Source organism: Phyllobacterium sp. NPDC097923 (assembly GCF_044760925.1).
GTDB classification, from domain to species: domain Bacteria; phylum Pseudomonadota; class Alphaproteobacteria; order Rhizobiales; family Rhizobiaceae; genus Phyllobacterium; species Phyllobacterium calauticae.
Map to the genome: position 1 here is coordinate 456,711 of NZ_JBIWBL010000003.1, position 56,706 is coordinate 513,416.

The 56,706-nt window shown below is 59.8% G+C and carries 54 protein-coding genes (2 of these 54 running past the window's edge); 18 read left to right on the forward strand and 36 right to left on the reverse strand.

Features of this window, described 5'->3' with window-relative positions:
• Positions 1-1,248: the 5' portion of an adenylate/guanylate cyclase domain-containing protein gene (locus ACIQWS_RS17885; RefSeq protein ID WP_403182240.1), read on the reverse strand. Its footprint begins 486 nt before the window's first position; the window shows 1,248 of its 1,734 coding nt (coding positions 1-1,248); its start codon is at positions 1,246-1,248; its stop codon lies off the left edge, out of view.
• Positions 1,249-1,513: 265 nt separating this feature from the next.
• Here ACIQWS_RS17885 and ACIQWS_RS17890 point away from each other — a divergent pair, with 265 nt between their 5' ends.
• Both ACIQWS_RS17890 and ACIQWS_RS17895 read left to right on the forward strand, forming a co-directional pair.
• Entirely contained in the window at positions 1,514-2,605 is a 1,092-nt protein-coding gene (locus ACIQWS_RS17890; protein WP_403182243.1) for a glycosyltransferase family 4 protein, read from the forward strand.
• Entirely contained in the window at positions 2,602-3,372 is a 771-nt protein-coding gene (locus ACIQWS_RS17895) for a polysaccharide deacetylase family protein (protein ID WP_403182246.1), read from the forward strand. Before ACIQWS_RS17890 ends, ACIQWS_RS17895 begins: the two co-directional genes overlap by 4 nt.
• Here ACIQWS_RS17895 and ACIQWS_RS17900 read toward each other — a convergent pair.
• Positions 3,369-4,199, reverse strand: a complete 831-nt coding sequence (locus tag ACIQWS_RS17900; protein ID WP_346307289.1) for an MBL fold metallo-hydrolase — start codon at positions 4,197-4,199, stop codon at positions 3,369-3,371. The genes ACIQWS_RS17895 and ACIQWS_RS17900 overlap by 4 nt on opposite strands.
• A 200-nt stretch (positions 4,200-4,399) precedes the next feature.
• On the opposite strand from ACIQWS_RS17900, the gene ACIQWS_RS17905 reads away from it, so the two are divergent.
• Positions 4,400-6,169, forward strand: coding sequence for a metallophosphoesterase (locus ACIQWS_RS17905; protein WP_403182249.1), 1,770 nt, complete (start codon positions 4,400-4,402; stop codon positions 6,167-6,169).
• A gap of 18 nt (positions 6,170-6,187) precedes the next feature.
• Here ACIQWS_RS17905 and ACIQWS_RS17910 read toward each other — a convergent pair whose 3' ends face one another.
• The 3 genes from ACIQWS_RS17910 to ACIQWS_RS17920 form a co-directional block, all read right to left on the reverse strand.
• On the reverse strand, positions 6,188-6,637 hold the full coding sequence (locus ACIQWS_RS17910; RefSeq protein WP_105733445.1) for a cyclic nucleotide-binding domain-containing protein: 450 nt from the start codon (positions 6,635-6,637) through the stop codon (positions 6,188-6,190).
• A gap of 45 nt (positions 6,638-6,682) precedes the next feature.
• Positions 6,683-9,397, reverse strand: coding sequence for an ABC transporter transmembrane domain-containing protein (locus ACIQWS_RS17915; protein ID WP_403182253.1), 2,715 nt, complete (start codon positions 9,395-9,397; stop codon positions 6,683-6,685).
• Between the two features lie 288 nt (positions 9,398-9,685).
• Positions 9,686-10,744, reverse strand: coding sequence for a histone deacetylase family protein (locus ACIQWS_RS17920; RefSeq protein ID WP_403182256.1), 1,059 nt, complete (start codon positions 10,742-10,744; stop codon positions 9,686-9,688).
• Between the two features lie 220 nt (positions 10,745-10,964).
• Between ACIQWS_RS17920 and ACIQWS_RS17925 the strand changes: the two genes are divergently transcribed.
• Together ACIQWS_RS17925 and ACIQWS_RS17930 are read left to right on the forward strand one after the other, a co-directional pair.
• On the forward strand, positions 10,965-11,645 hold the full coding sequence (locus ACIQWS_RS17925; protein ID WP_223614829.1) for an outer membrane protein: 681 nt from the start codon (positions 10,965-10,967) through the stop codon (positions 11,643-11,645).
• Between the two features lie 19 nt (positions 11,646-11,664).
• Entirely contained in the window at positions 11,665-12,117 is a 453-nt protein-coding gene (locus ACIQWS_RS17930) for a VOC family protein (protein WP_403182260.1), read from the forward strand.
• On the opposite strand, the gene ACIQWS_RS17935 is transcribed toward ACIQWS_RS17930, so the two are convergent.
• Entirely contained in the window at positions 12,101-12,991 is an 891-nt protein-coding gene (locus ACIQWS_RS17935; RefSeq protein ID WP_403182263.1) for a LysR family transcriptional regulator, read from the reverse strand. The genes ACIQWS_RS17930 and ACIQWS_RS17935 overlap by 17 nt on opposite strands.
• A gap of 113 nt (positions 12,992-13,104) precedes the next feature.
• Here ACIQWS_RS17935 and ACIQWS_RS17940 point away from each other — a divergent pair, with 113 nt between their 5' ends.
• Both ACIQWS_RS17940 and ACIQWS_RS17945 read left to right on the forward strand, forming a co-directional pair.
• Positions 13,105-13,845 (forward strand): SDR family oxidoreductase, encoded by a 741-nt coding sequence (locus ACIQWS_RS17940; RefSeq protein WP_346307296.1) that lies wholly within the window; start codon positions 13,105-13,107, stop codon positions 13,843-13,845.
• Positions 13,846-14,150: 305 nt separating this feature from the next.
• On the forward strand, positions 14,151-15,902 hold the full coding sequence (locus ACIQWS_RS17945) for a cation:proton antiporter (RefSeq protein ID WP_346307297.1): 1,752 nt from the start codon (positions 14,151-14,153) through the stop codon (positions 15,900-15,902).
• An 18-nt stretch (positions 15,903-15,920) separates the two neighbouring features.
• Here ACIQWS_RS17945 and ACIQWS_RS17950 read toward each other — a convergent pair whose 3' ends face one another.
• From ACIQWS_RS17950 to ACIQWS_RS17965, 4 genes are all read right to left on the reverse strand, one after another.
• Positions 15,921-16,562 (reverse strand): response regulator, encoded by a 642-nt coding sequence (locus ACIQWS_RS17950; protein ID WP_403182267.1) that lies wholly within the window; start codon positions 16,560-16,562, stop codon positions 15,921-15,923.
• Positions 16,559-17,992, reverse strand: a complete 1,434-nt coding sequence (locus ACIQWS_RS17955; protein WP_403182270.1) for a HAMP domain-containing protein — start codon at positions 17,990-17,992, stop codon at positions 16,559-16,561. The genes ACIQWS_RS17950 and ACIQWS_RS17955 overlap by 4 nt, the downstream gene beginning before the upstream one ends.
• An 18-nt stretch (positions 17,993-18,010) precedes the next feature.
• On the reverse strand, positions 18,011-18,358 hold the full coding sequence (locus ACIQWS_RS17960; RefSeq protein ID WP_403182273.1) for a hypothetical protein: 348 nt from the start codon (positions 18,356-18,358) through the stop codon (positions 18,011-18,013).
• Between the two features lie 263 nt (positions 18,359-18,621).
• Positions 18,622-19,323 carry a phosphatase PAP2 family protein gene (locus tag ACIQWS_RS17965; protein WP_105733456.1) on the reverse strand — a complete coding sequence of 234 codons (702 nt, stop codon included), beginning with the start codon at positions 19,321-19,323 and terminating at the stop codon, positions 18,622-18,624.
• 214 nt (positions 19,324-19,537) lie between these two features.
• Between ACIQWS_RS17965 and ACIQWS_RS17970 the strand changes: the two genes are divergently transcribed.
• From ACIQWS_RS17970 to ACIQWS_RS17995, 6 genes are all read left to right on the forward strand, one after another.
• Positions 19,538-21,628, forward strand: coding sequence for an FUSC family protein (locus ACIQWS_RS17970; RefSeq protein WP_403182278.1), 2,091 nt, complete (start codon positions 19,538-19,540; stop codon positions 21,626-21,628).
• 74 nt (positions 21,629-21,702) lie between these two features.
• On the forward strand, positions 21,703-22,899 hold the full coding sequence (locus ACIQWS_RS17975) for an RHE_PE00001 family protein (protein WP_346306033.1): 1,197 nt from the start codon (positions 21,703-21,705) through the stop codon (positions 22,897-22,899).
• A gap of 157 nt (positions 22,900-23,056) precedes the next feature.
• Positions 23,057-24,151 carry a siderophore-interacting protein gene (locus ACIQWS_RS17980; protein WP_403182281.1) on the forward strand — a complete coding sequence of 365 codons (1,095 nt, stop codon included), beginning with the start codon at positions 23,057-23,059 and terminating at the stop codon, positions 24,149-24,151.
• A 190-nt stretch (positions 24,152-24,341) separates the two neighbouring features.
• Complete coding sequence (gene exbB / locus ACIQWS_RS17985; protein ID WP_403182285.1) at positions 24,342-25,310, forward strand: tonB-system energizer ExbB; 969 nt, start codon at positions 24,342-24,344, stop codon at positions 25,308-25,310.
• A 12-nt stretch (positions 25,311-25,322) separates the two neighbouring features.
• Positions 25,323-25,772 (forward strand): TonB system transport protein ExbD, encoded by a 450-nt coding sequence (gene exbD, locus ACIQWS_RS17990; protein WP_403182288.1) that lies wholly within the window; start codon positions 25,323-25,325, stop codon positions 25,770-25,772.
• On the forward strand, positions 25,772-26,635 hold the full coding sequence (locus ACIQWS_RS17995) for a TonB family protein (protein ID WP_346306050.1): 864 nt from the start codon (positions 25,772-25,774) through the stop codon (positions 26,633-26,635). Before exbD ends, ACIQWS_RS17995 begins: the two co-directional genes overlap by 1 nt.
• 20 nt (positions 26,636-26,655) lie before the next feature.
• Here the strand turns inward: ACIQWS_RS17995 and ACIQWS_RS18000 are convergent, their stop codons facing one another.
• The 8 genes from ACIQWS_RS18000 to ACIQWS_RS18035 all read right to left on the reverse strand — a co-directional run bounded on the left by ACIQWS_RS18000 (position 26,656) and on the right by ACIQWS_RS18035 (position 33,599).
• Positions 26,656-27,093 carry a type II toxin-antitoxin system VapC family toxin gene (locus ACIQWS_RS18000; protein ID WP_403182291.1) on the reverse strand — a complete coding sequence of 146 codons (438 nt, stop codon included), beginning with the start codon at positions 27,091-27,093 and terminating at the stop codon, positions 26,656-26,658.
• Positions 27,093-27,332, reverse strand: a complete 240-nt coding sequence (locus tag ACIQWS_RS18005; protein ID WP_346306038.1) for a FitA-like ribbon-helix-helix domain-containing protein — start codon at positions 27,330-27,332, stop codon at positions 27,093-27,095. The genes ACIQWS_RS18000 and ACIQWS_RS18005 overlap by 1 nt, the downstream gene beginning before the upstream one ends.
• Before the next feature lie 61 nt (positions 27,333-27,393).
• Entirely contained in the window at positions 27,394-28,986 is a 1,593-nt protein-coding gene (locus tag ACIQWS_RS18010) for a GMC family oxidoreductase (RefSeq protein ID WP_403182295.1), read from the reverse strand.
• Position 28,987: 1 nt separating this feature from the next.
• Positions 28,988-29,917, reverse strand: a complete 930-nt coding sequence (locus ACIQWS_RS18015) for a branched-chain amino acid ABC transporter permease (protein WP_245421075.1) — start codon at positions 29,915-29,917, stop codon at positions 28,988-28,990.
• A gap of 55 nt (positions 29,918-29,972) precedes the next feature.
• Positions 29,973-30,860, reverse strand: coding sequence for a branched-chain amino acid ABC transporter permease (locus ACIQWS_RS18020; RefSeq protein WP_223614846.1), 888 nt, complete (start codon positions 30,858-30,860; stop codon positions 29,973-29,975).
• A gap of 3 nt (positions 30,861-30,863) precedes the next feature.
• Positions 30,864-31,574, reverse strand: coding sequence for an ABC transporter ATP-binding protein (locus tag ACIQWS_RS18025; RefSeq protein ID WP_223614847.1), 711 nt, complete (start codon positions 31,572-31,574; stop codon positions 30,864-30,866).
• Positions 31,567-32,310, reverse strand: coding sequence for an ABC transporter ATP-binding protein (locus tag ACIQWS_RS18030; protein WP_223614942.1), 744 nt, complete (start codon positions 32,308-32,310; stop codon positions 31,567-31,569). The genes ACIQWS_RS18025 and ACIQWS_RS18030 overlap by 8 nt, the downstream gene beginning before the upstream one ends.
• An 83-nt stretch (positions 32,311-32,393) precedes the next feature.
• Positions 32,394-33,599, reverse strand: coding sequence for an ABC transporter substrate-binding protein (locus tag ACIQWS_RS18035; protein ID WP_346306042.1), 1,206 nt, complete (start codon positions 33,597-33,599; stop codon positions 32,394-32,396).
• Positions 33,600-33,902: 303 nt separating this feature from the next.
• Between ACIQWS_RS18035 and ACIQWS_RS18040 the strand changes: the two genes are divergently transcribed.
• On the forward strand, positions 33,903-34,814 hold the full coding sequence (locus ACIQWS_RS18040) for a LysR family transcriptional regulator (protein ID WP_403182305.1): 912 nt from the start codon (positions 33,903-33,905) through the stop codon (positions 34,812-34,814).
• Here the strand turns inward: ACIQWS_RS18040 and ACIQWS_RS18045 are convergent.
• The 10 genes from ACIQWS_RS18045 to speB form a co-directional block, all read right to left on the reverse strand.
• Positions 34,796-35,920, reverse strand: coding sequence for an FAD-binding oxidoreductase (locus ACIQWS_RS18045; RefSeq protein WP_346306044.1), 1,125 nt, complete (start codon positions 35,918-35,920; stop codon positions 34,796-34,798). The two genes, ACIQWS_RS18040 and ACIQWS_RS18045, sit on opposite strands and share 19 nt — an antisense overlap.
• Positions 35,917-36,696 carry a carbon-nitrogen hydrolase family protein gene (locus tag ACIQWS_RS18050; RefSeq protein WP_403182309.1) on the reverse strand — a complete coding sequence of 260 codons (780 nt, stop codon included), beginning with the start codon at positions 36,694-36,696 and terminating at the stop codon, positions 35,917-35,919. The genes ACIQWS_RS18045 and ACIQWS_RS18050 overlap by 4 nt, the downstream gene beginning before the upstream one ends.
• Entirely contained in the window at positions 36,693-37,493 is an 801-nt protein-coding gene (locus ACIQWS_RS18055; RefSeq protein WP_403182312.1) for an ABC transporter permease, read from the reverse strand. The genes ACIQWS_RS18050 and ACIQWS_RS18055 overlap by 4 nt, the downstream gene beginning before the upstream one ends.
• Positions 37,490-38,344 carry an ABC transporter permease gene (locus ACIQWS_RS18060; RefSeq protein WP_288192218.1) on the reverse strand — a complete coding sequence of 285 codons (855 nt, stop codon included), beginning with the start codon at positions 38,342-38,344 and terminating at the stop codon, positions 37,490-37,492. Before ACIQWS_RS18060 ends, ACIQWS_RS18055 begins: the two co-directional genes overlap by 4 nt.
• A complete protein-coding gene (locus ACIQWS_RS18065) occupies positions 38,341-39,378 on the reverse strand; it encodes an ABC transporter ATP-binding protein (RefSeq protein WP_403182320.1) in 1,038 nt (345 codons plus the stop codon). The genes ACIQWS_RS18060 and ACIQWS_RS18065 overlap by 4 nt, the downstream gene beginning before the upstream one ends.
• 129 nt (positions 39,379-39,507) lie before the next feature.
• Positions 39,508-40,596 carry a PotD/PotF family extracellular solute-binding protein gene (locus ACIQWS_RS18070; protein ID WP_403182323.1) on the reverse strand — a complete coding sequence of 363 codons (1,089 nt, stop codon included), beginning with the start codon at positions 40,594-40,596 and terminating at the stop codon, positions 39,508-39,510.
• A gap of 68 nt (positions 40,597-40,664) precedes the next feature.
• Positions 40,665-41,312 (reverse strand): amino acid ABC transporter permease, encoded by a 648-nt coding sequence (locus ACIQWS_RS18075; protein WP_403182326.1) that lies wholly within the window; start codon positions 41,310-41,312, stop codon positions 40,665-40,667.
• Entirely contained in the window at positions 41,309-41,977 is a 669-nt protein-coding gene (locus tag ACIQWS_RS18080) for an amino acid ABC transporter permease (RefSeq protein ID WP_403182329.1), read from the reverse strand. The genes ACIQWS_RS18075 and ACIQWS_RS18080 overlap by 4 nt, the downstream gene beginning before the upstream one ends.
• 3 nt (positions 41,978-41,980) lie before the next feature.
• Entirely contained in the window at positions 41,981-42,787 is an 807-nt protein-coding gene (locus ACIQWS_RS18085; protein ID WP_403182333.1) for a transporter substrate-binding domain-containing protein, read from the reverse strand.
• A 75-nt stretch (positions 42,788-42,862) separates the two neighbouring features.
• Positions 42,863-43,927 carry an agmatinase gene (gene speB, locus ACIQWS_RS18090; RefSeq protein WP_403182336.1) on the reverse strand — a complete coding sequence of 355 codons (1,065 nt, stop codon included), beginning with the start codon at positions 43,925-43,927 and terminating at the stop codon, positions 42,863-42,865.
• 223 nt (positions 43,928-44,150) lie between these two features.
• Between speB and ACIQWS_RS18095 the strand changes: the two genes are divergently transcribed.
• Positions 44,151-45,197, forward strand: coding sequence for a LysR substrate-binding domain-containing protein (locus tag ACIQWS_RS18095; RefSeq protein WP_403182338.1), 1,047 nt, complete (start codon positions 44,151-44,153; stop codon positions 45,195-45,197).
• A gap of 11 nt (positions 45,198-45,208) precedes the next feature.
• The gene (locus tag ACIQWS_RS18100; RefSeq protein ID WP_403182342.1) at positions 45,209-46,384 is read left to right on the forward strand and encodes an aminotransferase; all 1,176 of its coding nucleotides are present in this window, start codon (positions 45,209-45,211) and stop codon (positions 46,382-46,384) included.
• Between the two features lie 39 nt (positions 46,385-46,423).
• Here ACIQWS_RS18100 and ggt read toward each other — a convergent pair whose 3' ends face one another.
• Complete coding sequence (ggt, locus tag ACIQWS_RS18105; protein WP_346306395.1) at positions 46,424-48,169, reverse strand: gamma-glutamyltransferase; 1,746 nt, start codon at positions 48,167-48,169, stop codon at positions 46,424-46,426.
• A gap of 149 nt (positions 48,170-48,318) precedes the next feature.
• On the opposite strand from ggt, the gene soxR reads away from it, so the two are divergent.
• Positions 48,319-48,789, forward strand: coding sequence for a redox-sensitive transcriptional activator SoxR (soxR, locus tag ACIQWS_RS18110; RefSeq protein WP_346306396.1), 471 nt, complete (start codon positions 48,319-48,321; stop codon positions 48,787-48,789).
• A 58-nt stretch (positions 48,790-48,847) separates the two neighbouring features.
• Here soxR and ACIQWS_RS18115 read toward each other — a convergent pair whose 3' ends face one another.
• From ACIQWS_RS18115 to ACIQWS_RS18140, 6 genes are all read right to left on the reverse strand, one after another.
• Positions 48,848-49,987, reverse strand: a complete 1,140-nt coding sequence (locus ACIQWS_RS18115; RefSeq protein WP_403182347.1) for a Gfo/Idh/MocA family protein — start codon at positions 49,985-49,987, stop codon at positions 48,848-48,850.
• 14 nt (positions 49,988-50,001) lie between these two features.
• Positions 50,002-50,748, reverse strand: a complete 747-nt coding sequence (locus ACIQWS_RS18120) for a sugar phosphate isomerase/epimerase family protein (RefSeq protein ID WP_403182350.1) — start codon at positions 50,746-50,748, stop codon at positions 50,002-50,004.
• 22 nt (positions 50,749-50,770) lie between these two features.
• Positions 50,771-51,871, reverse strand: coding sequence for an ABC transporter ATP-binding protein (locus ACIQWS_RS18125; protein ID WP_403182354.1), 1,101 nt, complete (start codon positions 51,869-51,871; stop codon positions 50,771-50,773).
• A gap of 50 nt (positions 51,872-51,921) precedes the next feature.
• Positions 51,922-52,818: a carbohydrate ABC transporter permease gene (locus tag ACIQWS_RS18130; protein ID WP_403182564.1), complete on the reverse strand. Its 897-nt coding sequence runs from the start codon at positions 52,816-52,818 to the stop codon at positions 51,922-51,924.
• A 2-nt stretch (positions 52,819-52,820) separates the two neighbouring features.
• Positions 52,821-53,714 (reverse strand): carbohydrate ABC transporter permease, encoded by an 894-nt coding sequence (locus ACIQWS_RS18135; protein WP_223614867.1) that lies wholly within the window; start codon positions 53,712-53,714, stop codon positions 52,821-52,823.
• Between the two features lie 75 nt (positions 53,715-53,789).
• Positions 53,790-55,034, reverse strand: coding sequence for an ABC transporter substrate-binding protein (locus ACIQWS_RS18140; protein ID WP_403182358.1), 1,245 nt, complete (start codon positions 55,032-55,034; stop codon positions 53,790-53,792).
• Between the two features lie 350 nt (positions 55,035-55,384).
• On the opposite strand from ACIQWS_RS18140, the gene ACIQWS_RS18145 reads away from it, so the two are divergent.
• Positions 55,385-56,431, forward strand: a complete 1,047-nt coding sequence (locus tag ACIQWS_RS18145) for a LacI family transcriptional regulator (protein WP_403182362.1) — start codon at positions 55,385-55,387, stop codon at positions 56,429-56,431.
• A 12-nt stretch (positions 56,432-56,443) separates the two neighbouring features.
• Here the strand turns inward: ACIQWS_RS18145 and ACIQWS_RS18150 are convergent, their stop codons facing one another.
• Positions 56,444-56,706, reverse strand: the final stretch of a protein-coding gene (locus ACIQWS_RS18150; RefSeq protein WP_403182369.1) for an SDR family NAD(P)-dependent oxidoreductase. 505 nt of this gene lie beyond the right edge of the window; 263 of the gene's 768 nt are visible here — the last part of the coding sequence; the start codon falls outside the window, past its right edge; it ends in the stop codon at positions 56,444-56,446.

The following is a 56,706-nucleotide window of genomic DNA, read 5'->3' on the forward strand; positions in this document are numbered from 1 at the left end:
GTTGAGCAGGAAAACGATATCATAGGGCAGCCGGGCTTCCGTCAGCATGGTGAAGCTGCGGATATCGCAAAACAGGATGGCGATTTCACGCTCCCGTCCGGGGCTCGCCTGCTGGCTGCCTGCCGGTACGATGCTTTCAAGGCTGGGCACGAGAAGCGGTGCAACACTGATATTGGCGGTGGGATGCAACTGGCATGCGAGACGCACGCCATAGTCCGCCCCGATGCGTGTGAGGGTGGTTTGCTCGATCGGTTCAGGCGGAGGCAGCGTCTCGGCGCCCTCCAGAACCTGGACACGGCAGGTTGAACACCGGCCTTTGCCGCCGCAGACCGCGTAATGCGGTATGCCGCCGAGGCGGCTGGCTTCAAGGACGCTGAACCCGAGGGGAACGCGCACGCTTTCGCCATCGGCATAGCGGATTTCAATCTGGGTCGCGCGCTCGCGCCAGCGGCGGCGGATTCGCAACGCGACAACCAGCGCCAGCCCGCCGCCAAAGGCGCCATACAATCCGGTCTTGATCAGAAACTCGTCTTGCTTGACCTCGGCGCGTTCGGCCGGGGAGGCGTAGCGCGTGGCATTGAAGTTCTTGTGACCCTGATAGCCCGACGAAGGGAACGCGCCGTAGCCCGAGGCGGGCGACATGTTGGCGATGGTCCGGCCGGTATTGGCAAAACCAAGCAGGGCGAGCACCGGCAACAGGATGGCGACCGTCAACAGCACCGGTGCAGCGCTTTGATACCATTGCCGGTAGCGCAGCCAGAAATGGATGCCGATGCAGCCGTGGCACCAGATGACGATCAGGGCGAGGGTCTGCTTGACGCCGTTGAAGGGCGAGGTGATCCAGAAACCGCGTATGATCGCTTCGTAGCTGTCGTAGTAGTTGGATATCTCATGGCGGATGCGCGTGCCGACCACGTGGTCGATGATGAGCAGTGGGATCACCAGCCCCAGAATGATCTGCAGCGCTTCACCCACCGGCATGTAGAACGTGCGTCGCAGGTAGAGTGACCGCATCGCGAGCATGACATGCGTGACCGCAGCGCCGTAGAAAAGGGTGGTGCCGACGGGATTGCGCCAAATGGCGAGAAACCATCGGCGCCCTTCCTCGGCGGCGGCAAGCGAGATGAGGTTGAGCGCATGATTGGTCAGATGCAAAGTCAGGAATGTAAGCATGATCAAGCCCGATACCAGCCGCGCCCTGCGCAGGGACCGCTCGGAAAGCATGGGTGCTATCGTTGTTATCGTCATGAATACCGCATCAATTCCCGCATCTTGTCAGCCATATGGTTTCCCCAGTCCTCCGTCGCCGTGCAAAGCTTATGCGAGCCCATCTGATTTGGCGAGCGGGAGGCGAGCGATCAAGCGCAATGATGGCTTTTTGACAAACAATCATGGCGGCACAGATCAAAAGATTGTTAGTGTCAGACGTCAGGAACCGGCTATAGATTTGCCGGAATCGGCAAGCGTTCGCCGAAATGGTTGAAACGATTGTGAAATACTGGATTGCGTGCGCATGCAGGTTGCCTTTTACGCGCCCTTGAAATCACCCAATCACGCGACGCCGTCGGGCGATCGTGAGATGGCTCGGCTGCTCATGTCGGCGCTGCGCAAAGCCGGACACCAGGTCGAAGTCGTGTCGGAGCTGCGCAGCTTCAGCACATCGCCGGCAATCGAAGAGCGCGAACCCATCGCCGCGGCGGCGCGCGCCGAAGTTGAGCGCCTCGCGGGCCTCTGGCAGACTGGACGGAAACCTGATCTCTGGTTCTGTTATCACCCCTATTACAAGGCGCCGGACCTGATCGGTCCCGTCATGGCAGCGGCGATGGATATTCCCTACATCACCGCGGAAGCATCCTATTCGCCGCGCCGCAATGCGCTTGGCTGGGCCGGGACACAAATTCTCGTGGCCGAAGCGGTGCGCGCGGCAGCAGTCAACCTGTGTTTTACGCAGCGCGACATGGATGGGCTGGCAAGCAATATTCCCGGCGCGCGCCTTGCCCGGTTGCAACCGTTTATCGATACCGCGCCTTTTCGTGAAAGCAGCGTCGGGCATGATCCGCATCGGCTGGTCACCGTGGCGATGATGCGGCGGGGTGACAAGTTTCGCAGCTATGAAATGCTGGCCAAGGCTCTGTCACGGATTGCCGAACGGCCCTGGACTCTGACGATTGCCGGCGACGGTCCGGCCCGCAACGATGTGCAGGCGCTGTTTGCCGCATTCGGTGATCGCATTCAGTGGCTCGGACAGCGGAACGCCGGTGACATTGCCGCGTTGTTGCGTCAGGGTGGTACCTATGTCTGGCCCGGTTGCGGCGAAGCCTACGGCATCGCCTATCTTGAGGCACAGGCAGCGGGTTTGCCGGTTGTTGCGCAGGCAACAGCTGGCGTTCCCGAAGTGGTCGAGGATGGTGTGACCGGTTTCCTGACGCGGGACGATGATGTGCCGGCTTACGCCGCCGCCATCGCCAGCCTTTTGGATGACAATGATCTGCGGCAGTCCATGGGTGCGCGGGCGCGGCGGTTTGTTCTGGAGGAGCGATCGCTGGAGAATGCGGTACGACAACTGGATGCTGCGCTGACACAATTCATGGGACGGAGCCGATGACGGAAGACCCAATCTGGCAGCCTCTGCAGGCGGAACTCGCGCGCTGGATCCATGCCAGCCGCAGTGCAAAATTCTGGTTGCGCGATGACGATGCAGTCGAGCCGACCGCCGCGCTGGACCGCCTCATCGGGCTGGCCAACGATTTTGACGCGCCGGTGACGCTTGCGGTGATACCAGCCCATACCGGCGAGGCGCTGGCGGAGCGCCTTGCGGCGGAGCGCCGGATCTGCGTGGCGGTTCACGGCTGGTCGCATGAAAACCATGCGCCGAAGGACCGAAAGAAGCAGGAGCTCGGCCCTGACCGGCCTCAGGAGTTGGTGCTGCGGCAATTGCGCGAAGGATGCGTGCTGCTCGCCAGGCTGCATTCTGATCGGTTTGTGCCCGTTCTCGTGCCGCCCTGGAACCGGATCGATGCGGCACTCCTGCCCTATCTCAAAGCTTGCGGGTTCAAGGCGCTCTCGGTGTTTGGCCCGGCCAAGCCGGTGGAAACGTCGGTGCCGCAGATCAACACCCATGTCGATCTGATGGACTGGCACGGCAAGCGCGGCTGCCGCGACCACGCGGAACTGGTCGGCGCCATCGTGGAACAGCTGCGGCTGCGGTTTGACGGAAGCGGTGAGCCAATCGGGATTCTGACCCATCATCTTGTTCACGACGAGTCGGCATGGGTCTTCCTGACCAAGCTCTTTCAGGTCGTTGCACGAACACCGGGCGGGCGCTGGCTCTCTATTGCCGATCTGATGAAGAGCCAGAAGCCGGGGGGTTAGAGATCGATGACCTGGCCATCGCGGGCGGCAAATGTCCCGCTGAAGCGCTCTCTGGCCAATGTCTCGAATGCGTCGATCTCGTCATCGGTGCGCGAGGGGGCGTGATGGAAGAGCGCCAGTTTGCCGATCTTGCCGGCCGCCGCCAGCTTGACACCGTGCTGCCATGTGGAATGGCCATAGCCGAAGCGCCGCGGCATCTCGTCTTCCGTGTAGGTACAGTCGTAGACGACGAGATCGGCGCCATCGATCAGGCGCAGCACGGCCGGGTCAAGGATACCGGCTTCGTGTTCCGTGTCGTAAATGAGCGCGAGCACCTTGCCCGCCCATTCGATGCGGTAGCCGATACAGCCGCCGGGATGGTTCAGGCTGTCGGTCCGGATGGTGACGCCCTCGCGTGGGGTCAGCACATCGCCGGAGCGGAAATCACGAAAGCCGAGACTTGCCTTGCAAATATCCGGCTCGACGGGGAACCAGGGCGGCCGCATGAACTGGCGTACCATTTCCCGGGTGGTCATGATCCCCGCCAGGTGGCCGGACCAGAGCCGTACATTCATCATCGGATTGTAGAGGGGGGCAAAATACGGCAGACCGATAATGTGATCATAATGGCTGTGGGTGAAAATGATATCGATCTGGTCCACGCCTTCCACCGACAGGGCATCACCTGCCTGACGCAGGCCGGAGCCCCCGTCAAAGATCATTCTATGTTCACCGCAACGCACTTCGATACATGACGTGTTTCCGCCATAGCGTTCAAATTCGGGGCCGGAAACTGGTACGCTGCCACGCGTTCCCCAGAATTTCACCCGAAATATATCTTCACTCATACGTTTCTCACACCCAATTCCCCGTTTTTTTGGTCATCGTAACCAAACTGCAGACGTTATGCGAGGCTTGGATTTTGTTTTATTGGCTAAGTGCGCAATAAAAGTCTGCCATTCAGCATATGTAGGCGATAGCGATTTGTTTTTTAAGCTTTATGACAATCGCTGATACAAATGTATAAAATCATCGGAACCTCTGATTCATGTCCTCATCCGCATTTCCGCCTGTCGCCATCATCGCAGATGCCCATTTTCATGATCTTTACGGCGATTATGATTTTGCCGGGGTAGAGGCCGGCGGCCGGCGCATGACAGCGCGGCGCCTGACGGATACGGTGCGCTCCACCCGGGTTTTCAACGAAAGCTATTTTGCCCTGCGCACGGCTCTGGACGAGGTCGTGCAACGGGGAATCAAGCAGGTCGTGCTGCTCGGGGACTATTCCGATGACGGGCAGGTTGCGACGCTGAGCGCGCTGCGGCAATTGCTGGACGGCTACACCGAGGCGCATGGGCTGGTCTTTACCGCTACCCCGGGAAACCACGACATATTCGGCCCCGAAGGGCGGCATCATGCCAAGCGCCTGCTCAATCCCGACGGCACGTACACCATCGTCGCCAGTGACAGCGCATTCATTGACGAGGATGCGGACGGGATGGTCGTAACGGACAAGATGTTCTGCGCAGGCTATCCCGAGGGATTGCGGGCTCTGCCGGATCTCGGGTTCTTTCGTCGCGCGGGCGATCTGCACTGGGAAACGCCCTTCGGGCCGGACGATGCGCCGGAACAGCGGCTCTATCCGGTGCGTTCAGCCGACGGCACCAACGAATACCACCTGATGGATGCATCCTATCTTGTCGAGCCGGTGGCGGGCCTCTGGCTGTTGATGATCGACGCCAATGTTTTCGAACCGCGTGACGGCGATTTCGAGCGCGGCAGTTCCGGCGCATTCATCGACAGCACCAATGCCGGCTGGAATGGCATGCTGCGGCACAAGCGGTTTGTCATCGAATGGATCAAGGACGTCACGAGGCGGGCGGAGCTGGAAGGTAAGAAGCTGCTTACATTCTCGCATTATCCGATGCTGGATATCCTCGATGGCACGCATGACGATGAAAGGCAGGTCATCGGCAACACGGGCTCGGTCAAGCGGATGCCGTTGCCGGGCGTTGCCGCCGCGATGATGGATGCAGGCGTCCGGATTCACTTTAGCGGTCACCTGCATGTCAATGATACCGCGAGGGTTGCGCAAGATGCGTCCTGGCTGATCAATATCGGTGTGCCGTCACTGGTGGCATTTCCGCCCGCGTTCAAGGTCGTCACCTTCGAGACGCAAACCCTCAATGTTGAAACCGTCGGGATTGACCGACAGTCGATCGATCCGCGCCTGAACGCCCTGTACCGGACCGAAATCGATCTGACCGGCAAGAAGATCGGAAAGATGCTCGATGCCGCGGATTATGGGGCCTTCATCTGCGAACACGTCGATCAGCTGGTCGTGCACCGGTACCTGCGGCGCGAGTGGCCCAAGGACCTGGCGCGGGTTCTGCCGCTGCTCACCCTCGGTGACCTGCTCACACTCAGCCTGTTGGACCAGCCGGTGGATATGGATGCGACCATCATCCTTGTCCATGCCGAGCGCGGGCGTGCCGAGACCAAAGCCAGGCTGGATGCCTTGCTGGCGGGCAGGGAGGTTGCCCTCGAGTCTTTCGACGGGATCACCGTGCAGGAATTTCTGGGCGACTGGTACCGCCTCAGAATGGGCAGCGAAATGGCGCTCGATCGCATACCCGCGGGAAGACTGGCCATCTATCACATCCTGATCGATGTTTTTGCCGTGTCCGATGCATTGGAAATGGGCGGCGCGCAGGAGCAGTTTGCCCGGATTGTGCGTATGATGGGCTGCTATCTCAAAGGATTGCCGTCGCGCCATTTCAGGATCGATCTTGCCACCGGCAGTATCGAAAAAGTCTGATAGTTTGAAAAATGCCGGTCAGTGCTTGCTGCGCTCTTCCGACAGCTCCGCTGTGGTATGGCTCAGCCGGCTGGCCAGAACCCGCATGATTTCGATGGTCATTTCGGGATAGTCGCTCAGCAGCTTGAGAAAATGCTCCTTGCTGATGCGCAGGGCTTCAAGCGGGGTTGAGGCCGTAACCGTGGCCGTGCGCAGGACATCGCAAAGGATCGCAATCTCGCCGACGATGGAATCGTGCTCGACTTCGGCAACCTTGATCTGTCCGTTGGGCGTATCGACGCTGACCTCGGCCGTACCCGACAGAATAACGTAGGCGGCATCGCCCATGTCGCCTTGCCGGAACAAAGCCTGATCGGCGCGATAGCTGACGCGATCTGACGTAAAGGCCAGAAGCTTGAGCTTCGCTGGCGCCACACCAGAAAACAGCGGAATCCGCCGCAACATTTCGACTTCGTCTTTCAGAAGCATGAACGTCCAATACCCCCAAGTGCCACTCTACCCGGACATAGAGTATTACGATACCAGCTCTTTGAATATACCGTTTTTCTCCAAAAGAGTCGCGTGTGTTCCATCTTCAACCAAAGCCCCGCGATCGAATACAAGGACGCGATCGAACAGGTTTGCCAGTGAAGAATTAGCCAGCACCCAGATAATCGCGGGTGCGTGACCTTCCTCATGCAGATCCTGCATGATATTGCGCGTGATTTGATCCTGGACACGCTGGTCGAGTGCAGGCAGCGGGCGATTGAAAATCACATAGTCGGACCGCTTGAGCAGAGCCCTGGCGACATTCAGCTTCTGCCTTTGCACATTGGTGATGCGTTTGCCGCCTGATCCGACGTCGAAATCAAGGCCGATGGACAAGACGCTGTCGTAAAGCCCGAGTTCGTCAAAGAGATTGCGCAGGATGACGCGAATTCGATCCGGTCCATCGGCCTGCGCGTATCCGATCCTTCCGAACAGAACATTGTCCATCAGGTTAGCCGAAGTAATGAACTTCTTGGGATCGTAGCGTTCAATGACGGCCTTGAGATCATCCGGCAAATTCTTGTGGAAGCGAAGCCGTGCCTCGACAATTTTTGCCATGAGTTCGTCGGTCAACAGACCGAAGCGGTGCCGCGGCTCGATGTAAGCAAAACTCAGGCGGATGATATTCGATCGTTCATCGGGCGAGGCAGCGTCAAAATCGCGTCCCTGCAGCTTCTGCAGCAGCAATTGATAGGCCGGGATATCGTCCGCCGTCATAAAGGTCAGCTGCTGGAAGAACGGATGGTCCGGCGGCAGGTCCTCGAACAGTTCGATGGCGTTGGCCGCAATTTCCAGACCCATCTTGTACAGATCGACATTGAGGCCGCTCTCGCGCAGGATCGAGCGGAAATAGGGATGGGCGGCAAGTCGAAGATTGGTCATCATCGGCCGCTTCACCGTGCCGAAGAGGAGATTTTCACCTATGGTTGCCTGCGGATTATAGACCTTCGGTTCAAACGGAACGACCAGCCCGTCAAGGTTCTCGTCCTGGAGGGTTTTGCGCAGGGCCTGCCGCAGTTCGACGATGCGGCTTGTCAGGTCGGAATGGGTTGCTGTGTCCACCTGCGAGCGAAGCGCCAGATCGACAATGTCCTGCGAGATCATGACCGCTTCGAGCACCGGCCGCACGACCCTGAAAAGATCCTGGGGTCCGGTGACGCCGGCAGATTGGTAGTCGACCCAATCACTGTTGAGATCAAGGTCCGGGTTGCCGGCAAGCCGCGCTTCGTTGATGTTCCATTTGTATTTGGCGGCCTTGGTCCCGTCATATTCGACCTTGGTCAAGGGCGCATGCTTGAGGCCGTAGAGAAGGTTGTCGCGCAGCGTCCCGTGGAAGAAATAGGCATCGGAGGCGGCATAGGCGATGCGCCGCCCGGTGATCGATTCCGGCAGCTCGAGAATATCGGTGCCGTCAATGGTGATGCGGCCGGAGTCAGGCCAGATCAGGCGGCCGAAGGCTTCCGCCATCGCCTCGCCGCCGCCGCCGCTTGCACCGACGATGGCCACCGTCTCGCCCAGCTTGATCTCGAGCGAGACGTGCTCGACAAGGCGCGCGCCGCTATCGTCGGAGAGGGTCAGGTTCACCGCATTCAGCGAATGTTCCAGTTTTCCCACCGGTTCGCGCACAACCGCCTGGATATGCGGATCGACCAGCATATCGACATTGAACTGCTCGACGACCTGCGCATATTTCACCTGTACATCTTGGCGCGACTGATCCCAGTCGATCAGTTCCTTCAGCGGTCCGGGCAAATCCTTATAGGCATTGATGACCGCAACCAGCTGGCCGATATCCAGCCGTCCCTGCAGGGCGAGAACGCCGCCAATGGAATAGAACAGGAAGGGCGTGATCTGTGCGAGGAAGTTGTTGATGAACTTGACCAGGAATTTCCACTGGTAAAGATCGTAACGGATGGAGAAGATCAGCCCCAGACGCGCCGCAATATCCGCGCGTTCATAATTGGACGTGTCGTTGCCGTGAATGGTGCCGATACCATCGACGATCTCACCGACGCGGCCCGAAAGTTCGCGTGCCGTCAACTGACGCTGCCGCCCAAGCTCCAGCAATCGTTTGCGCATGCGCGGAATGACGACGCCCTGCACCGCAACAATCCCGGCGGCAATCATGCCAAGCCAGAAATTCTGCAGAATGATGAAGACAAGCGCCGTGATGGCCTGTCCGCCGAGGAGGGCTGGCTGAACGAACGCATCGCCGGTGAAACCGCCCATCGGTTCCACCTCATCCTTGATCATCGTTGCAATTTCGGCCGATTTTACCCTCTTGAACTGGCTCGGGGGAAACCGCAGAACGCGATCGATCAATTCAAAGCGGATACGGCGCAACATGCGCTCGCCCAGCCGGCCCTTATAGGTGTTGATGTAGAGCTTGAAGAGGCCGTTGATCACCACAAGCAGCAGAAACACAAGGCTCAGCGCCATCAGCATTTCGAAGCGCGTCAGCTGGAGCCCTTTGAAGAACATCACCTTGCCGAAATAAGGCAGCGTATACTGGATGCGCATGAAGGTCTGCGTTGCGCCTTCGACTTCGAATCCGGTGCCCTGTATGGGGCCGTTGACAATCTGTTTCGGCAAATCGAACGACAGGAAATACGGGATCATCGAGGCCGCAACGACCATCAATATCCATATTTGCTGGAACCGTGTGTTCGACCAGATATAGCGCGTTAAACTTTTTTCCATGGGTAACCGTAAGCTGTCAAATAAGCTGAATTCTGAACAATTCGAATAGGTTGTATTCCGGTGAGAGCCTCCTTTTGAAACCGTTCGGTGCAATGACGTGGAGGGCAAAAATGGATGGTAGTGTCTATATCTTCCGGGATTGGCAGGAATCCCCCGAACCTTTCAACTGTTCAGTTTACAACACAGGGTAGCCGAACGCTATATGGTCACGCCCAATTGTATGGATATCCGAGGGCTCGAGCAGAGACGTTTTTCAGTCCCCGCTTAGCACCGCGGAAATGTCTCCGTTTACGCCTTGTCCCGCGATGCCCGATAAGCAGCCATGAAGCGGGGAGCCGCTTCTGCAACGGCGCTCAGCGAATAGCCGCCCTCCTGCACGATAACCGCAGGCAGGTTGACAGCCCCCCACAGAGCGCCGATTTCCGCATAGGCGTCCGTGGTCACCTTCAGGCGTGAGAGCGGGTCGTCGTGGTGGGCGTCCCAACCCGCAGATATCACCAGCGCTGTCGATCCATGCGCGGCCACGGCGGCGGCAAGCCGACGGTTGGCGTCGATAAATGCGGCATCGCCGCTGCCTTCGGACAGAGGCAGATTGAGATTGGCACCCTGGCCCGCGCCTGCTCCCGTTTCATCGGCATAGCCGCTGTAGTGCGGATAGTAGTTGGATGGATCGGTGTGGGTGGAGCCGAAGAACACGTCGTCACGGGTGTAGAAAATGGCCTGGGTGCCATCGCCGTGATGGGTGTCGAAATCGATGATGGCAACGCGATCATGGCGCTTGCGCAGATGCTGGGCGACAATGGCTGCATTGTTGAAATAGCAGAAGCCCGCGGCGCGGTCCGCATAGGCGTGATGGCCGGGCGGGCGGCAAAGGGCGAATGAATGGCGCGCGCCATTCAGGACGGCATCGGCGGCGGCAATGGCCGTTTGGGCCGAGGCATAGGCAGCCGCGTAGGTGTGCTCCATCATCGCGCAGGACAGGCCGTTGATGTACCAGCCCGCCTGACCCAGAATGCCTGTCGGGCGCGGACGTGCGCGCGCGCCGAAATCCGAGCCAGCGCCCTGATAGGAATTCACATTGGGCAAAACCTCCGGCCCGTGGTTGGGCAGTTGCATGAACCTGTCATAGGCGGTTTGCAGGAATGCGACGTAGTGATCGGCATGGACGGCAAGGATGGGATCGAGCCCCGCATCGCCCGGCTGTTCCTGCGCCAATCCAAGTTCGGCCAGAGCATCGATCAGGGTATGGGCGCGTGCTGGGTTCTCAAGCGGGTCGGTGATCCGGCCATTGATCATGTATTGCTTGGGTTGATGGGCCATCTGCCGGCTGTCAAAGAACAGTTTCATGCGTTCCGTCGCTTTGTCGCGGTGAGTCGTAGCGAAAGCTTATTCGCTGCCGCAGGCAATGCAATCCGGGAAGTCCTGCTGCAACCGAACCGCCCCGCCCTGATTGGTATTTCACGGGGCTTTGCTTTTACTGATCATGCTTAACCGGAACTTAACGGGCTCATCCTAAGGTAGAGATAAGGGGCGGGGTCCCCAGAGTTAATCACCTTGGGGATTGATAATGCGTTATACGAAAACGTTCCTTTCTGCTGCCTCCTTCTTCTCTCTGCTTGGCAGCCATGTTCTTGCGGCTGATCTTGGTCCGGCGACTTTTCCGGAACGGGCGCCGTATATGCCGGTTGAGACTGCATCGGGCTGGTATCTGCGCGGCGACGTTGCCTACAATTTTTCGTCGACGGTCAAGGCTCACGTTGATTATCCCGGCGGCAGCACGCCGAGCGAATATGAGTTGAAGCGGGGCTTCTCGCCCTTCATCGGCGTGGGCTATCAGTTCAATAACTACCTGCGTGCGGACGCAACCGTCGGTTACAGTCAGCGCGACAGCAACTATTATGAAACGACGACGGATCTGTGGGAAGCCATGGCGAACGCCTATGTCGACCTTGGCAATTACTACGGAATTACGCCCTATGTGGGCGGCGGCATCGGCTTTGCCAATGTCAATTACGACTATCAAGGTCCCGTCGATGCACGGCTTAAATCCGGTGGCACAAACCGCTTTGAATGGGCGCTCATGGCCGGTATTGCGGTTGATATAACCCCGCGCCTCAAGCTGGATCTGGGCTATCGCTATGCGGATATCGGCGGCAAGGACCTGTATCAGAATGGCGATGTGACCATCCGCGACGATGGCATCAAAACCCATCAGATCCGGGCGGGTGTTCGTTTCAACACCTGGTGATCCGCACTGGCATGCCGGTTTGCCACCGCTTTCCGGGACAGCAGACAGGAAACCAATATTCTCGCGCTTTCATCATGTTGCCGTCATTTGCAGTGACTATGATCGCTCAAAGCAGTTTTATACCGAGACGCTCGGCTACGGGATCATTGCCGAAAACTGGCGCCCTGACAGCCAGTCATGGAAGTGCGACCTGAGATCCGGCGATACTCAGATCGAACTGTTTCACTTTCCGCATTCTCCCGCGCGTCCGTCACGCCCCGAAGCCTGCGGGCTGCGGCACCTGGCGTTTGCCGTCACCTCCGTGGAGGACACGCTGGCCTGGCTGCATGCGCGGGACGTTGCAACCGAACCGGTGCGGATTGATCCCTATACCAAGCGCGCATTCGCCTTCTTCGCCGATCCGGATGGACTTCCCATAGAAGTTTATGAGGTGGGTCAGGAGCAGGACCCGGAAGTCAAGGAAGGTGCGTAAACCTCTGTGATATCCAGTCAATGAACACGCGCACCCTTGGCGAAAGCTGGCGGTTGCGCGGATAGAGCAGGGAAACCGGGGACGGTGAGAGCGGGAAATCAGGCAGAACATGGACAAGCGTGCCTGCGGCCAGGTCGGCTTCGGCGTGATAGCGCGGGATTTGGATCAGTCCGAGCCCCAGTCTTGCGGTCGTGACATAGCTCTCCGCCGCATTGACCCAAACGGGTGCCGGCAGGGTGATTGTGCGAATGGTGCCTTCCACGAGGAACTCGAGCGGCAGGATGGTGCCTGTCGCGGTTGAACGAAAGCCAACCATCTGATGCCCGGCGAGTTCATCCGGATGCTGCGGCATGCCGAACCGCTCGATGTAGCCGGGTGAGGCCAGCGTGATCTCGTCGAGCATGCCCACGCGCTTGGCGATCATATCGCTGTCGGCGAGATCGCCGACGCGCAGCACGCAATCGACACCCTCACGCACGAGATCAACGAGACGATCCCCTTCACTCATATAAAACTGTATCCCGGGATAGGTCTGCAGGAATGCCGGCAGTCCGGGCAGAAGGAAGTGCCGGGCCAGTGTACCGTGCACATCCACCCGCAGCGGCCCTTTCGGTTTTGCCCCGGCAAACGCACCTTCGGCGTCCTCGATGTCAGCCAGAATGGCGAGACATCGCTGGTAATAGGCCTCGCCATCCAGCGTCGGGTTGACATGCCGGGTGGTCCGTTGCAACAGGCCGGTGCCCAGCCGCGCTTCCAGCTGTTGCACCGCATTGGTCACGGTCGAACGCGGCAAGCCGATGTCTTCCGCCGCCAGCGTGAAACTGCGGCGCTCGACGACGCGGGCAAAAACCCGCATGGCATCCAATGTGTCCATTGTTCTCAATTCTCGAATAGTGATGCCAGTTATCGCATGATTATCCCGAAAAACAAATGATGCATAGTGCCTTCATCAACAGCGCTGCGGCGCAGAGATGAAGGAGAAAGACCATGACACAAGCCAAAAAGAAGATCGCAATCGTCACCGGCGCATCGCGCGGGATCGGTGCAGCCATCGCCCGGCGCCTGGCGTCGGATGATTTTATAGTCGTCATCAATTATTCCGGCGATGCTGCGCCAGCCGAAGAACTGGCCCGCCGGATCGAAGCGAGCGGCGGCAGGGCTTTGACCGCCAAGGCCGACGTCAGCGATGCGCAGGCCGTTGCGCGCATGTTCGATGCGGCCGAGGCGGCCTTCGGCGGTGTCGATGTGCTCGTCAACAATGCCGGTATTCTCAAGACGCTTCCGCTCGCCGAAACCAGCGATGCGGAGTTTGACCGCCATTTCGCCATCAACGTCAAGGGAACGTTCAATACCCTGCGCGAAGCCGCCAGGCGGTTGAATGATGGCGGCCGGATCGTCAATTTCTCCAGCACCACCCTCGCGCTGAACATGCCGGGTTATGCCGTTTACAACGGCACCAAGGCTGCCGTCGAAGCGTTCACCCGCGTCTTTGCCAAGGAACTGCGCGGCCGCAGCATCACCGTCAATGCCGTGGCTCCCGGACCCGTCGCCACCGACCTGTTCCTGAATGGCAAGAGCGATGAGCTTGTCGCGCAGTTTGCCAAGATGCCGCCGCTCGAGCGGCTGGGCCAGCCGGATGACATCGCCAGCATTGTTGCCTTTCTTGCCGGCCCCGATGCCGGCTGGATCAATGGGCAGATCCTGCGCGCCAATGGCGGCGTCGCCTGACCGGTATCTCCTGCCAACAACCGTCACGAAACAAGACGGACCATGATCATGAACAAGCAAATTATCGTCGTCACCGGCGTTGCCGGCCAGGTCCGCCCCGGTCGATCCGGCAGGCATCCTTTCGCCGCGGCCCGGCCAGACACCACGCGGATGTTGCCAGACGGCCCCAGCTTGCCCGAACCACCGATCTTTGGCCTGTCCAGTGCTAAATTGGGCTATGTTCGGCGCAATCTAGCTTGTATGGGTTGAAGCCGGGCCAACCGTGCCTGGACAGAGCGGGAATTCATAAAAACCGAAGGGCGGACGTGCATCACGAAGTTTCCTTAATTGCCACTGTGGCTGTCAGTTTTGTTTTTGCGGCCGTGTGCGGCTATCTCGCGGATCGTCTGCGTCTGCCGCCGCTGGTCGGTTATCTCGTCGCCGGAATTTTGATGGGGCCCATTACACCGGGCTTCATCGCTGACGCTGCGCTTGCATCGCAGCTTGCCGAGATGGGTGTCATCCTTCTGATGTTCGGTGTCGGCCTGCATTTCTCCGCCTCCGAATTGCTGGCCGTCCGCGGTATTGCCGTGCCCGGTGCGGTTGCACAGATCGTGCTGGCGACCGCGCTTGGTGTCGGCCTCGCCTCGCTGTGGGGATGGGGGATCGGTGCCGGGCTGGTTTTGGGTCTGAGCCTTTCGGTCGCCAGCACGGTCGTGCTCCTGAAGGCGCTGGAAGAGCGCAATCTCGTCAACTCCGCCAATGGGCGCGTCGCCGTCGGCTGGCTCATCGTAGAAGATCTGGCGATGGTGCTGGCGCTGGTGCTCCTGCCTGCCCTCGCAGAAATTCTGGGTGCGCATGCCGGCGGTGCGGCCGGACAGGCCGCTGCGGGCGGAATGCCGCTGGTACTGACCATTGCGATCACCCTGCTCAAGGTTGGGGCTTTCGCCGTCATGGCGATCTTCCTGGGCCCGAAGGTTGTGCCGTGGCTGCTGACCCTGGTGGCGCGGACGGGATCGCAGGAGTTGTTCACCCTCTCGGTTCTTGCCATTGCGCTCGGTATTGCGTTCGGAGCGACGGAGATCTTTGGCGTGTCCTTCGCGCTGGGCGCGTTCTTTGCTGGCGTCGTGATGAGTGAGTCGAATCTCAGTCACAGGGCCGCGGCGGACTCGCTGCCGCTGCAGAATGCATTCTCGGTGCTGTTTTTCATTTCCGTGGGCATGCTGTTCGACCCGTCGATCCTGCTGCGCGAACCCATGGCTGTGCTGGGCGCGCTCGCGCTGATTATTTTCGGCAAGTCGCTGATTGCCTTCTGCATCGTGCTTTTGCTGCGTTTCCCCGTGGGTATGGGCCTGACGGTTGCGGCCAGCCTGGCGCAGATCGGCGAATTCTCCTTCATTCTCGCCGGTCTCGGTGTGACGCTCGGCCTGCTGCCACGGGAAGGCCAGGACATTATCCTGGCTGGGGCAATCCTCTCGATCACCATCAATCCGCTGGTGTTTCTGGCCGCCGAGGGCGTGGAGAACAGCATCCACCGCCGGTGGCCGGTGTTTTTTGCCGGCTACGGCAAACGGCGGGAGGAAGCGCTGGCGCGTGAACTCGGCGATATCCGGGCGATCAACGAGGAGCGCAACCGGCAGCACCAGCTTAAGATGCAGCAGCTGATCGACACTTTCCCGTTGTTTGCGCAAGTGGATGAGCACGCGCAGGAGGAACTCCTGCTGCTGTTCAAACCCAAATCCGCATCCCCCGGCGAACGGATCATCCGGATCGGCGATCGCGGCGATGGGATGTATTTCATTGCGTCGGGCGCGGTGGAGGTCCAGCTCGACAGCGAACCGGTGCGGCTTGAGCCCGGAGCATTCTTCGGGGAAATGGCGCTGCTGAGCGGCGGACGGCGCACGGCGGATGTCGTCGCCATCGATTTCTGCGAGTTTCTTGTGCTTGATCGCCGTGATTTCAACGTCTTCATGTCGCGGCATCCGACCCTGCGGGCGGCGGTCAGCAACATGGCGCGGGAAAGGGCGGAAATGAACACCTTGCGGCGCAATCCGGACCGGACCTCCGGCGCTGCCTGAGCAGGGTTTCCGTTGGGGTTATTGCTTCATCAGGCCGGCGCGCCAGGCCAGGGCGACCGCCTGGGTGCGGTCGGTCAGGTCCAGCTTTGACATGATGCTTCCCAGATGGGCCTTCACTGTCTTTTCAGTGATGTTGAGCTGGGCGGCGATCCTTGCATTGCTGCCGCCTTCGGCCAGGCAGCGCAGAACTTCAAGCTCGCGGGCCGTGAGGTCCTCGAACTGGCGCGGCTGCGGGTTGCGGATCGAATTGAGAAGGCGCTGCGCCACGAGGGGGTGCAGTGTTGGCGTCCCCTTGCTGGCCGCATGAATCGCATTCATCAAATGCTCACCGCGCATGGATTTCAGCAGGAAAGAATGGGCCCCCGCCTCAATGGCCTTGAAAGCCAGCCGGTCGTCGTCACTGGATGTCAAAATCATGATGTGGGTTTCGGGGCTCGCCTTGCGGATGTGGCCGATCATGGCTTCCGCAGCATCGCCCATTCCCGGCATCATCAGATCCAGCAGGAGAACGTCGGGGCGGTGTTCGCGCACCATCGATATGGCGGTCTCGCCGTTTTCGGCCTCCGCAAGGACGGTGAAACCGGGATCGATGCGCAGCAGCCCGCGAATACCTTCGCGTACCACGGCATGATCATCGGCAATGACTATTGTTGTGCTCATGATTGCCCCGCCACGGGTAGCTTGAACGACACATCGATGGATGTGCCGGTTGCTTCCGATTGGATTGTTATAATGCCGCCCGGCAATGTGTTCGCACGCCAGCGCATGTTCGACAATCCCATGCCAAAGGGAGCCTTGCCGATATCGAAACCCTGGCCGTCATCGGCAATGCTCCAGTGCCAGCGGGCACCGGGCTTGCAGTCGATGCGAATAGTGCGGCACTGCGCGTGGCGCAGGGCGTTTGCCACGGCTTCGTGGGTGATCATGAGCAATTCCTGGGCTATTTCCGGGACGCCGTCAAAAGCGGAGCGGGCGCCTTCAGGCCAATTGATCGACCATTGTACGCCTGATCCCGCCAGCAGATCGTGGACACTGCGCAGCAATGTTTCATACAGGCCGTAATCGGCAATCGCGGGCAGGTTGAAGCCGGAAACCACGTTTTCCAGGTCCTGCTGCAAATGATCGGCCAGGCGCCGGGCCGATTCCACCGTCGGCAGCAGCGGCGCGTGCCCCTGCGCCTCATATTCCAGTTCGGTGAGCTTCAGACCAAGCACAAAACTGCGCTGTTTGGCGGTATCATGCAGGTCGCGCGCGATGCGGTTGCGTTCCACCGATATGGCCAGCGCCTTCTGCGTATCAAAGCTCTTGGATATTGCATCCGCCATGCTGTTGAAGCGTTGCATCAGGCGCCCGAATTCGTCTCTTGAACCGTCCTTGATGCGGGCCCGCAGATCGCCCGCCGCCCATTGGTCCGCGGCGTTTGTCGCCCGCTTGATTCGCCGGAACAGCCGCCAGACAAACAGGGCTGCAACGCTGGCCCCCATCGAATTGATCAGGATGAATGTGCGGATATAGTCATAAACGGTGGCATCGAGCACTTCGTCGTAAAGCTCCCATTGCGACCAGTAATGAAGCCCGATCAATGCCTGGGTGTTGTTGGCCAGCGGCAGTGCTACCCGCTTGACCATGGCCCAGTCGTCATTGTCCCTTTGAATGAAATTCGGCTGTTCGGCATGCACCGCCGCGTTCAGCGCCTTGCCGAGCAGGGGTGTCGCGTCCGGCTGGGTGGCACACATCACGCCGTTATCATCAATGATCCGGACCTGCATCCGGCCGCTGTGAAAAAACGAAAACATGATGCCGAAATCGGATACCCGCGTGACACCGGATCGAACCACATTCCAGAATATCTTGCTGGCCAGAACGGTGCAGGCTTCCTTGTCGCGCGGATCTGTGCCCGACGCCAGAGCGGTCAGCTGTTGTTGATCGAGGCCATTGAAAAAGCCCCGGATGCTGCTCTCGTAGCGGCCGGAGGAAAACTGGCTCATGAGGATACTGACGAGGAAAAGCGCGCCGAAGCCGACGATCATGAACATCAGCACCAGTTTGACGAACAGACCACGCAAACGAAGAGCATGCAAAAAACTCACGTTTTCATTCCTCGCCGGTTATTTAAGCCGACGTCTCACTGGCCGGTTCCTTGTTCCATACCACTCGGCGGAGCGAATGCCACCCTTGCTCTTGTAGCGGGGCTTCGGCGTTGTACGTTGACCCTCAGGCAATCGATAGGACGGATGGGTGCGCATTGACGCCGATTCCGTCTGATTGGCGGATTCATCTTGTCGCGCGGCTGTCCCTTTTCTCCATCCGCCTGCAAAATTCAACAGGATCATCACTCTGTCGCGCAAAGCGTTCCAGAAATCAGACGAGAGAAGGGGTATCAGCACAAGGCCAAGCAGAAGCGACAGGGCAAAATACTCAACGGAAAGCAACTGTATCTGATAACGCATGATCATGCGGCCGTCGTTGATGCGCGGCCAGGAACATCGGGTTCAACCTGCGGTGCGAGCCACGTCTGGTTTGGTCTGAACATAGCTGTCTCTTCCAGTTATCACGCTTTCGTGAAGCGTTGGGCCGGAAAGTAACCCTGTTCCATTGTTGGTGCATCGGGCGAAGGTCAGGCTCGTACGTACGACCAAAGTCGTAGATGGTTAAACCCGCCATGCGCGAAGAACACGCATGGCGGGCATTGTCGGGGAAATGGCTGGCGCAGATGCTATCAGGCGCCGCCGAGACCCAAGGCAGCGCGCAGCTCTGCCTTCGCAGGCTCGTATTCGGCCTTGAAGTCGTCATGCTTCATGATTGTCGCGGCAATGACGCTGCCGGAAATGCGGCCCATTTCCACGTCCGAACGGTAGTGAATGCCGCCAACGATGCGGTTGTTGCCGTATTCCCAGGCGCGGGCCATGATTTCCGCCTTCTTTTCCGGAACCATGTTGGACAGAACAATGCCCATCAGCGTGCCAACGGTCGTGTGACCGGAGGGCCAGGCACCGGAATTGGAAGGCTTGACGGCAGGCTTGACGAGTTCGCTCAGCTGATGCGGGCGCGGGCGCTTGAAGACGTCCTTTGCCGGATCAACGACAGCGCCTTCGGTTTCAACAACCCGGTCGAAAAAGGCAGCAAGCTTCGGCAGTTTGTCCTTGTTGAAATCCGGACCCAGAACGTCGGCGAAACGCCAGACATTTTCTTCGGCATCGGCCTGGGCGCGGGCAACCATCTCCGGTGTCCGCGTCACTTGCAAGGTAAGAACTTCGCCGATTTCTGCCTTGGTCTGTGCCGAATCATTGGCGGGAGGCGGAGGCAAAATGGTCAGGAGGTCGATTTCCTTACTATCGCTGAAAGGCTTGACCTCGCCGGCATAGGCGGCGGTAAGGCCGACAAAGGCAAACGCTGTCAGCAGACTGAGCAATCTACGCATAAAATGGTCCTCGTTAGGGTGATGGTCGCCATGCGATCATGCGCTCGTTGGATGTCACGTTTGTGACACAATGGGACCATTGAAGGCGTTGTTGCACGGCAAAGGTTGGGATGAAGCCGAGGTGGCAAGAAGACGCACGGCCATGCAGCGTCTTTCCGTTGTGCCGCCTGCCTGTGAAATATATTGAGGGCGGGGAGCTGCCAGATCGGACGCCATGTTTCAATCCATCCACACCATCATGCAACATCCCGCATGGCCCGGCCGGACGGCCTGGGTATTTGCGCTGAGAACGAATGTCGCGGCGCTCTTTGCCCTCACGGCAGCCTTTGCGTTGAACCTGCAGCAGCCGCAATGGGCAATGATGACCGTCTTTATCGTGTCGCAACCGATTGCCGGCATGGTCATCAGCAAGGGATTGTTTCGTCTGGCCGGAACACTGATCGGGGCTTTGGCGGCGATGGCCATCACCGCCGCGACAGGTGATATGCGCTGGCTGTTTGTGGCATCGATAGCCCTTTGGGTGGCATTGTGCACTTATGCGGCCTCGATGTTGCGGAACCCGGAATCCTACGGTGCGGCTCTTGCGGGCTATACCGCCGTCATTATCGCACTCCCGGCGTTTGGCCATCCGCATCTCCTGGCCGAATTTGCCTATGCGCGCTGCACCGAGATTATGCTCGGCATCGTCTGTGCCGGTGTGGCCAGCCGCTTTTTTCAACCGCAGCTTGCGCGAACGGCGCTGGTGGAAGGCCTGGAAAACTGCATCGCCGATCTGGCGCGCTATACCAGCGATGCGATTGCCGGACGCGATGCCGGGCACCTGAAGGCCGCGCACAGGAAGCTGATCGCTGACACGCAGGCCCTTGCCGCCATGCGGGCTCATGCGCGGCTGGAAGCCCCCAGCCTTGTCACGCATGGCCGCCATTCCCGCCATACGGTGGGGCATCTCATGTCATGCCTGTCGATTGTGAACATCCTTGTCGCGCATCGGGCCTCGTCCGACGGGACATGGAGCAGCCTGCGTGACAAACTCGGGATATTGCTGGATGACATGGCGCGCGACTTCAAGGTTGACGCCGTTGAGCCGTGGCTTGGCAGGGTTGATATCATCGCAGCCGAAATAGCGGAGCTGAAAGGCAGGCCGTGGGGCGATGACAGCATCGGCATGATGGCCCGTTTGACGCTGCTGGGTGAGTTTCTCGACGGGCTCAAGGCGACGTTGAACGGTCTTTCGGCGCTGCGCAGCCGCTCGCAATATATGGCTGGCAGCAGGAAGCCGCCGGCATTGCCGGTCTACCGGGATCACAGCACGGCGCTGGTGAATGCGGTTCGCGCTGTTGTCGCGACAGCCCTGATGACGGCCTACTGGATGGAAAGCCGGCATGCGGATGCGGCGGCGGCGGCGATTATCGTCGCAGTGGTGTGCAGCCTGTTCGCATCCATGCCCAACCCGCTGCAGACGAGCTGGGGATTTTTCAAGGGCACGTTGTACGCCGTTCCGTTTGCCTTTGTTCTGGGACAGTTGATCCTGCCGTCTTTCCCCGGTCTGTTCTGGTTTGCCGTATTCATCGTTCCCATCCTCGTGCCGGCGGCGCTGCTGATGGCAGATCCGCGCCACGTCGGGCCGGCAACCGCTTTCGCCATCAATTTCATTGTCTTCCTCAAGCCGCATGAGGCGATGGTGTTTGAACCGCAGGTTTTCATGGAAACCTCGCTGTCGGTTCTGGTCGGCATCCTCATCGGACTTCTCGTCTTCATTGTTGTTCTGCCGAAGCGGCCGCAGGTGACGGTGAACCGGATGATGGGCGCGTTGCGAACGGATATTGTCCGGCTCTGTCTGCGTGATCGGGTTCCGAGCCCGTCCGCATTCAACAGCCTTGCGTATGACCGCATCAACCAGTTGATGCCGATTCTCAGGACCATGCGGGAGGCGGGGGAAACCCTGCTGGACGACGCCCTGTCATCGGTCACCCTCGGGGCGGAAATCATCCGGTTGCGGCGGCTGTTGTCGTGGGGGCGGCTCGAGCACGATATTGCCGACCGCGTTTCGGAAAACCTCGCGCAATTGGCGAAAATGATAAGCCTGCAGACACAGGATACCGGAGCCGTCGCAGGCTATGTCGCATCGGCCCGGTCAATGGCAGCGGGCATCCCCGGGATGTCGGCGCGGCCCCTGGCGCTGCAGGCCGCGGCGTCGCTGCGGCTCATCGCCGTCATGATTGAGGACCATCCCTCTCTGGTTCTCGGCGCCCGCGCCCGGTCGAGCGGGGATAAAAAGGGCGCCTTCCGCTTCGGCATTCTTTGATATCCGGATGGATGAACGCCGTTTTCCATCTTGGGCAATAGCTTCACTTTCACTATTCCCCTATCATGATTTCAATGGCTTATGATTCTACGAACTATTCCCTGAAAGACCTGCTTCGCCCGGTTGTCGCCGCCGAAGACGCTTTGGCGCGGCTGGACGAACGGGTGGCCCGCAAGGGCGATTTCGGTGCGCTGGGCAGCCGCCAGTCCAAAGACGGCTTGTTGCGCGAAAACGAAGGCTGGATTGCCCGGTCGCATTTCATGGAAGCCTGCAACGCGCTGTGGCTGGCGGGCGAACTTGTTCATGTGGAGGACCTTGTCCTGCATGACGCCCGCATGGATATCAGGACGCCAACCCATGAATTGACCCGGGCGCACGCAATTCTGCGAACCCGGCGTCAGATCGCCTCCAGTCCGGCGCAATGGGCACTGAGCCCGAAGGGCATTGCCAGCCTGCGCGGGCGCTGGGGTAGCGATGCGCTTCTCGCGCCGATTATCAGCGAACCGGTGCGCGGGTTCGACATCGAGGCTGCCTCCGAGCCGGGGTCAGAAGCGGAAAGTGCTTTCGAGGAAGAACTGGCAAGGCTGGATGCGCTGCTCGACCGTTCGGAACGCCTGCTGAAGCAGCCCAAGGAAACGCGTGACACTGCACCGGCCAGAGCGGAAGCAATCTCTCCCGGTCATCTGACACCGGATGGAGATTCTCTGATTTACGATCCGGACTGGGATGAAGACGGCAGGATGGAGGAATGGTTCGTGGTCATGGATCGCACCCGCGATCTGCCGCCGATGCTGGCTGCGGCTCTGCTCTGGGATGCGTGGGAGGAAATCGAACCATTGCAGCACCAGCATTGGCTTGGCCCCATGCTGGTGGCCTCCATGTTGCGTGAGCGCATGAAGACGCGGGCGCATCTGGCGGTCCTCAATGCGGGGTTGCGCGCGATACCACGCGATCGCCGCCGCGCCCGTGACCGCAACACGCGGCTCACCGCCTTTCTGGAAGCCGCGCAATCATCGGCCATTGCCAGTCTGAAGGAGATCGACCGGTTGAGCCTCGCCCGCGTCCAGATGGAACGCAAGCTGAAGGACCGCCGCTCGACCTCCAGCCTGCCCGGCATGATCGATCTCATTCTGTCACGGCCGATGGTTTCAACGGCGCTGATTGCCAAAGAGCTGAAAGTGACGCCGCGGGGTGCGCTCAATCTCATTGCCGAATTGGGCGTGCGGGAGATGACCGGGCGGGGCCGCTATCGTGCCTGGGGTATCGTCTGACGACCTGTGAAGGGGGCTGGCAGGCTCGCCTTCGGGCAGGCGGAAATTTTTGTCTTAATACTTGACTCAATTATTCATCTTTTAATATGGTCCCGGCGGCCCCGCATGATCATCCGCAATGGATGGACAGCGGACGCGCAATGCCAGGAGAATACCCATGTCTGCCATGCCGACCGTTCTGAGCAGCTCCGCTACGGTTAAACTTCAGGCGCCGCAGGACATGCTGGACAAGCTCTGCAACGTCTTTTCCGAGCATGCGCGCGTCGAAAGGGATGACGCGGAGGGGCGCATCGAGACGCCCTATGGCAAGGCGCATCTGACAATTGCCGGCGATATCCTGTCTCTCGATGTCGAGGCCGATGATGAAACATCGCTGGCCTATGTCCGCATGGTGCTGGCTGACAGCCTTCTGGGCTTCGCCGGCGCGGAGAAGCCGCAACTGTCATGGGTGGGTGATGGTCTGGCCGGCACCGAACTGCCTTATTTTCGCGAAATGCGGGTGGTGAGTGCCCGCGATCTCACGCCCCATATGCGGCGCATCCGCTTGCGCGGTGCTAATCTTGCCCGGTTTGCGATTGGCGGCCTGCATATCCGGCTGCTGTTCGCGCCGGAAGGCCGGAAACCGGTTTGGCCGACCATGGGGCGCGATGGCCGTCCGGTCTGGCCGGAGGGGGACGATGCGCTGATCGCCCGCGTCTATACTATCCGTACCATCGACATTGAGCGCGGCGAAGTCGATATCGACATGGTCGTTCATCCCGGCAACGATACGCCGGGATCAACATGGGCATTGAATGCCAAACCGGGCGGCATTGTCGGAATGACAGGCCCCGGCGGCGGCAGCGTGGAAGACGCGGGGCGATATCTCCTGGTCGGCGACGAAACGGCCCTGCCTGCAATTGGCCGGATTCTGGAAACGCTGCCTGCGGGGGCCGAGGCAACCGTCATTCTTGAAATCGACAGCCCCGCGGACAGGCAGCCCCTGCAATCCGCAGCAACAGTCGATGTTCGCTGGGTGTATCGCGATGGCGCACCCGCCGGGACGACCGGCCGGCTCGCCGGGATCGTTGAAGGTCTCGATTCCTCCGTCATTTCCCCCGACACATTTGTCTGGGCCGGCTGTGAGTTCGCCGATTTCAAGCAAATCCGGGCGCATCTGCGCAAGGAGCGAAAACACGAGCGCTCCAAACATCTCGTTGTGGCCTACTGGCGGCGCGGTTTTGATGGCGACAACGCCAGGCGGGACGATTGAGACGCGCAAAATGCTCCCAAAACGCCCTTGCCATAAAACTTGGGGTTGCAGAAGTTAATTGTTGATTATTATACTCAACAATATTACAGCCGCTCCACCAGATCAAATGCCACGCATCGGACCCGCTGAGAGCCGGCAGAGTTTTCCGGCCCGATGGCTGAGATGGCGGAAGAAGCGAAAGATAAAAGTCATGCGCAAAAACACAGGCGGATTTCCAGTGAAACGCAATGTTTCAGGGCGTATCAGGGCAGGGGCGGTCGTCCTTCCGGTCCTGTTGTTGCTGGCTTCTCCAGTGATCGCGCAAGAAGGCGCGCCGCAGGCGGCGCAGCCTCAGGCCATCCAGCAAAGCCCGGTTGAAGCCGCCCCGGCACCTCAAGCGGCGCCTGCGCCCGTTCTCCAGGCCGCTCCGGCGCCGACCGCACCGGCTGCCGTCACCAAGGCAACCCTCCCGCACAATTTGTCTCCCTGGGGCATGTTCATGGCGGCGGACTGGGTGGTGAAGGGGGTGATGATCGGACTGGCCTTCGCATCGCTCGTGACTTGGACTGTCTGGCTGGCCAAGACGCTGGAACTGGCCGGCGCCAGGGTCCGCGCCTATCGCGCGCTGAATGCCATCGGCAGTGCGCGCACCCTGCGCGATGCCGAAAAGGCACTGGAAGGCCGCGGCGGACCGGGAGCTCAACTGGTTAATGCCGCACGCGAGGAAGTGCGCCTGTCGCAGGAAGCGCAGAGTTATGCGGGTGCTGACGGCTTGAAGGAACGTGTTTCCTCCCGCTTGTCGCGCATCGAGGCGCAGGCCGGTCGCCGGATGAGCCGGGGCACGGGCGTGCTCGCGACCATCGGCTCAACGGCGCCCTTCGTCGGTCTCTTCGGCACGGTATGGGGCATCATGAATTCCTTCATCGGCATTTCGGAATCGCAGACGACCAATCTTGCCATTGTCGCGCCGGGTATCGCCGAAGCCTTGCTTGCGACCGCCATCGGTCTTGTCGCCGCGATCCCCGCAGTCGTCATCTACAACGTGTTTGCCCGATCCATCACCGGCTATCGCCAGTTGTTGGCCGACGCCTCGGCGGGTGTTGAGCGGCTTGTCAGCCGCGACGTGGATTTCGCCCTGATGCCGCCGGTGCATCAGCCCCGCGCCGCAGCGGCAGAATAGGGGGTACGGATCATGGCCGGCGGTATCAGGCACAACGTTTCCGATGACGAATTGCAGGAAAACCACGAAATCAACGTGACGCCGTTCATCGATGTCATGCTGGTTCTGCTGATTATTTTCATGGTGGCCGCACCGCTCGCCACCGTCGATATCAATGTCGACCTGCCGGCCTCGACGGCGGCGCCTGCCACCCGGCCTGACCAGCCCCTCTATCTCACGCTGAAGGACGATCATACCATTGCGATCGTCAATGACACGGTGACGAAGGAAACGCTGGGCGCCTTCCTCGATCAGAAGACGCAGGGCGACAAGGAAACGCGCGTGTTCCTGCGTGCCGACCGGGCCGTGGACTATGGCGCGCTGATGGATTTGATGAACACGTTGCGTGACAACGGTTATCTCAAGATCGCCCTCGTCGGGCTCGAAAGCGCCCCGTCGGTGCCCGTTGGAAGTGCGCAGTGATGTCGGGCGAGCCGACAGCACGCGGGGTGGGACGGTTTCAGCTGAACTGGCGCGAAATAGGCCTGTGGTCTGCCGCCGGCATTGTAATGGCCGGCTTGCATGCCGGTGCGGGATGGTACGGATATCGGTACCAGCCGGAAGCGGCGGCGGGAGATATTGCTGCCGCTGTGATGATCGATATGGAGCCGCTGCCGGCTCCCGTGATCCCGGAAGCCGTTGCCGAGCTGCCGCCGGTCGAACCGGAGAAGATCAGACCGGAGCCTGTCCAGCAGGAGGCCAAGGCGCCCGACATGCCGCCGGAAAAGCCAGTCGAACCCGAGCCTGAGCCGCAGCCTGTCGAACAGCCAGTGCTGGAAGAGCAGATAGTCCCGGAGGAGCCGCAGCCGGAAAAAACGGTTGAACTGCCAAAGGCGGAAGTCCCGTTGCCCATTGTGCGTCCCGAACAGAAAAAGCCGGATGTGCCCAAAAAGGATATGCCGAAGAAGGTCGTTCGCAAGCCGGTGAAGACACAGGTCACGGACGTGAAAAGCGATACCGTTGTGGAAGCCAGGCAGCAGCCAAGCGTGTCGCGGGCCAGTTCTGCCAGTGCTGCCCGCAGCTGGAAAGACAAGATCAACTCCTATCTGGCACGTTATTCCCGCCGTGCCCGTGGCGGCGGTCATGGTTCCGGTAGGGCGAGCGTGGCGTTTACGGTCACGCGCGATGGCAATATCATTGCTTCGAGGATCGTCGGCAGTTCTGGAAATCCGGGGCTTGACCAGTATGTCCTCGATCTGGTCCGCCGTGCATCGCCCGTCCCCTCGGCGCCGGATGATTTTCAGGGCGGGAGTCAATCCCTGTCCATCCCCATTTCCATTCAATGATCCTGAGAATGACGATGAATTCAGGTGCGCTCACTAACCTGAAGGGGCGTCATGCATCGCGGGAAGGTTGTGCCCACTGCCTTCTGCTGGACGATGCGAAGTAGTCTTTCATCTGCAGTGACAAACAGGCACTGCCGTTGTTTCGCGAGCGCAAGATAAATGCAGTCATAGGCGGGGTGGCCGAGCAGAATTGCCAGCCTTGTCGTCTCTTCCAGAAGCCCGCGCATGCCGATCAGTTCAATGTCTGCCTGTTGCAGCAGTCGGCTGGCCAATTCGGCCTCTTCCAGCATCAGCTCGTTCCGCTGCACTTTCTTCCACAGAATGTTGGCGCATTCGGCGACGAGAAGGTCAGGCGCCGCGAAATGATAGCGGCCGCGCAATCTGAGCGCCTGCTCCGTCCCTTCCTCTTCAATGACCCATTTGATGGCGACGCCGGCATCGATGATAAGGGTTTCCATCAACGCTCGTCGCGTCCTTCGCGGAGCAGTTCTTCCGAAGGCGTTTGCTTCCGGTTCATCGTCAGTTTGCGCAACTGGGCGGCAAGATCATCAAAGGAAGGCTCGATCTCGGTCGCCAAAGCCTGGCGCAGAATTTCGCGGTGTTCCGCTTCCGCCGAGCGGCCGTGGCGCGCCGCGCGCAACTTGAGTTTCACAATGAGATCATCATCGAGATTTCTTACGTGCAGGTTTCCGGCCATGCGTACCTCCATTGATCTCAATGATAGCAAAGAGATCACAGCGGTTCAAGCAGATCGGCTTTCAGGTGCGGGCGATCATTTCCGCCGCCTTTTCCGCAATCATGATTGTCGGCGCGTTTGTATTGCCCGAGGTGATCGACGGCATGATCGAAGCATCGGCGATGCGCAACTGCGCGATCCCACGCACGCGCAGCTGGGGATCGACCACCGACTCCTGATCGGCACCCATGCGGCAGGTGCCGACGGGATGAAAGATCGTCGTGCCGATGGCGCCTGCCGCCTCGATCAGCTCCGCCTCGCTCTGATAATGCGGTCCCGGCTTGAATTCTTCCGGCCTGTAGCGCTGCAGCGGCTTTTGCGCCACGATGTTGCGGGTGATGCGGATTGAATCCGCCGCGACACGGCGGTCGCTGTCCGTCGTCAGGTAATTCGGCCGGATGGCCGGATGGGCCCGGTAATCCGGTGATTTGATGTGAACGGAACCGCGGCTTTCCGGCCGCAGATTGCAGACGCTGGCGGTAAAGGCGGGGAAGGGGTGGACGTTTTCGCCGAACTTTTCCAGGGATAGCGGTTGCACGTGATACTGCAGGTTTGCAGTCGCAAAAGACGGGTCGGAGCGGGTGAAGACCCCCAGCTGGCTCGGGGCCATCGACATCGGCCCGGACTGGTTGATGAGGTATTCCAGTGCAATCGATGCCTTGCCCAAAAGGCGGTTGGCCTTTTCGTTGAGTGTCGCAATGCCCGTCACCTTATAGGCGCAGCGCAGTTGCAGGTGATCCTGCAGGTTTTCACCGACCGAGCGCCGTTCAAGAACCGGAGTGATTCCGGCGTTCTGCATGACATCGCCGCGGCCGATGCCGGACAATTCAAGAATCTGCGGCGAGCCGACGGCGCCTGCCGCCAGGATCACCTCGCGGCGGCAGTGGATCGTGCGGATGGTTCCCGCCTGTTCGATTTCGACACCCCTGGCCGTCAGGCCGTCGACAACGAGCTTGCGGACATGGGCGCCGGTTTCGACCGTCAGGTTCGCACGTTTCATTGCCGGGCGAAGAAACGCCTTTGCCGTGTTCCAGCGGATGCCGCGTTTCTGGTTGACCTTGAAATAGGAGCTGCCTTCATTGTCGCCGCGATTGAAATCGTCGGTGCGCGGGATTCCCGCCGCTTCGGCAGCGTCCCTGAACGCATCGAGAATATCCCAGTGCAGGCGCGCTTCCTCCACGCGCCATTCGCCGCCCGATCCGTGAAATTCGTCGCTGCCGAGATAGTAATCTTCCGACTTGCGGAAATAGGGCAGGACGTCATCCCAGCCCCATCCGGCACAGCCATCCTGCCGCCACAGATCGTAATCGCGCGCCTGCCCGCGCATATAGATCATGCCGTTGATCGACGAGCAGCCGCCAAGCACCTTGCCGCGCGGATAGTTGAGGACGCGGCCGTTAAGGCCAGGTTCAGCCTCGGTCGAAAAGCACCAGTCCGTCCGCGGATTGGAGATGCAGTAGAGATACCCCACCGGAATGTGGATCCAGGGGTAATTGTCCTTGCCGCCCGCCTCAAGCAGGAGGACGGACACTTTCCGGTCTTCCGACAGCCTGTTGGCCAAGGTGCAGCCTGCCGTGCCTGCCCCGACGATGATGTAGTCATAGCTGGCTGTCATGTCAGTGCCCGGAGCTGCTCTCGAGTTTCTTGCCGAACCGCGAGGCGTAGAGCTCGCCGATAATGCCGCGGCGGAAGACGAGGACGCAGACCATGAAAATGATGCCGGTGATCACCGTGACCGGAAATTCCGACGTGGCGAGATAGTTTTCCAGCGCCGTGATGAATCCGGCCCCGACGATCGGGCCGACCAGTGTGCCGATACCGCCAAGCAGGGTCATGAGCACAACCTCGCCGGACATCTGCCAACTGACATCGGTCAGCGTTGCAAACTGAAAGACAATCGCCTTCAAGCCGCCGGCAAGGCCGGTGAGCGCTGCCGACATGACGAAGGCCGCAAGCTTGTAGCGGGCAACGGAATAACCGAGCGAAATGGCGCGGTTCTCGTTTTCCCGTACGGATTTGAGGATCATGCCGAAGGGCGAATTGATGATGCGCCAGATGATAAACACACCGATCAGGAACACGGCCAGCACGAAGAAATACATGTTGAGCGGATCGTTCAGATCGATGAAGCCGAGGAGCTTGCCGCGCGGCACGCCCTGAATGCCGTCTTCGCCCTTGGTGAAGGATGCCTGCAGGCAGAAGAAGAAGAACATCTGCGACAGGGCGAGAGTAATCATCGTCGAATAGATACCCTGACGCCGGATGGCAAAGAAACCGATGATCAGTCCAAGGATCGTTGCGCCGAAGACGCCGAGCAGGATGCCGAGTTCCGGCGGAAATCCCCATTCCTTGACGGAATGGGCGGTAAAATAGGCGGCTCCGCCAAAGAATGCCGCATGGCCGAAAGAGAGTATGCCGGTATAGCCGAGAAGCAGATTGAAGGCGCAGGCGAACAGCCCGAAACACAGCACTTTCATCAGGAAGACCGGGTAGAAATGGAAGGGCGCGAGAATGAGCGCCGCGACGCCGATGAGGATCAGCAGCATTTCAAGATTGAGAAACCTGCTTTTCTGGCCTGGGGAAACTGTCGTATCGGTCATGTCAGACCTCCTTTCCGAACAGGCCTGCCGGACGGACAAGCAGAACGATCGCCATGATGACGAAGATCACGATATTGGAGGCCTCGGGGTAAAACACCTTGGTCAGGCCCTCGAAAATACCGAGCATGTAGCCGGTGACGATGGCGCCGAGAATGGAACCCATGCCGCCGACAACCACCACGGCGAACACGACAATGATCAGGTTGGTGCCCATGAGCGGGCTGACCTGATAGATCGGTGCCGCCATGATGCCCGCAAGCCCGGCAAGCGCGGCGCCGAGGCCATAGGTAAAGGTCAGCAATATCGGCACGTTGATGCCGAAGGCCCTAACAAGCGTCGGATTTTCCGTCGCCGCACGCAGATAGGAACCCAACCGGGTTTTCTCGATCAGAAGCCAGGTGGCAAGACAGATGGCAAGGGATGCCAGTACCACCCAGGCACGGTATTTCGGCAGGACCATGAAGCCGAGATTATAGCTGCCGGTGAGAGCGGCGGGCACCGCATAGGGTTGTCCCGCCGCACCGTAGTAATAGCGGAAGGTCCCTTCGATCACCAGCGCAAGCCCGAAGGTGAAGAGCAGGCCATAGAGATGATCGAGATTATAGAGACGCGAGAGTGCGACGCGTTCAACGATCGCACCGGCGACGCCGACGATGACGGGCGCAAGGATCAAGGCTGGCCAATAGCCGATGCCGAGCTGGGCAAGCAGGAGATACCCGACAAAGGCACCCAGCATATACTGCGCGCCATGGGCGAAATTGATCACGCGCAAGAGGCCGAAGATGATCGCGAGGCCAAGGCTGAGCATGGCGTAGAAGGAACCGTTGATGAGGCCGATCAGCAATTGTCCGAGGAAGGCCTGCAGGGGAACGCCGAAGATCATGGTCATGGGTCAGACTCCCAGCGCTTCGTTGAGCATGGACATGCGTTCCGGCAGTTCCCGGACGTGGAAATTATCGATGATCTTGCCGTGATCCACCACGTAGAAGCGATCCGCGACCTTGCTGGCGAAACGGAAATTCTGCTCGACCAGCAGAATGGTCATGCCGCGCTGCTTCAGCGTCACCAGCACTTCGCCGATGCGCTGCACGATGACCGGGGCAAGGCCTTCGGTCGGCTCGTCAAGCAGCAGCAGTTTGACCCCCGTGCGCAGGATGCGGGCAATGGCCAGCATCTGCTGCTCGCCGCCGGAAAGTTTGGTTCCGGGGCTGTTGCGCCGCTCTTTCAGATTGGGAAAAAGATCATAAATCTCCGGTATCGACATGCCGCCCTTGGCAACGATGGGGGGCAGGTTGAGATTCTCATCGACGGAGAGTGTCGCGAAGATGCCGCGCTCTTCCGGCACAAAGCCGATGCCGGCATGGGCCGTGCGGTGCAGGGGCACGCGCATCATATCCCTGCCGTCAAAGGCGATGCTGCCGGTGCGCTTGCGGATAATGCCCATGATCGAGCGCAGGGTCGTGGTCTTGCCGACGCCGTTGCGGCCAAGCAGGGTGACGGTTTCACCCTCGTGAATATCGAGATTGACGCCATGCAGCGCGTGGCCTTCGCCATACCAGGCATGGAGATCGCGGACGGCGAGGAGGGGTTTGGCATCACTCATGTTCGGTCCCCATATAGGCCACACGCACCCGTTCATCCTGGCTGACCGTCTGGTAGTCGCCGGAGATGAGAATCTCGCCGCGCTGCAGGACGGTGACCTGGTCGCAAAGATCGGCAACGACCTTCAGGTTGTGTTCGACCATCAGGATTGCCCGGTCGCGGGCCACCTCGCGAATGATCTCGGCAACGATGTGCACGTCCTCGTGGCCCATGCCCGCCATGGGTTCATCCAGAAGCAGGACCTTGGGATCGAGCGCCAGCGTCGTTGCGATCTCCAGCACGCGCTTGCGGCCATAGGAGAGGTCAGCGGCCAGTTTGTTGTGGGCGTCGTGCAATCCAACGGCTGTAATCAGTTCCATGGCCCGATCATTCAGCCGGTTGAGCGCGCTGGTCGGCAGCCAGAACTGCGTCGACAGGCCGGCCGGGCGTTGCAGGGCCACGCGCACATTGTCGAGAACGGTCAGATGCGGGAAAACCGCAGAAATCTGGAACGAGCGAACCAGCCCCATACGGGCGACTTTCGCCGGGTCGGTTCTGGTAATGTCCTGATCGAGCAGGGTGATCGTGCCGCTCGACGGCTGCAGAAACTTGGTCAGAAGATTGAAAACCGTGGTCTTTCCCGCGCCGTTGGGGCCGATCAGTGCGTGGACTTTCGCGTGATGGATATCCAGATCCACATTATTGACGGCGATGAAACCGCCAAAATCCCGGCGCAGGCCGCGGGCGGAGAGAACCACCCGGGATCCGGCGTTACCGGCGCTGCCGGGAGAGGCATGACCTCCCCCGAATGCCGTACTGCTCAACGAAGCTGTCATCCGGACTACTTGGCCAGATCGCAGCCGCTTTCGGCTGGCTTTATATAGGCCTCATCGCCCGGAACCGTGGCCAGAACCTTGTAATAGTCCCATGGTTCCTTGCTTTCCGATGGCTTCTTGACTTCCATCAGATAGACATCGCTGATCAGGCGGCCATTGGCACCGACCTTGGCGCCGCGCCCGAAGACGTCATCGACAGGCATTTCATGCATGGCAGCGGCAACTTTTTCCGTGTCATCGGTGCCGGCTTTCTGAATGGCTTTCAGATACTGCATGACCCCGGAATAAGTCGCGGCCTGGATCATGTTCGGCATACGGCCGGTGCGCTTGAAGAATTTGCGGCCGAACTCGCGGGACTGGTCGTCGCGATCCCAGTAGAAGCTTTCCGTCAGGGTCAGGCCCTGGGCTGCTTCAAGGCCGAGGCCGTGCACTTCCGCCAGGGTAAAGAGCAGCGCTGCCAGGCGCTGGCCGCCCGATACGATGCCGAATTCAGCGGCCTGCTTGATGGCATTGGCGGTGTCAAGACCGGCATTGGCCAGACCGATCACCTTCGCGCCGGATGACTGCGCCTGCAGCAGGAAGGAGGAATAGTCGGCTGTCGCCAGCGGATGACGCACGGAGCCGACCACTTTACCGCCCTTCGACGTCACATATTTGGTCGTCTGTTCTTCCAGGGAGTAGCCGAAGGCGTAATCGGCGGTGAGGAAGAACCACGTGTCGCCGCCCTGCTTGACGAGCGCACCGCCGGTGCCGACAGCGAGAGCGTGGGTGTCATAGGCCCAATGGAAACCATAGGGCGAGCACTGCTTGCCGGTCAGTTCGGCCGTGGCCGCACCGGTCACGAGATCGATTTTCTTCTTTTCCTTGGAGATGCCCTGCACGGCGAGCGCGACGGACGAGGTGGTCAATTCCATGATCGCATCGACCTGCTCCGTGTCATACCACTGGCGGGCGATATTGGAGGCAATGTCCGGCTTGTTCTGATGGTCGGCGGTGATGACCTCGATCGGCGCGTCGAGAACCTTGCCGCCAAAATCTTCGGCGGCCATCTTCGCCGCTTCGAACGACCACTTTCCGCCGAAATCCGCGTAGACACCGGATTGATCGTTCAGGATGCCGATCTTGACTTTGCCGTCCGAAATGCCTGCACTTGCAGCGGGCATAACGGTTGCAGCCATCAGGGCAGCGGTTGCAATTGCCAATAATTTCATTCTGTTCTCCTCCCAAAGAAACGCCGCTCACAGGATCATCGTATGATGGACCGTCGCGGACTTGATTGTCTCGGCTGAAAATGACCCAAAGCCATGACGCAGAGATGTCTGCGCCCAATCGGTTCGGTTTCCTCCTCAATCCGGTCAGCCATTCCTCTCTGCCGGATATTTCTTGCCCCTATGATTGTCCCGTTTCTTGTTGCAGGCAACCACTCGTTGAAAAAACTGTAGCATTGACAAATAAGTACACAAACACCTATTTTTGCACAGAATAAGTACAAATATGTACATATGGGGTGCGGCTTGCGGCAATATACGTGGGACGATCTGCAATATTTCCTGGCGGTGGCGCGGACCGGCCAGCTCACGACGGCAGCCCGCCGTCTGCGCACCAATCACGTCACTGTCTCCCGGCGGATCGACCGGCTGGAGGAGGCACTTTCGGCGCGTCTTTTCGAGCGGAATCCGCGCGGATACATCCTGACGGCACTCGGCGAGAAGCTGATTGAATCGGCTGAAATCATGGAGCGCGAAGCCGAGCGCTTTCAGAATGAAGCCTCCGGCGGAACGGTCTCGCTCAGCGGTGTCGTGCGCTTGAGCATTCTGGAGGGGATAGCCAATTTCTTTCTGGCGAACCGCCTGCCTGTCATGGCGCAGTCCTACCCCAGCCTTTCCGTTGAAATGGTGACGATCCAGCAGATTGTCTCGCTGTCGCGCCGCGAGGCGGATTTGTCGATCACGCTCAATCCGACCCGCACGGGCCCCTATCATCAGGAAAAACTGATGCCCTACCGCTTGTTCATCTATGGGGCGAAAGACTATCTCGCCCGGCATCCGGCGATCCGGCAACGCGCCGATCTCTCCGCTCACCGCTTCATCGGCTATATCGAGGATATGATTTTCACGCCCGGGCTCGACTATATGCGCGAGATTCTTCCCGGCTTGCGGCCGGCCTACCAGAGCTCAAGCATTTTTGCCCAGTTGAGCGCCGCCCGCTCGGGTTTCGGCCTTTGCATCCTGCCCTACTTCATTGCCTACAATTATCCGGAACTGGTGCCGGTGCTGCCAAAGGAAATGCACCTCAATCGCGATTACTGGCTGATCTGCCATGAGGACATCGTCAACACGCCGCGCATCCGCGTGCTCAGCGATTTCATCAGCTCGGAGGTCGGCAGCCAGACGGCGATTTTTGGCGGCTATCCCCTGCTTGATTGAAAGCGGGCAGCAGACAGGCGCGGGGCGATGTTTGCCAGACCATCCGGCAAGGATTGCTGGCGGATGAGCTTGGCAGCAAGCTGCGATAGCGCCGGTGCAGTCTGGATACCATATCCTCCCTGTCCGGCAAGCCAGAAGAACCCGTCGAGTTCCGCGTCAAATCCTGCAACGGGTGTGCGGTCCGGCGCGAAGGTGCGCAGCCCGGCCCAACTCCGTTCGACACGGTTGACCGGTATCGTGACCGCCTGTTCATAGCGGTAGAGGCCTTCGGCGAGGATCATGTCGTCCACATAGGCGTCATGCGGTTCCACCGGGGTCTCATCACCGGGCGAGACGAACAATCGTCCGCCGTCAGGCTTGAGGTACCAGCTCTCATTGGCATCGTCGACCACCGGCCAGCTTCGCGTGTCGTATCCCTCCGGCGCGGGCAGCACGGCGACCGAGCGGCGCAAGGGGGTAAACCCGAGCGGCTTGCCGCCGAAAATGCCTGCGATGACATCGGCCCATGCGCCGGAAGCGTTGATGACCGTAGGGGCGCGGAATGTCTGACCCGGTGTCTCGACCAGCCAAAAGCCGTTCGCCCGGTTCGCGCGGATGACTTCGCATGACGTGCGAAGTTCGGCACCAAGGCCCGTCGCCTTGCGCAGCCAGCCCTGATGCAGGGCATTCACGTCGATGTCCTGTGCTTCAGCCTGATAGCAGACCGCCTTGATGTGATCGCGGTTGAGGATCGGCACCATTTCCACGGCCCGGTCTACGCTGATCTCCTCGACATTGACGCCGTTTTTGATCATGTCCTCGCAGCTTGCAATGCCTGTTTCATCGGCGATGGTGAGGGCACCACGGGGTGTCAGCAGCGGTTCGGCAAACAGGTTCGTGTCACGCTGCATGAACATGGGGGCGCTGAAATGATTGAGCGCGCGAATGACATCGTTGCCGTAATTGGGGAGGAATATGGCGACCGAGCGTCCCGTCGAATGGTAGGCCGGCTGGCTCTCCCGTTCGAGTATGATGACCTTGTGCGTATGGGCAAGCTCGGCGGCTACGCCAACGCCGGCAATGCCGGCGCCGATGATGAGAATGTCGGTGTCGATGATGTCGGTCATATCCGCGTCAGGTCTTTCAGATAGGGATTGCTGTCAATCGATGCTGCAAAGGCGTGCCGGTCGATGTCGGCAAAAACCAGGTGTTCATTGGCGTCCGTGCAGGCAGCGACGAGGCTGCCATCCGGCGCGGCTATACGGGAGAGGCCGGCAAAAGTGAAGCGTTCGTCGCTGCCGGCGTGATTGACATAGGCGACAAATATCTGGTTTTCGAACGCGCGTACCTGAATCATATGCGCGGCGATGAATTCTCCGGATGGGCCCGCGGGAAGCGCCGTCGGCACGAGGATCATCTGTGCTCCCGCCTGCGCCAGGCGGCGGACATTCTCCGGAAATTCCACATCGTAGCAGATCAGCATGCCCAGTTTCAGCCCGGCAAGCGGGACAATGCAGCTGGCCGGTTTTGCCGGGGTAAACAGGGCCCGCTCATAATCGCCAAAGAGATGCGATTTCCTGTAGATGGCAGGCTGGGTATCGCCGCAGACAAAGGCTGCACTATTGTAGATGTGATCGCCATCCCGTTCGGCAAAGCCCGCGATGATGGCTATGGCGTTGGCCTTGGATATGGCCTGCAACCGATCGATCTGTCTGCCATTGGCCGGCTCTGCCAATGCCGTGATCGTCTCTCCCGCACCGTAACCGGTCAGGGCGAGTTCCGGGGCGACCAGCAGGTCGGCACCAGCTTTGGCGGCAGCTTTTGCGGCTTGCTCGATGCGTGTCAGATTGGCGCTGACATCGCCGCAAGCCGCCTGCATCTGGAGTGCTGCCATCCGCATCATTTGTCATCCGTGGCCATGGCACCAAGCAGCTTGGGCAGGTCGCCGAATTTTGCAACCAGCGAGAAGATCACGGCGGCGGTGGCGACGAAGAGAATGGTCACCGAGGCCATGGTCGGCGTATAGCCGTAGCGCAGTGCATTGAAAATCTTGATGGGGAGCGTTTCCAGCGTAAAGCCGACGGTCATGTAGGCAACGATATATTCGTTGAGCGACAGCACGAAAGCGAAGGCATAGCCGGAAACCAGATAGGGCAGGATCAGCGGCAGGATGACCGTGCGGAAAATGGTGCGGTCACTCGCGCCCATGGTGGCCGCAGCCTCGACGAAGGAGCGGTCTATGGATGAAAACCCGAGCGACAGGGTCACCAGCGGCAGGGTGACGAAGAAGATCGCGTGGCCGATGACAGCGGTCCATGGCTGACCATAGAAGCCGGTGGTGGCCCAGAATGTCAGAAGGCCGAGCGCGGTGATGACCGGCGGCAGCGTGAACGGCGCAATGCCGAGGACCTGAAAGATGTTGGCCCACGGTGCAATGCGCCGCCACAGGAACCATGCAAGCGGCAGCGCAATCAGCACGGCCAAAGCCGCCGACGTGGTAGCGAGGACGACCGAGGCAACAAGAGCACTGCGCCATTCCGGATTGAGGAAGATTTCGCCGTACCAGGCCAGCGAAAAGCCCTGCGGCGGAAAGGCAAGCGTCTGCTTCGCGTTGACCGACACGCCGGCAACCACGATGAGCGGAAGGGCGAGAAACAGCCCGACGAGGAAGAAATAAAGGCGTCTGAGGGTGGTCATCATGCCTTTTCTCCCTTGCGCCCGATCAGCAATGTCAGGGCCACCAGACCAAGCGTCACAAGCACCAGAAACACGGCCATGGCCGCCGCAAACGGCATGTTGGATTGGTAGATCGCCTGATCGGTGATGAGGACGGAGAGCGTCCAGTGCTGCGGCCTGCCAAGAATCTGCGGCAGCAGATACGAGCCCAGCGCGAAGATGAACACCATGATCAGCGTCGCCATGATCGTGTTGCGCAGCGCTGGCACAAGCACATTGAAGAAGGCGCGCACCGGCGACGAGCCCAATGTCCGCGCCGCCTCCATCAGGGTGGGATCGAGCCGGACAAGGGCGGGGTAAAGGACAAGCACCGTATAGGGAAGCGCCTGATAGACCATGCCCGTCAGCACGGCGCCAAAGCTCGGCGACAGGGCGACGGCCTGTTTCATCAACCCCAGTTGGACAAGAATGTTGGTGATCCCCGCCGTGCGCGAAAACAGGGTGGACCAGGCAAAGCCGATGATGACTTCCGACAGCGACAGTACGGAGAGCAGCGCCACGAGCCAGATCACCTGCAACCGGCGCGGCAGCTTCGACAGGAGATAGGTGAAGGGCAGGGCAAGGACAACGCAGCAGATGGCGACGGTGACCGCCAGCATCAGCGAGAAGCCGAGGACGCCGCCGAAAAAGACGCTGAGAAAGCGCTCGTAGTTGGAGAAGACGAAGGCAGGCGTATAGAAGCCGCCCTGCTGGCGCTGGAAAAAACTCACAGCGATCATGGTGCCGAACGGCACCACGAAAAACACCAGCAGCATGCCTGCGGGGAAAAACAGCGGCCCGTAATCGGCTATGGATTGGGGGGCTTCGCGCTTCATTGTTTCAGCACCACGCAGACATCGGGGGCGAGCACGATGCCGACCTGTTGTCCGGCTGTCACCTCAGGCCGGGCACGCGGCGTCGAGACGGCGACGATCTGCTTGCCGCCCGCTTCGATGAAAGTCTCTATGGTGCCGCCAAGATCGCGCACGAAGGTCACGGTGCCGTTGATGGCGCCATTGCCCGGCGCCGTCAGGTGCACATCTTCCGGCCGCACGGAAATCGTTGCTTTCTGCAGGCCTGCAGGCAGGACGAGACCGGGCACGCTGTGCCCGAAGATGGTGGCGGCGCCCGAACTGTCGGCCGTCGTTTCGATGAGATTTGTCGAGCCGATGAAGTCGGCGACAAACGTATCGGCGGGCTTGCGGTAGATTTCGATCGGCGAGGCGGCCTGGCGGATATGGCCGCCATTCATGACGACCACCGTATCGGCCATGGTCATGGCTTCGCGCTGGTCGTGCGTCACCACGATGGTGGTGATGCCGAGCTTCTGCTGCAGCTGCCGCAGCTCCACCTGCATCGCTTCACGCAGCTTTGCATCGAGCGCCGAGAGCGGCTCGTCGAGCAGGAACAGTTTGGGCGAAAGCGCCAAAGCGCGGGCGATGGCCACACGCTGGCGCTGGCCGCCGGACAGTTTCGAAACGGGCCGGTCGCCGTAGCCGGGCAGGTGGATCAGGGCCAGCAACTCATCGACGCGCTTTTTCTGGTCTTCGCGGCCTTTGCCGCGAATGCGCAGGGGATAGGCGATGTTTTCGCCCACGCTCAAATGCGGGAACAGGGCCAGCGACTGGAACACCATGCCCAGATTGCGCTTGTGGGTCGGGACCTTGGTGATGTCTTCGCCGTCGAGAAGGATGGAACCGCCGGTCGGGTCGTCGAGCCCGGCAATCATCCGCAGAAGCGTGGTCTTGCCGCAGCCCGATGGCCCGAGCATGCACACAAACGTGCCGTGCGGCACGGAAAGCTGCACATTCTCCACGGCGGTAAATGTACCAAATTGCTTGGTTACACCGTTCAATACCAGTCCGGACATCGAGCCCTCGTTTCATTCGTCGTCGTTAAAAAGAAACCCGGTTCGCAATAGGCCGGGTTTCACCTTTGTACAATCCGGCAGGCTGCCGCCGGTTCCGGAAAGCGTATCCGCAACCGGCGGCAAAGGCGATCAGCCAACGATCAACTCGGTCCATTTCTGGTTGAGGAAGTCGGCCTTGGTCGTCAGCAGGTCGTAGCGCGGCAGGATCGGTTCGATATCCGACGATACAGCCGCGAACTCCTTTTCATTCAGGTCGAGCAGTTCGCGCTTGACCGTCGGAGCCGTGCCCACCTTGCGGGACAGGGTCGCCTGAATGGCCGGCTGGCTCATGTAATTGATGAAGATATGCGCTTCGTCGATCTTCTTTGACGCGCGCGACACCGCCCAGCAGCCTGAATCCTGGATGCCGCCTTCCTTCGGGAAGGTGGAGCGGACAGGATGCCCCTCGGACGCTGCCAGGCCGGTAACGTCGTGATAATACTGGCCCATCGGGATTTCGCCGGATTTCAGCGCCTGTTCGAACTGCGCTTCGTCGCGGTACCACAGCCGGACATTCGGCTTCACTTCGGCCAGCTTGTCGAAGACCTTGAGGATACCTTCCTCCGTATCGAGGGCATTGGTGCCGCCGAAGAAGGTTTTTGCCGTCACTTCCAGAAGGAACGAGTTGGAAACGAGGGCAAGCAGGCCGAGTTTGTCGGCGTTTGCCGGATCCCAGAAGGCCTGCCAGGATGTCGGCGCTTCCTTGTAGACATCGGTGTTGGTCACGAGCGTGATATACCATGCCACCGCGCCGATACCGGCGATGCGCCCATCGGGATACTTGTTGATGAAACGGTCGAGCAGGTTCTTCGCGTTTGGCAGTTTCGCCGTGTCAAGCGGCGTCCAGAGTTCGGTCGACTGGCCCTTGATCATGGCAACCTGCGACATCATCGAAATATCGGCGGGGGCAGCACCGGCCTTGGCAGCCTGTTCAAGCTGAACCAGCCAGGCTTCGCCCGTCGGTTCTGCGACGGATTCAACGGCAATGCCGGTTGCCTTGGTGAATTCGGGGAAAATGTTCTTGTCGAACGAATTCTTGAAGTAGCCGCCATAGACGCCGATTTTCAGGGACTTGTCCTGTGCGCGCAGCACGGACGGCATGGCAAGCATTGCGGTGCCCAAAGCCCCGGCAGCCAGCACGGTGCGCCGGTTGACGGCTGTTTTGATAATTGTATCCATAATCCGATCTCCTTCTTGTTGGCCAGTTTCTGGCTGATTCCCACTCTTTTACCAACACTGCGCGCGCTCTAGCGCTGTGCGGTACGAAGTTCCAGTTTCTTAGTGTAGCGCGTCAGCGGATAGCACAGAACAAAATAGATCAGTGCCACCAGCCCATAGACGGTGAAAGGTTCGAAAGTTGCATTGTTGATGGCGTTCGAAGTCCTGACCAGTTCTTCAAATCCGATGATCGACGTCAGAGCCGTGCTCTTGATCAGCTGCACGAGAAAACCGACTGTCGGTGCGCGTGTTATGGCAAAGGCCTGCGGCAGGATGACCAGCCGCAACTGTGCGAAGTAATGCAGGCCAAGACTGCTGCCGGCGTCCCATTGTCCGTTCGGCAGCGATTGCACGCCGCCCCGCCAGATTTCGGCGAGGAATGCACTGGCGCAAAGCGTCAGACCCAGCACTGCGGCCGTCCAGGCTTCGATGCGGAAGCCGAGCAGCGGCAGGCCGAAGAACAGCAGAAACAGCTGCATCAGCAGCGGTGTTCCCTGAAACAGGCCGATGTAATATTGGGCGCTGCGGCGCAGCCAGTTGCGTTTCGAGATACGTGCCAGAAGGATAGCCACGCCGACGACGGCACCACCGGTAAAAGCGACGATGGAAAGCAATACTGTCCAGCGGGCCGCCAGCAGCAGATTGCGCGCTATGTCCCAGAAGGTGAACTCAATCATGTCATGCCTCCGGCAATCGATCGGCGTCCGGCCGCATAGAGCAGCCTGCGCAGGGCGATACTGAGCCCGAGATAGACCAGGGTCACGATGAAATAGGTTTCGAAAGCGCGGAAGGTACGCGCCTGAAGCATGTCGGCCTCGTAGGTCAACTCCCGCACGGCGATCTGCGAAACCACGGCGGATTCCAGCATCATGATAACGATCTGGCTGGTCAGGGCAGGGAAGATAACCTTCAGCGCCTGAGGCAGTATGATCTTGATGAAGATGATCCTCGGGCGAAGGCCAAGCGCCTTCGCTGCTTCCGTCTGTCCCTTGTGAACGGCATCCAGCCCGGCGGCAACGATCTCCGTGCTGTAGGCCGCCATGTTCAGGGTCATGGCAAGGATCGCTGCCGCCACGGGGTCAAGGCGGATGCCGAGGCGCGGCAGGCCGAAAAAGATGAAGAACAGCTGCACCAGAAACGGTGTGTTGCGGATGAGTTCGACGTATCCGGCAACCAGCTTGCGCAGGATCGCATGGCGGCTGCGGCGCCCGATGGCGCCGAAGATGCTGAGCAATGTGCCAGCGATTGAGGTCACGGCGATCAGAAAGACCGTCATGGCCGCACCGCTGGCAATCATGCCGAGCGCATCGTTCAACCAGCCGAAATCGAGCGCATAGCCCACAGGTCAATCCTTGAGATTGGCAGGATTGAGCGGTGTCTTCAGCCAGGCCTCGGAACTCTTGTTCAGCGAGCCATCCGCCAGCATCTTCGCGACGGCATCGTTGACAGCCTGCTTGAGACGATCCTCTTTCTTGTTCAGGGCGATATGCGAGGGAGACGTCAGAAGCTGGAATTTCTGTTCCGGTGCAAGGGCTTCCTGCCGCGCGAGCACCTGCGCGCCCACGTCGTTGCCCACCACCATGAGCTGCGTCTGACCGGAGATGAAGGCCTGGATAACGGCGTTGTAATTGTCGAAGCGCTTCACATCGGCCGAAGCCGGTGCCGCCGCAGTCAGGGATGTATCTTCCAGCGTGCCGCGATTGACGGCAATGCTCTTTCCGGCAAGATCGTCCTTGTTCTTGATCTCAAGCGCCTTCGGCCCGATCACCGCGATGTAGTACGGCGCGTAAGGCGCGGCGAAATCGAGGACCTGTTCGCGTTCCTTGCTGTAGCCGACGCTCATCAGCAGGTCGACGCGATGTTCCGTGAGGTAGGGAATGCGGTTCTGGCCGGTAACGCTGACAGTCTTGAGCTTGACCTTCAATGCGTCGGCAAGAGCCTGGGCCACGTCGATATCGTAACCCTTCAGGGTCATGTCGGCGCTTGCCGACGAGAAAGGCGGGAAGTCGGCAAAGACACCGACATTGATAACGCCGGCTTTGGTGATGTCGTCGATGGCATCGGCGCGCGCCGCCGTTGCCGACATGGCGATGGTTGCACCAACCAGCAGCAGCGCGGCAAAGGATGATTTGAGCGTGGTTTTGAATGTCATGGCAGTCCCCTTCTTGTTATTATGTGACGGCGCGGAATCGTTTCGCCGCACCGTTTGTTGGTCTGTTGATGCGTGTCAGTCGCGTTTTCCTGCAACGAACGGGCTGAACACCATCAGGCTCAGGATTTCGAACAGCACCTGTGCGCCCGCATGGGCGGTGTTGGTGGTCGCGTCATATTGCGGTGCCACTTCCACCACGTCGCCGCCCACCAGGTTGATGCCCTTGAGGCCGCGGATCAGTTCGAGCACTTCGCGGGTGGTCAGGCCGCCCACCTCGGGCGTACCGGTGCCCGGCGCAAAGCTCGGATCAACACTGTCGATGTCGAACGACAGATAGGTCGGACCGTCGCCGACGATCTTGCGGGCCTTCTCGATGATGGCGGGCATACCAAGGCCGGTTACCTCTTCCGCATGGATGACGGTCATGCCGGATTCGTACGAGAATTCCCACAGATATTCCGCCGAGCCGCGAATGCCGATCTGGACCGTGCGGGTCGGATCGAGGACCCCGTCGAGTACCGCATTGCGGAATGGCCCGCCATGATGGAACTTCGTCTGGTCGAAGGCGCCGCCGGTATCGCAGTGGGCATCGATATGGATCATGCCGACCGGACGCTTCTTGCCGACGGCCTTGAGAATCGGATGGGTGATCGAATGATCGCCGCCGACGGCAAGCGGCACCACGCCGGCGTCGACGATCTGGTTGAACCGGCGCTCGATATCGTCATGGCTCTGTTCCAGCCGGTAGCGGCTGGCAAAGGGCACGTCACCGATATCGGCAACGCGCAGGTCAAAAACGGGCGCGCAGCCGAGCACATGGTTGTACGGTCCGATGCGTTCGATGGTGCGCACGGCGCGCGGACCGAAGCGCGAGCCGGGACGGTTGGTGACGCCAAGGTCCATCGGAACGCCGACAATGGCGACCTGCAGATTGCCGAAATCCGGTGTCGCTGCATCGACCGGCATATAGGGTGCGGTGAGGAATGTCGGAATGCCCGCATAGGGTGCAAGCCGCGTGCCACTCTTGGAGAAAATCTTGTCCGCAACCTTGCGGAAGGTTGGATCGAACAGCTCGCCGCCATGGCTTTCGCCATACTTGGCCCGCAGATCGCTCAGCTTCTTCTCATCCCATGATGTCATGACACTATCCCGTTCTCTGAAAGCTCGGGGGAAACGCGGGAGGGATTGCCCTTGCGAGGGTTGTCCGATGTGATCCGCTTCTGTCAGTTCCCCTGGGCTTTTCGCCTTTGTTGGCCACATTATCGATGCAAAGGCGATGGAAAAGCAATTGACATTGTTGTAGGGATTAGTGTGAGAAAATCTCACATGACAAATCCGAATTTGATGTCTATTGGAGTCTCCCATGACGCTTGGCCGGTTGCCTCCATTGAATCCCCTGCGCGCCTTCGAAGCGACGGCGCGGCACGGTTCCGTGACCGCCGCTGCCCGCGAACTCAACGTGACCCACGGTGCCATCAGCCACCAGATCAAGGCATTGGAAGCAACGCTCGATGTGCAATTGTTCGAGCGCGGTGCGCAGCGGCTGAAACTGACGGCGCAGGGGGCATTGCTGCTGCCGACCATTTCCAAGGCATTCGAGGATATTGCGACGGCAACGGCCCTGATGAAGCGCCCGACGACCAAAGGCGAATTGACGGTGACCTGCGTGCCGGCACTTCTGTCGCTCTGGCTCATTCCGCGCATGAACCAGTTCACCGAACAATATCCCGATATCCGGCTGACACTGATTGCCACCAATGAAGCGCATCATCTCCAGTCGCCGGATGTGGATGTCTGCGTGCTCTACGGCGATGGCAAATGGTCGGACTGCTGGTCACGTTTGTGGAGCACGCTGAAGCTCTTTCCTGTGGCCAGCCCGACGCTGCTCAACAGCCGTCCGCTGCGCTCGGTCCGCGACCTGCGCAACCATGTGCTCCTGCATGGCGATGACGGGCGCGAATGGAACACCTGGCTGGCAGCCGCCGATGCCACGGATATTGCGCGGGGTGCCCAGCATTTCATGAGCGATGCGCGGCTCTCGACGGAGGCTGCGCTTTACGGGCAGGGCGTTTCGCTTGGCGATACGATCACGGCAAGCAACCTGATCGCCAAGGGTGAACTCATCGTTCCCTTCGACCTGACCGTGCCCGCCAATGACGCATTCCATGTCGCCTGCCGCAACGAGGTGCGCAATGCGCCCATCGTCAAGGTGTTCATCGACTGGTTCTTCGCATCGCTGGAAACCGATACCATCACGGAACCGCAGACCTCGGCCCGTCGGATCATCCGGCGGCGCAATGGCAAGATCAGTGCGCCCGAGCGCGCGGCGGCACCGCCATCCACTCCCACAACACGAGCCAAAAGGCCTGACCGCACGCAGAAGCGGCGTGCCAAGGCCGATACCCGATAGGACGATCATCCATGACTGCTGCTGTGCTGAACCCGCTCGTCACCCGCCTGTCTCCCCCGCCTATTCCGGCCGTGCAGGCCTGGGGCCGGGCCTATGCCGGCGGACATGGTCCCTTGATCGACCTGTCGCAGGCGGTTCCCGGCTATCCGCCGCATCCGGACATGCTGCGCTGGCTGGGCGAGGCGGCGTCTTCTGTCGCCTATGCCAATTACGGGCCGATCGAGGGCGAAACGGTTCTGCGCGATGCCTATGCCGCGCATGTGTCGGCACTTTATGGCGCTGGAATCAGCGGCCGGAACATCCACATCACATCGGGCTGCAACCAGGCCTTCATCTGCGCCGCCATGGTCGTGGCCGCCGCGGGCGAAACGGTGCTTGTCACCGATCCCTTTTATTTCAACCATGAAACCACGCTGTCGATGCTCGGTATCAAGACGGGGTTTGTCGCCTGCGGTCCGGCAGACGGTTTCGTGCCGACAGTGGAGGCGGTGGAAAAAGCGCTGGTGCCGGGCGTGCGTGCCCTGGCGCTGGTCACCCCGAACAATCCGACCGGCGCGGTGTATTCACCCGAGCGGCTCAAGGCGATATTTGCGGTCTGCAGGAAGCATGGCATCTGGCTCATTCTGGACGAAACCTACCGCGACTTTCTGGCCGATGGCTCCGGCGCACCGCATGGTCTTTTCAATGAAAGCGGCTGGGAAGACAACCTCATCCAGCTCTACAGCTTTTCCAAATCCTTCTGCATTCCCGGACACCGGCTGGGGGCGGTAACAGCGGGTGAAACCGTTGTCACGGAAATTGCCAAGATCATGGACAATCTGCAGATCTGCGCGCCGCGCGCACCGCAGATTGCCGTAGCGCATGCGCTTCCCGCATTGAGTGACTGGCGCGCCGCCAACCGGCTGGAAATTGAAACCCGTGCCCAGGCCCTGCGTGAGACCATGTCCGGTCTTGGCGGCTGGAAGCTCGAAGCCGTCGGTGCGTACTTCGCGTTTGTCCGCCACCCCTTCCCGGGCAAGACCTCGGTCGAAGTGGCCGAACAATTGGCCAGACAGGCGGGCATACTGGCCATTCCCGGTGAATATTTCGGCGCCGGGCACACGCAGTTCCTGCGCTTTGCCTTTGCCAATGCGGATTCGGCGACAATCCGGCAGCTGCGTGGCCGCATGGTCGATTTCAGCATCTGACAACAGGGGCTGGCGACATCGTTGCCAGCCCCTGGGGTTTCAGTAGCCTTTTGCTTCGCCTGAGCTGGCGCGGCTGTCGATGGCGCCGTTGTAACGCGCGCCGTCACCCTTTTCGATGTCGGAAAGGCTCGCGCCGCCGACGAGGATGCCTGCGGCCTGGCCCCAGATCGACCAATCCTTGTCGATCTGGACAGTGTGGCCCATATCGCTCAATACCTTGCGCGTATCTGCCGAGAGGGCATAGGGCTCCATGTAGACTTTGTCGGGCAGCCACTGATGATGAACGCGCGGTGCATCAATGGCTTCCTGGATGTTCATGCCATGATCGATGACGTTGAGGATCGCTTCCAGCGTGATGGTGATGATGCGCGAACCGCCGGGGCTGCCGATCACCATGAACGGCTTACCGTCCTTGGAAATGATCGTCGGGCTCATCGAGGAGAGTGGCGTCTTCTTCGGCGCGATGGCGTTGGCTTCGCCCTGTACCAGCCCGTACAGATTGGGAACGCCGGGCTTGGAGGTGAAGTCGTCCATCTCGTTGTTGAGAAGCACGCCGGTTCCAGGCGCAACGACACCCGCGCCGAAGGAGCCGTTCAACGTATAGGTGACTGCAACCGCATTGCCATCATTGTCGATAATGGAATAGTGCGTGGTTTCGTGGCTCTCGCCGAGGCCTTTCGGCATCAGCTCTTTCGATACACCGGCCTTGAACGGGCTGATCTTCTCGCGAATTTCCTTGGCATAGGCCTTGTCGAGCAATTTTGAGACTGGATTGTTGACGAAATCCGGGTCGCCAAGTGCTGAGTTGCGGTCGACATAGGCGTAGCGCATGGCCTCAACCATGGCATGTACGGTTTCGGCGGAACCATAACCAAGATAGGAAAGCGGATAACCTTCGAGCACATTGAGGATTTCGCAGATGATGACGCCGCCGGAGCTTGGGGGCGGCGACGACACGATGTCATATCCGCGATAATTGCACTTCACCGGCTCCAGCTCGCGCACCGAATACTGCTCGAAATCCTGCTTGGTTAGAATGCCGCCCTTGTCCTGGCTGGCTTTTGCAATGGCATCGGCAGTAGTGCCCTTGTAGAAGGAATCAGGCCCCTTGTCGGAAATGCCGGACAGGGTCGCGGCAAGATCGGTCTGGACGAGCGTTTCGCCAACCGCATAGGGTTTGCCGTCAGGCTTCAGAAAGATCGCTGCAGCCGCCGGATCCTTGGCAAGCCGCTTGTTGCCGGCCTTAAACGAATTGATATCGCCCTGAACCAGCTCGAAACCATCCCGCGCAAGACGGATCGCCGGTCCCAGCAATTCCTCGCGTTTTTTGGTGCCGTACTTCTCACGCGCCAGTTCGAATCCTGCAACGGTTCCCGGCACGCCAACCGCCAGATATCCGTCGAGGCTTAGACCTTTGACGATATTGCTCTTGTCATCGAGATACATGGTTTTGGTGGACGCCAGCGGAGCGCGCTCGCGAAAATCGAGAAAGGTGGTCTTACCGTCCTTGAGGCGAATCGTCATGAATCCGCCACCGCCAATATTGCCTGCCGTAGGGTAAAGCACAGCGAGCGCATAACCAACGGCTACCGCCGCGTCCACGGCATTGCCGCCACTTTTCAAAACGTCAACGCCGACTTCCGTTGCCAGATGCTGGGCTGATACGACCATGCCATGCTCGGCTTTTGCCGGTTCAGGCGATGCTGCAAAGGCTGTGGTGATGGGGATTGTGCTCAAGGCGAGGGAAACGGTGAAAGAAACCACCGTTGTGAAACGGGTCTGCATACTTTTCCTCCTGCTGGCAATCTCGGGAACGGCTAGAGGAACCTCTCCCGCATGTGATGTCCAGTATGAAAGCGACTTGTACGCAAGTTTTACAAAGTCTGCGGAGGCCGCTATAAACCTGAAGTAATGTTAAGGTATGGATTGAGCGGATGACAATCAAACCAAGTGAGCGGCACAGGCAGTTGACGGTGGGGGAAGTGGCGGCACGCAGCGGCGTGGCGGTTTCGACGCTGCATTTCTACGAGAGCAAAGGTCTTATCCACAGCGAACGCAACCGTGGCAACCAGCGCCGCTACTCGCGCGAAGTTCTGCGGCGTGTTGCCATCATCAAGGTGGCGCAACGGACGGGCATACCACTGGCATCGATTGCCGAAGCCCTGTCGACCCTGCCGCAGGGACGGGCTCCGACGGCCGCGGACTGGCGGCGGCTCTCGGCAGGCTGGAAGGCGGATCTGGATGACCGGATCAACAAATTGATCGGCCTGCGCGATCAGTTGAACTGCTGTATTGGGTGTGGTTGCCTGTCGATGCAGGAATGCCCCTTGCGCAACCCCTGGGATGAGCTGTCGGAGCAGGGACCGGGGCCGCGATTGCTGGATCCAGCACCAAGTGCCGATTAAAGTTCGGGCCAGGCCCCTCTGCCGCACGGGGCAGAGGGGGTGAATAGCCTTGGGAGGCTTATTTCTTCCTCAGCAGGGATTTGGCTTCCTTGATCCCAAGTGCTTCGGGGCGGGTACAGCTGGTCTTGATGTCGATGAACTTCTTTTCTTCACCGGAGCGCAGGATCGAAACCATGACATCGACACCGTGCAGCGCCCGGTCGATGGAGCAGCGGATATCGCGGCCCTCGAGAATCGCTGCCGCCATGTCTGCAAGCCCGGCCGTGCGGTAATTGGCCATCATGCCGATGGAATGCTTCTGGTTGGGAATGCCGAAGGGATGCGCCCAGCTTTTCAGTGATTTCGCCTTCTTGCCCGGCTTGGCCAGTTTGACATCGCCGCCGAAGAAATTCGGATCGGGCAGGAACAGCGCGCCATCCGTACCGTAGAGCTCCATGTTCGGATGATGATGCGCCCAGACATCCCAGCTTGCCGACAGGGTGATGGACGCGCCGCTGGCAAATTCAAGCAGGGCCTGAATGGTGGTTGGTGTCGTCACCTCGATGGTTTCACCCCGGCGCGGTTCGCTGGTGATGGTGCGGGTCGGTGTAGCCATCGACGTCAGGGCGGCCACCCGCTTCACCGGTCCGATCAGGTTGATGAGATTGGCGATGTAGTATGGGCCGAGGTCAAGGATCGGGCCGCCGCCGGGACGGAAGAAGAAGTCCGGATTGGGATGCCAGTGCTCCATGCCGTGGCTCATGACATGGGCGGTTCCAGATGTGATCGTGCCGATCTGGCCGTCATCCACCGCTTTGCGCGCCAACTGGTGCGCGCCGCCCAGATAGGTGTCCGGCGCGCAGCCGGCTTTCAAGCCCTTCTTGTTGGCGAGTTTCTGCAACTCAAGGCCATCCTTGAGCGACAGGGTCAGCGGCTTTTCCGAATAGAGATGCTTGCCAGCCGACAGGATCTGGTGCGAGACGGCAAAGTGCGCGTCCGGCACCGTCAGGTTGACGATAAGGTCGATGTCATCGCTTGCAAGCAGCTTGTCGATGCTGCGTGCCTCGATGCCAAATTCCTTGGCGCGCGCTTCCGCCGCCTTCTTGTTGAGGTCAGCGACGGCGCGCATTTCAATACCCTTGAACAGGGGGCCCAGTTTCAAATAGGTGGCGGAAATATTGCCTGCACCGATGATGCCAATACCAAGTGTTTTTGCCATGATGCTGTCTTTCTTCAAAATGCCTTGACCGTGGCGATGGACCGGCGGGCAAACCGTTCATCGTCCGACGGGTTGTCGTGTTCCATGACGAAATACCGGACCGGCGTGGCCTTCAGTGCTGCAAAGAGCGCTTTCCAGTCGACCGTGCCGTAACCGACATCCGCCCAGCCGTCTTCCTTGGTGTTTTCGCCAGCCGGGGCGATGTCCTTGACGTGCACCGCGCTGACGCGGGAGCCGTAATCCCCGATCCAGCGGAACGGGTCCGCGCCGCCGCGGATGATCCAGGCGATGTCAGCCTCCCAGGAAATGCTCGGCGCGGCATCGAGGATGAGCTTCTGCGGGATCGAGCCGTCGGCCAGCGCCTTGAACTCGAAATCATGGTTGTGCCAGCCGAAAATATATCCGGCCTTGCTGTAGGTGGCGTGCGCCGCTTCGAGCCGCTTGCCGAAATCCGACCAGCCGGACGCGTCCGAGGGGCGTTGCTCGACGGCCAGATGCGGGCAATAGATGGCTTTCATGCCCAGCGTGCCGGCAATGTCGAGCACCTTGTTCGGCTCGTTTTCCAGGAGGTCGATACTGAAATGGCCTGATGCCATGGTGAGGCCATGGGCGTCGAGTGCAGCCCGGGTTGCCGCTGCATCCGCGTAAAGCCCGCCATAACCTTCCACCTGCGCATAACCATTCTTCTGCAGGATCGGAAGAATTCTATTGAGCGGGGGAAAGTTGCGGGAACTGTAGAGCTGGTAGGAAAAGTCAGTCACGGTCAGTACTCCATAAGGTTTGTCAGATGCGGTCTTCAGTCTGGGAGTCAAAAAGCGAGGCGAGGGCTGGATCGAAGGTGAGGTGCACGGTTTCGCCGTTCTGATAGCGGCGGCCGGAATCCACGCGTACCGACACGGCTTTGCCGGCGACTTTCAGCCAGACAAGGCTGTCGGCGCCCATGGGCTCGTCGAGGTCGACGGTCGCCTTGCATGAGCGGCCTGCCGGGCCGGGCTGATCGCTGAGCGCAATGTGCTCGGGACGCAGGCCGAAAATGACAGAGCGCCCGGCTTGCAAGGATTCCTGTGCCACGTAGTTTTCCAGGGAGATATCGAGGTCGGCGATACGGAAGACGGGTTTGCCATCTTTCTCCGCAATCTCGCCCTTGAGGAAATTCATTGATGGCGAGCCGATGAAACTGGCGACGAACAGGTTGCGCGGCTTGTTGTAGATGGTGAGCGGTTCGTCCAGTTGCTGGATCAATCCGCCCTTCATGACGGCGATGCGGTCCGCCAGCGTCAGGGCCTCGATCTGGTCATGGGTCACGTAGATCATGGTATTGGCGAGTTTCTGGTGCAGGCGCTTGATTTCGACACGCAGCTCCGAGCGCAGCTTGGCATCCAGATTGGACAGGGGCTCGTCGAACAGGAATACGTCGACGTCGCGCACCAGGGCGCGGCCGATGGCCACGCGCTGGCGCTGGCCGCCGGAAAGCGCGCCGGGCTTGCGTTGCAGAAGCGGCCCGATCTGCAGAATGTCAGCCGCATTGGCGATCCGCTTGTCGATCTCCGCCCTTGGCAGTCCCGCCACACGCAGGCCGAAGGAAAGGTTTTTCTCGACCGTCATCTGCGGATAGAGCGCATAGGACTGGAACACCATGCCGATGCCGCGATCTTTCGGCTCCTTCCACGTGACGTTCTTGTCCTTGATGAAAATCTGTCCGTCCGAGATCTCAAGCAATCCAGCGATGCAGTTGAGCAAGGTCGATTTTCCGCAACCCGATGGTCCGAGCAGCACGAGAAACTCGCCATCGGCCACGTCGATATTGAGCTCCTTGAGCACGCTGACCGAGCCGTAGTTGAGCGAAAGCTCCTTGATTGAAACGCTGGGGCTCTGCTGGGTCATACCGATCCGCTCCCGTGAAACTGTTGTAGAAAGATTGGCTGCATCCGCGATCATCCTTTGACGGCGCCAGCGGCAATGCCCCTGACGAAATATTTGCCTGAGAAGAAGTAGACGAGCAGCGGCACCAGGCCGGTGAGGATGGTGGCTGCCATGTTGACGTTGTATTCCTTGACGCCCTGCGTCGAGTTGACGATGTTGTTGAGCTGCACCGTCATCGGCACGTTTTTCGTGCCGGCAAAGACGACACCGAAGAGGAAGTCATTCCAGATGCCGGTGACCTGCAGGATGATCGCGACGACGAAGATGGGCGCGGACATCGGCACCATGATCTGGAAGAAGATGCGCCAGAAACCCGCCCCGTCGACGCGGGCCGCCTTGAAGAGTTCCGCCGGCAGCGAAGCGAAGTAGTTGCGGAACAGCAGGGTCAGGATTGGCATGCCGAAGATGGTGTGGATCACGATAACGCCGGTTAGCGTTCCGAAGATGCCGAGATTGCGGGTGATGATCACGAGCGGGTAAAGCATCACCTGATAGGGAATGAAGGCGCCGAACAGCAGGATGCTGAAAAACACCTCCGAACCTTTGAAGCGCCAGTTGGCCAGGGCATAGCCATTGACCGATGCGATGAGGATCGAGGCGATGACGCTCGGTATGGTGATCTTCACCGAGTTCATGAACCCGACCTTCAGGCCCTCGCAGTAGAGGCCGGTACAGGCGCTGTCCCAGGCCGTGCTCCACGACTGGAAGGTGATTTCCACCGGCGGCGAGAAGATATTGCCGAGACGGATTTCCGGCATGCCCTTCAGCGAGGTGACGATCATCACGTAGAGCGGCAGCAGGTAGTAGATCGCGGCCACCAGCAGGACGCCATAGATCATGATTGTTGACGGCGCGAAGGTCGTCGTGGGACGTTTGCCGCGCGGTTCGGCGGCGGTCTGGCTTGCCATGGTCATTTGCGTTTGCCCTCGCGGAATTCCATCAAGGCCCAGGGAATGAGGACGATGAGAACGGTGGTCAGCATGATGGTGGACGCGGCGAGGCCCTGTCCGAGGTTCGCGCGGCGGAACATGAATTCGTAGACATATTTGGCCGGTACTTCGCTGGCATTGCCGGGGCCGCCGTCAGTCAGGGCGACGACGAGGTCGTAGACGCGGACAATACCGGCGGCGATCAGGACAATGGTGGTGATGAAGACGGGGCGCATCATCGGAATGATGATGAAGAGATAGGTTTTCCAGATCGGGATGCCGTCAACCCGCGCGGCCTTCCAGATTTCCTCGTCGATGTTGCGCAGGCCTGCCAGCATCAGCGCCATGACAAGGCCGGTACCATGCCAGAGGCCGGCAATGACGATGGCATAAATGGCGTAGCGCTGGTCGTTCAGGATCGAGAAGGTGAAGTTTTCAAAGCCGAGATCCCGCACCACCTTCTGGATGCCGTAGGTCGGCGTGAGTATCCATTGCCAGACCAGCCCCGTGACGATGAACGAGAGGGCGTAGGGATAGAGAAAGATGGTGCGGAACGTGTTCTCGAAGCGAATTTTCTGGTCCATCAGCGCCGCGAGAATGAAGCCGATGACCGATGAAAAGAACAGCAGGAAGACGCCGAAGATCGCAAGGTTGACAGCAGAGATGTTCCAGCGCGGCGTGTTGAAGAGGCGGGTATACTGGTCGAACCCGACAAATGTCAGTTCCGGCAGCGCCCGCGACGCGGTGAAGGAATAAACGACAGTCCACAGCGTGCAGCCGATGAAGACCACCAGAACGGTTGCAATCATCGGCAGAGCCGCAACCTTGGCGTTCAGGTTCTTGAACAATGTGTTGGGACGCGCGGTGGAACTCATGGCGTTCTCCGTCAGCTCTCCGCACGGCCGCCAATCGCTTGCGCGACCGGCGGGGTGCCTGGAGGAGGGTCGGTTCTACTGGGCTTGCTTGATGATATCGACGAAGCGCGCCTGCGCATCATCGACGGACATGTGGGCGTCGGCGAAGAACTCCTTGGTCAGATCCTCGATCTGCCCCTTGGTGTCCGCAGTCAGGTTCTGGTTCAGCGATGGCAGGATGTTTTCCGGCTTTTTCAGAATCTCGATGCCTTTTTTCATGCAGGCATTGGCGGCTTCCAGATCGACATCGCCGCGCACCGGCAGCGAGCCCTTGGCCAGATTGAAGGCAACCTGCGTTTCCCTGGAAAGAAGCAGGCTCGCCAGCTTCAGCTGCGCCTTGGTCACCTCGGGGTTCTGGTTCTTGGGGAAGTAGAAGGCATCGCCGCCCGTATCGAGAATGGCGTTGCCGCCCAGCCCGGGTAGGCAGTCATAATCGGTTCCGGCGACCTTTTTCGCCACGCCGAACTCACCTTGCGCCCAGTCGCCCATGACCTGTGCCCCGGCCTTGCCGGTCATGACGAGCGTGGTTGCCTCGTTCCAGGATCGGCCGACATAGCCAGGATCGACCAGGCTGCGGGCCTGTGCGTACGCTTCCCACACCGCTTTCATTTCCGGACCAGCGGCGGCTTCGGCATTCTTGTCCTGATAGACCTTCAGGAAGAGGTCCTTGCCGCCGAGCGAGGGGATCATGACGTTGAAAATGCCGGTGACCTGCCAGGCATCGCCGGTGGCGAGCGGGATGATGCCCTTTTCCTTCAGCTTGGGTGCTGCGGCGACAAATTCCTGCCAGTTTGCCGGAACCGGCAGGCCCGCATCCTTGAAGGTGTTGGGATTGATCCACATCCATTGCCATGAATGGATGTTGACCGGCACGCAATAAATCTTGCCGTTATGTTTGCAGGCATCGAGCAGCTTTGCCGGGCGGATGAAATCGGCCCAGCCTTCCTTGGCGGCAAGTTCCGAGAGGTCGGTCATCATTCCGGCCTTGACCAGGTCTTCCGCGTCGCGGCCCGTATTGAGCTGGGTTGCGCCCATCGGGTTGCCGCCCAGGATGCGGCTGACGATGATCGGGGTTGCCGTCGAGCCGCTGCCGGCAATGGCGCCGTCGACCCATTTGTCGCCGCCCTGCTTGTCAAAGGATTCCGCAAGGACCCTGGCCGCAGCCGCTTCGCCGCCCGAAGTCCACCAATGGGTGACCTCCAGGTCCACGGCGCCGGCCATGCCGGTCGTCCATAACAATGTGGATGCAGCCAAAATGGCCAGAGATGTCCGGTAACGCATCGTATCCTCCCAAATCTGAAACGTTACAGGTACGGTAATTGAAAACTTGGAATGAGGCAATCAGGCGCATCCGATTTTTTTCGATCATCGACATAATCCACAAGGTTGATAAATATATGCAATAAAAACAGATAATTAGGCTGATTTTTGTTAAATATACGCTCTCCGGATTCTCGGCGTTTTCTCAAAATGAGGGAGATATCAATCTAATCACTTGGTCTAATAGGCATGGATGTTCCTTGAATTTGTATGGAATCTGAAACGATACAGAAAGTTGCAGAAGGCATCTTGAAGATCGCTCTTCGCGGGTCCATACAGGAGGTGGGTTTCGGTTAACCGGTTGAATTGACATGAACGACAAGCAGCATCACCCTGACGACGGGGAAAAAGTGGCGGCTCTCGCGGACGGTGAGAGGCCGACGCTGAAAACCATCGCGTTCATGGCAGGGCTCGGGGTGACGACCGTTTCGCGCGCGCTTAAGGACGCGCCGGAAATCGGGCAGGCAACCAAGAACCGCGTGCAGCTGATCGCCAGACAGATCGGCTACCGGCCCAATCGCGCGGGTGTGCGCCTGCGGACGGGCAAGACGAATGTGATCAGCCTGGTGCTCAATGCGCAGAGCGAGATTATGGGACTGACCTCCAATCTCGTCTACGGTATTTCCGAAGTCCTGGCCGAAACGCCATACCATCTCATCGTGACGCCATACTCGCCCGAGAACGATCCGATGCAGCCCATCCGCTACATCATTGAAACCGGATCGGCTGACGGGATCATCATGTCCCAGACCCAGCCGTCCGATCCGCGCGTGCGTTATCTGACGGACCATCACTTTCCCTTCGCCACGCACGGGCGGACGCGAATGGGTATCGAGCATCCGTTCCACGATTTCGACAACGAAGCCTATGCCTATGCGGCGGTGAAAAGCCTGGTTGAGCGCGGCCGCCGCCGGATCGCCATGGTTGCCGGGCCGGGCCCGGCCCATACCTATTACTGGCATCTCGACGATGGTTTCAGGCGGGGCCTGCAGGAAAGCGGGGCAGTGCCCGTTATGCTCGACCATTGGAACGGCAGCATTTCATTGGATGATGTGCGCAACCGGACGGAAATGTTCATGCGCCAGCCCAATCCGCCGGATGGCATCATCTGCTGCACCGGCGGCCTGACCGTCGCTGTTGTCGCGGGTATCGAGGCAACGGGCATGAAACTTGGCCGGGACATCGATCTGGTGTCGAAGCAGACGACGCATTTCCTGCAATGGTTCCGCCCGGAAATCATTGTGTTCAACGAAGATGTGCGGCATGCCGGGCGCGAGCTTGCCCGCGCCGTGTTGCGGCGCATCGAAGGAGCGGACCCGACGCAGTTGCAAAGCCTGAGCTACCCGGAGGCCGAGTAAGCCAGCGGTTTGCTAGCCGATGAGGCCACCGGCGGTGAAGCCGCCATCGACCGCCAGTGTTTGGCCCGTCACATAGCTTGAACGGTTTTCATCGAGAAGAAAGGCGATCGTGCTGGCGATTTCCTCCGGCTGGCCGTAACGCCGCTGCGGCACCGTTTTGCTCCAGCCCTCGCGTATTTCAGGCGTATGCACGGCGGCGGCCAGGGGTGTCTCGACCGGGCCGGGCGCAATGGCATTGACGCGGATGTTGTAGGGCGCAAGTTCGACCGCCATCA

Bases quoted from the DNA above. Each gene is read 5' to 3' on its own strand.
- ACIQWS_RS17890 (WP_403182243.1), top strand. From the start codon at position 1,514: ATGCAGGTTGCCTTTTACGCGCCCTTGAAATCACCCAATCACGCGACG.
- ACIQWS_RS17895 (WP_403182246.1), top strand. From the start codon at position 2,602: ATGACGGAAGACCCAATCTGGCAGCCTCTGCAGGCGGAACTCGCGCGC.
- ACIQWS_RS17900 (WP_346307289.1), bottom strand. From the start codon at position 4,199: ATGAGTGAAGATATATTTCGGGTGAAATTCTGGGGAACGCGTGGCAGC.
- ACIQWS_RS17905 (WP_403182249.1), top strand. From the start codon at position 4,400: ATGTCCTCATCCGCATTTCCGCCTGTCGCCATCATCGCAGATGCCCAT.
- ACIQWS_RS17910 (WP_105733445.1), bottom strand. From the start codon at position 6,637: ATGCTTCTGAAAGACGAAGTCGAAATGTTGCGGCGGATTCCGCTGTTT.
- ACIQWS_RS17915 (WP_403182253.1), bottom strand. From the start codon at position 9,397: ATGGAAAAAAGTTTAACGCGCTATATCTGGTCGAACACACGGTTCCAG.
- ACIQWS_RS17920 (WP_403182256.1), bottom strand. From the start codon at position 10,744: ATGAAACTGTTCTTTGACAGCCGGCAGATGGCCCATCAACCCAAGCAA.
- ACIQWS_RS17925 (WP_223614829.1), top strand. From the start codon at position 10,965: ATGCGTTATACGAAAACGTTCCTTTCTGCTGCCTCCTTCTTCTCTCTG.
- ACIQWS_RS17935 (WP_403182263.1), bottom strand. From the start codon at position 12,991: ATGGACACATTGGATGCCATGCGGGTTTTTGCCCGCGTCGTCGAGCGC.
- ACIQWS_RS17940 (WP_346307296.1), top strand. From the start codon at position 13,105: ATGACACAAGCCAAAAAGAAGATCGCAATCGTCACCGGCGCATCGCGC.
- ACIQWS_RS17950 (WP_403182267.1), bottom strand. From the start codon at position 16,562: ATGAGCACAACAATAGTCATTGCCGATGATCATGCCGTGGTACGCGAA.
- ACIQWS_RS17960 (WP_403182273.1), bottom strand. From the start codon at position 18,358: ATGATCATGCGTTATCAGATACAGTTGCTTTCCGTTGAGTATTTTGCC.
- ACIQWS_RS17965 (WP_105733456.1), bottom strand. From the start codon at position 19,323: ATGCGTAGATTGCTCAGTCTGCTGACAGCGTTTGCCTTTGTCGGCCTT.
- ACIQWS_RS17970 (WP_403182278.1), top strand. From the start codon at position 19,538: ATGTTTCAATCCATCCACACCATCATGCAACATCCCGCATGGCCCGGC.
- ACIQWS_RS17975 (WP_346306033.1), top strand. From the start codon at position 21,703: ATGGCTTATGATTCTACGAACTATTCCCTGAAAGACCTGCTTCGCCCG.
- ACIQWS_RS17980 (WP_403182281.1), top strand. From the start codon at position 23,057: ATGTCTGCCATGCCGACCGTTCTGAGCAGCTCCGCTACGGTTAAACTT.
- exbB (WP_403182285.1), top strand. From the start codon at position 24,342: ATGCGCAAAAACACAGGCGGATTTCCAGTGAAACGCAATGTTTCAGGG.
- exbD (WP_403182288.1), top strand. From the start codon at position 25,323: ATGGCCGGCGGTATCAGGCACAACGTTTCCGATGACGAATTGCAGGAA.
- ACIQWS_RS17995 (WP_346306050.1), top strand. From the start codon at position 25,772: ATGTCGGGCGAGCCGACAGCACGCGGGGTGGGACGGTTTCAGCTGAAC.
- ACIQWS_RS18000 (WP_403182291.1), bottom strand. From the start codon at position 27,093: ATGGAAACCCTTATCATCGATGCCGGCGTCGCCATCAAATGGGTCATT.
- ACIQWS_RS18005 (WP_346306038.1), bottom strand. From the start codon at position 27,332: ATGGCCGGAAACCTGCACGTAAGAAATCTCGATGATGATCTCATTGTG.
- ACIQWS_RS18010 (WP_403182295.1), bottom strand. From the start codon at position 28,986: ATGACAGCCAGCTATGACTACATCATCGTCGGGGCAGGCACGGCAGGC.
- ACIQWS_RS18015 (WP_245421075.1), bottom strand. From the start codon at position 29,917: ATGCTGCTGATCCTCATCGGCGTCGCGGCGCTCATTCTCGCGCCCTTC.
- ACIQWS_RS18020 (WP_223614846.1), bottom strand. From the start codon at position 30,860: ATGACCATGATCTTCGGCGTTCCCCTGCAGGCCTTCCTCGGACAATTG.
- ACIQWS_RS18025 (WP_223614847.1), bottom strand. From the start codon at position 31,574: ATGAGTGATGCCAAACCCCTCCTCGCCGTCCGCGATCTCCATGCCTGG.
- ACIQWS_RS18035 (WP_346306042.1), bottom strand. From the start codon at position 33,599: ATGAAATTATTGGCAATTGCAACCGCTGCCCTGATGGCTGCAACCGTT.
- ACIQWS_RS18045 (WP_346306044.1), bottom strand. From the start codon at position 35,920: ATGACCGACATCATCGACACCGACATTCTCATCATCGGCGCCGGCATT.
- ACIQWS_RS18050 (WP_403182309.1), bottom strand. From the start codon at position 36,696: ATGATGCGGATGGCAGCACTCCAGATGCAGGCGGCTTGCGGCGATGTC.
- ACIQWS_RS18055 (WP_403182312.1), bottom strand. From the start codon at position 37,493: ATGATGACCACCCTCAGACGCCTTTATTTCTTCCTCGTCGGGCTGTTT.
- ACIQWS_RS18060 (WP_288192218.1), bottom strand. From the start codon at position 38,344: ATGAAGCGCGAAGCCCCCCAATCCATAGCCGATTACGGGCCGCTGTTT.
- ACIQWS_RS18065 (WP_403182320.1), bottom strand. From the start codon at position 39,378: ATGTCCGGACTGGTATTGAACGGTGTAACCAAGCAATTTGGTACATTT.
- ACIQWS_RS18070 (WP_403182323.1), bottom strand. From the start codon at position 40,596: ATGGATACAATTATCAAAACAGCCGTCAACCGGCGCACCGTGCTGGCT.
- ACIQWS_RS18075 (WP_403182326.1), bottom strand. From the start codon at position 41,312: ATGATTGAGTTCACCTTCTGGGACATAGCGCGCAATCTGCTGCTGGCG.
- ACIQWS_RS18085 (WP_403182333.1), bottom strand. From the start codon at position 42,787: ATGACATTCAAAACCACGCTCAAATCATCCTTTGCCGCGCTGCTGCTG.
- speB (WP_403182336.1), bottom strand. From the start codon at position 43,927: ATGACATCATGGGATGAGAAGAAGCTGAGCGATCTGCGGGCCAAGTAT.
- ACIQWS_RS18095 (WP_403182338.1), top strand. From the start codon at position 44,151: ATGACGCTTGGCCGGTTGCCTCCATTGAATCCCCTGCGCGCCTTCGAA.
- ACIQWS_RS18100 (WP_403182342.1), top strand. From the start codon at position 45,209: ATGACTGCTGCTGTGCTGAACCCGCTCGTCACCCGCCTGTCTCCCCCG.
- ggt (WP_346306395.1), bottom strand. From the start codon at position 48,169: ATGCAGACCCGTTTCACAACGGTGGTTTCTTTCACCGTTTCCCTCGCC.
- soxR (WP_346306396.1), top strand. From the start codon at position 48,319: ATGACAATCAAACCAAGTGAGCGGCACAGGCAGTTGACGGTGGGGGAA.
- ACIQWS_RS18115 (WP_403182347.1), bottom strand. From the start codon at position 49,987: ATGGCAAAAACACTTGGTATTGGCATCATCGGTGCAGGCAATATTTCC.
- ACIQWS_RS18125 (WP_403182354.1), bottom strand. From the start codon at position 51,871: ATGACCCAGCAGAGCCCCAGCGTTTCAATCAAGGAGCTTTCGCTCAAC.
- ACIQWS_RS18130 (WP_403182564.1), bottom strand. From the start codon at position 52,818: ATGGCAAGCCAGACCGCCGCCGAACCGCGCGGCAAACGTCCCACGACG.
- ACIQWS_RS18135 (WP_223614867.1), bottom strand. From the start codon at position 53,714: ATGAGTTCCACCGCGCGTCCCAACACATTGTTCAAGAACCTGAACGCC.
- ACIQWS_RS18140 (WP_403182358.1), bottom strand. From the start codon at position 55,034: ATGCGTTACCGGACATCTCTGGCCATTTTGGCTGCATCCACATTGTTA.
- ACIQWS_RS18145 (WP_403182362.1), top strand. From the start codon at position 55,385: ATGAACGACAAGCAGCATCACCCTGACGACGGGGAAAAAGTGGCGGCT.